The 56,489-nt window shown below is 73.0% G+C and carries 50 protein-coding genes, 1 pseudogene and 1 riboswitch (1 of these 52 running past the window's edge); of the genes and pseudogenes, 35 read left to right on the top strand and 16 right to left on the bottom strand.

Annotated features, from left to right (window positions below):
* A protein-coding gene (locus QWM81_RS04115) for a hypothetical protein (RefSeq protein ID WP_290110101.1) crosses the window boundary here: on the top strand, positions 1-1,188 show its 3' portion. It extends 360 nt beyond the left edge of the window; only the last 1,188 of its 1,548 coding nucleotides appear in the window; the start codon falls outside the window, past its left edge; it ends in the stop codon at positions 1,186-1,188.
* Here the strand turns inward: QWM81_RS04115 and QWM81_RS04110 are convergent.
* Positions 1,119-3,974, bottom strand: coding sequence for a glycoside hydrolase family 3 C-terminal domain-containing protein (locus QWM81_RS04110; protein WP_290110100.1), 2,856 nt, complete (start codon positions 3,972-3,974; stop codon positions 1,119-1,121). The two genes, QWM81_RS04115 and QWM81_RS04110, sit on opposite strands and share 70 nt — an antisense overlap.
* 371 nt (positions 3,975-4,345) lie before the next feature.
* Between QWM81_RS04110 and QWM81_RS04105 the strand changes: the two genes are divergently transcribed.
* The 7 genes from QWM81_RS04105 (at position 4,346) to QWM81_RS04075 (ending at position 15,745) form a co-directional block, all read left to right on the top strand.
* A complete protein-coding gene (locus QWM81_RS04105; RefSeq protein WP_290110099.1) occupies positions 4,346-6,052 on the top strand; it encodes an extracellular solute-binding protein in 1,707 nt (568 codons plus the stop codon).
* Positions 6,053-6,335: 283 nt separating this feature from the next.
* Positions 6,336-7,259: an ABC transporter permease gene (locus QWM81_RS04100; RefSeq protein ID WP_290110284.1), complete on the top strand. Its 924-nt coding sequence runs from the start codon at positions 6,336-6,338 to the stop codon at positions 7,257-7,259.
* Positions 7,260-7,264: 5 nt separating this feature from the next.
* On the top strand, positions 7,265-8,191 hold the full coding sequence (locus tag QWM81_RS04095; protein ID WP_435372321.1) for a carbohydrate ABC transporter permease: 927 nt from the start codon (positions 7,265-7,267) through the stop codon (positions 8,189-8,191).
* Between the two features lie 191 nt (positions 8,192-8,382).
* Positions 8,383-10,707, top strand: a complete 2,325-nt coding sequence (locus tag QWM81_RS04090) for a 1,4-beta-glucanase (protein ID WP_290110097.1) — start codon at positions 8,383-8,385, stop codon at positions 10,705-10,707.
* Positions 10,707-12,686 carry a beta-galactosidase gene (locus QWM81_RS04085; RefSeq protein WP_290110096.1) on the top strand — a complete coding sequence of 660 codons (1,980 nt, stop codon included), beginning with the start codon at positions 10,707-10,709 and terminating at the stop codon, positions 12,684-12,686. The genes QWM81_RS04090 and QWM81_RS04085 overlap by 1 nt, the downstream gene beginning before the upstream one ends.
* An 89-nt stretch (positions 12,687-12,775) precedes the next feature.
* Complete coding sequence (locus QWM81_RS04080) at positions 12,776-14,986, top strand: glycosyl hydrolase family 95 catalytic domain-containing protein (protein ID WP_290110283.1); 2,211 nt, start codon at positions 12,776-12,778, stop codon at positions 14,984-14,986.
* Positions 14,987-15,016: 30 nt separating this feature from the next.
* Positions 15,017-15,745, top strand: coding sequence for a glycoside hydrolase family 12 protein (locus QWM81_RS04075; protein ID WP_290110095.1), 729 nt, complete (start codon positions 15,017-15,019; stop codon positions 15,743-15,745).
* 8 nt (positions 15,746-15,753) lie between these two features.
* Here the strand turns inward: QWM81_RS04075 and QWM81_RS04070 are convergent, their stop codons facing one another.
* On the bottom strand, positions 15,754-16,785 hold the full coding sequence (locus QWM81_RS04070; RefSeq protein ID WP_290110282.1) for a LacI family DNA-binding transcriptional regulator: 1,032 nt from the start codon (positions 16,783-16,785) through the stop codon (positions 15,754-15,756).
* A 193-nt stretch (positions 16,786-16,978) separates the two neighbouring features.
* Positions 16,979-19,528, bottom strand: coding sequence for an alpha-L-arabinofuranosidase family protein (locus QWM81_RS04065; RefSeq protein ID WP_435372320.1), 2,550 nt, complete (start codon positions 19,526-19,528; stop codon positions 16,979-16,981).
* A 474-nt stretch (positions 19,529-20,002) separates the two neighbouring features.
* Here QWM81_RS04065 and QWM81_RS04060 point away from each other — a divergent pair, with 474 nt between their 5' ends.
* Positions 20,003-22,075 carry a SpoIIE family protein phosphatase gene (locus QWM81_RS04060; RefSeq protein ID WP_290110094.1) on the top strand — a complete coding sequence of 691 codons (2,073 nt, stop codon included), beginning with the start codon at positions 20,003-20,005 and terminating at the stop codon, positions 22,073-22,075.
* Between the two features lie 13 nt (positions 22,076-22,088).
* On the top strand, positions 22,089-23,123 hold the full coding sequence (locus tag QWM81_RS04055) for a PHP domain-containing protein (RefSeq protein ID WP_290110093.1): 1,035 nt from the start codon (positions 22,089-22,091) through the stop codon (positions 23,121-23,123).
* Positions 23,124-23,495: 372 nt separating this feature from the next.
* Here the strand turns inward: QWM81_RS04055 and QWM81_RS04050 are convergent, their stop codons facing one another.
* A complete protein-coding gene (locus QWM81_RS04050) occupies positions 23,496-24,602 on the bottom strand; it encodes a phospholipase D-like domain-containing protein (protein WP_290110092.1) in 1,107 nt (368 codons plus the stop codon).
* A gap of 214 nt (positions 24,603-24,816) precedes the next feature.
* On the opposite strand from QWM81_RS04050, the gene QWM81_RS04045 reads away from it, so the two are divergent.
* Positions 24,817-25,647: an MmyB family transcriptional regulator gene (locus QWM81_RS04045; protein ID WP_290110091.1), complete on the top strand. Its 831-nt coding sequence runs from the start codon at positions 24,817-24,819 to the stop codon at positions 25,645-25,647.
* Between the two features lie 107 nt (positions 25,648-25,754).
* Entirely contained in the window at positions 25,755-26,738 is a 984-nt protein-coding gene (locus QWM81_RS04040) for a glutathione S-transferase family protein (protein ID WP_290110090.1), read from the top strand.
* Between the two features lie 37 nt (positions 26,739-26,775).
* Here the strand turns inward: QWM81_RS04040 and QWM81_RS04035 are convergent, their stop codons facing one another.
* Positions 26,776-28,173 (bottom strand): NADP-dependent succinic semialdehyde dehydrogenase, encoded by a 1,398-nt coding sequence (locus QWM81_RS04035; protein WP_290110089.1) that lies wholly within the window; start codon positions 28,171-28,173, stop codon positions 26,776-26,778.
* Between the two features lie 108 nt (positions 28,174-28,281).
* On the opposite strand from QWM81_RS04035, the gene QWM81_RS04030 reads away from it, so the two are divergent.
* Entirely contained in the window at positions 28,282-29,319 is a 1,038-nt protein-coding gene (locus QWM81_RS04030; protein WP_290110088.1) for a YihY/virulence factor BrkB family protein, read from the top strand.
* A gap of 205 nt (positions 29,320-29,524) precedes the next feature.
* Here QWM81_RS04030 and QWM81_RS04025 read toward each other — a convergent pair whose 3' ends face one another.
* The 3 genes and pseudogenes from QWM81_RS04025 to QWM81_RS29065 all read right to left on the bottom strand — a co-directional run.
* Positions 29,525-30,712 carry an FUSC family protein gene (locus QWM81_RS04025; RefSeq protein ID WP_290110087.1) on the bottom strand — a complete coding sequence of 396 codons (1,188 nt, stop codon included), beginning with the start codon at positions 30,710-30,712 and terminating at the stop codon, positions 29,525-29,527.
* Positions 30,709-31,593: an SDR family oxidoreductase gene (locus tag QWM81_RS04020; protein ID WP_290110086.1), complete on the bottom strand. Its 885-nt coding sequence runs from the start codon at positions 31,591-31,593 to the stop codon at positions 30,709-30,711. The genes QWM81_RS04025 and QWM81_RS04020 overlap by 4 nt, the downstream gene beginning before the upstream one ends.
* Before the next feature lie 90 nt (positions 31,594-31,683).
* A pseudogene (locus QWM81_RS29065) lies at positions 31,684-31,764 on the bottom strand (hypothetical protein); the annotation flags it as partial.
* A 231-nt stretch (positions 31,765-31,995) separates the two neighbouring features.
* Here QWM81_RS29065 and QWM81_RS04015 point away from each other — a divergent pair.
* The 4 genes from QWM81_RS04015 to QWM81_RS04000 are packed head-to-tail and all read left to right on the top strand — an operon-like array spanning position 31,996 to position 37,449.
* On the top strand, positions 31,996-32,967 hold the full coding sequence (locus QWM81_RS04015; RefSeq protein ID WP_290110085.1) for a reprolysin-like metallopeptidase: 972 nt from the start codon (positions 31,996-31,998) through the stop codon (positions 32,965-32,967).
* A 37-nt stretch (positions 32,968-33,004) separates the two neighbouring features.
* Positions 33,005-35,605, top strand: a complete 2,601-nt coding sequence (locus QWM81_RS04010) for an ABC transporter ATP-binding protein/permease (protein ID WP_290110084.1) — start codon at positions 33,005-33,007, stop codon at positions 35,603-35,605.
* 9 nt (positions 35,606-35,614) lie between these two features.
* Positions 35,615-36,496: a hypothetical protein gene (locus tag QWM81_RS04005; protein WP_290110083.1), complete on the top strand. Its 882-nt coding sequence runs from the start codon at positions 35,615-35,617 to the stop codon at positions 36,494-36,496.
* Positions 36,496-37,449 (top strand): serine/threonine-protein kinase, encoded by a 954-nt coding sequence (locus tag QWM81_RS04000; RefSeq protein ID WP_290110082.1) that lies wholly within the window; start codon positions 36,496-36,498, stop codon positions 37,447-37,449. Before QWM81_RS04005 ends, QWM81_RS04000 begins: the two co-directional genes overlap by 1 nt.
* A gap of 3 nt (positions 37,450-37,452) precedes the next feature.
* Here QWM81_RS04000 and QWM81_RS03995 read toward each other — a convergent pair whose 3' ends face one another.
* Complete coding sequence (locus QWM81_RS03995; protein ID WP_290110280.1) at positions 37,453-38,715, bottom strand: streptophobe family protein; 1,263 nt, start codon at positions 38,713-38,715, stop codon at positions 37,453-37,455.
* 374 nt (positions 38,716-39,089) lie between these two features.
* Here QWM81_RS03995 and QWM81_RS03990 point away from each other — a divergent pair, with 374 nt between their 5' ends.
* Positions 39,090-40,106: a DUF6777 domain-containing protein gene (locus tag QWM81_RS03990; RefSeq protein WP_290110081.1), complete on the top strand. Its 1,017-nt coding sequence runs from the start codon at positions 39,090-39,092 to the stop codon at positions 40,104-40,106.
* A gap of 59 nt (positions 40,107-40,165) precedes the next feature.
* Here the strand turns inward: QWM81_RS03990 and QWM81_RS03985 are convergent, their stop codons facing one another.
* Together QWM81_RS03985 and QWM81_RS03980 are read right to left on the bottom strand one after the other, a co-directional pair.
* Positions 40,166-41,089 carry a sensor histidine kinase gene (locus QWM81_RS03985; RefSeq protein WP_290110279.1) on the bottom strand — a complete coding sequence of 308 codons (924 nt, stop codon included), beginning with the start codon at positions 41,087-41,089 and terminating at the stop codon, positions 40,166-40,168.
* A 5-nt stretch (positions 41,090-41,094) separates the two neighbouring features.
* Positions 41,095-41,451, bottom strand: coding sequence for an STAS domain-containing protein (locus tag QWM81_RS03980; protein ID WP_290110080.1), 357 nt, complete (start codon positions 41,449-41,451; stop codon positions 41,095-41,097).
* Positions 41,452-41,687: 236 nt separating this feature from the next.
* Here QWM81_RS03980 and QWM81_RS03975 point away from each other — a divergent pair, with 236 nt between their 5' ends.
* Positions 41,688-42,758: an ABC-2 transporter permease gene (locus tag QWM81_RS03975; protein WP_290110079.1), complete on the top strand. Its 1,071-nt coding sequence runs from the start codon at positions 41,688-41,690 to the stop codon at positions 42,756-42,758.
* A gap of 102 nt (positions 42,759-42,860) precedes the next feature.
* Positions 42,861-43,775 (top strand): hypothetical protein, encoded by a 915-nt coding sequence (locus QWM81_RS03970; RefSeq protein WP_290110078.1) that lies wholly within the window; start codon positions 42,861-42,863, stop codon positions 43,773-43,775.
* An 88-nt stretch (positions 43,776-43,863) separates the two neighbouring features.
* Here the strand turns inward: QWM81_RS03970 and QWM81_RS03965 are convergent, their stop codons facing one another.
* The 4 genes from QWM81_RS03965 to QWM81_RS03955 form a co-directional block, all read right to left on the bottom strand.
* Positions 43,864-44,247, bottom strand: a complete 384-nt coding sequence (locus QWM81_RS03965) for a VOC family protein (RefSeq protein ID WP_290110077.1) — start codon at positions 44,245-44,247, stop codon at positions 43,864-43,866.
* A gap of 362 nt (positions 44,248-44,609) precedes the next feature.
* The gene (locus QWM81_RS03960; protein WP_290110076.1) at positions 44,610-45,026 is read right to left on the bottom strand and encodes an ester cyclase; all 417 of its coding nucleotides are present in this window, start codon (positions 45,024-45,026) and stop codon (positions 44,610-44,612) included.
* A gap of 267 nt (positions 45,027-45,293) precedes the next feature.
* The gene (locus tag QWM81_RS29060; RefSeq protein WP_353938276.1) at positions 45,294-45,491 is read right to left on the bottom strand and encodes a transposase domain-containing protein; all 198 of its coding nucleotides are present in this window, start codon (positions 45,489-45,491) and stop codon (positions 45,294-45,296) included.
* A 256-nt stretch (positions 45,492-45,747) separates the two neighbouring features.
* Positions 45,748-46,197, bottom strand: a complete 450-nt coding sequence (locus QWM81_RS03955) for an SRPBCC family protein (protein WP_290110075.1) — start codon at positions 46,195-46,197, stop codon at positions 45,748-45,750.
* A gap of 170 nt (positions 46,198-46,367) precedes the next feature.
* On the opposite strand from QWM81_RS03955, the gene QWM81_RS03950 reads away from it, so the two are divergent.
* The gene (locus QWM81_RS03950; protein WP_290110278.1) at positions 46,368-46,772 is read left to right on the top strand and encodes a ChaB family protein; all 405 of its coding nucleotides are present in this window, start codon (positions 46,368-46,370) and stop codon (positions 46,770-46,772) included.
* A 94-nt stretch (positions 46,773-46,866) separates the two neighbouring features.
* On the opposite strand, the gene QWM81_RS03945 is transcribed toward QWM81_RS03950, so the two are convergent.
* Positions 46,867-47,136 (bottom strand): DUF1876 domain-containing protein, encoded by a 270-nt coding sequence (locus tag QWM81_RS03945; RefSeq protein WP_290110074.1) that lies wholly within the window; start codon positions 47,134-47,136, stop codon positions 46,867-46,869.
* A gap of 151 nt (positions 47,137-47,287) precedes the next feature.
* Between QWM81_RS03945 and QWM81_RS03940 the strand changes: the two genes are divergently transcribed.
* From QWM81_RS03940 to cbiQ, 14 genes are all read left to right on the top strand, one after another.
* On the top strand, positions 47,288-47,647 hold the full coding sequence (locus QWM81_RS03940) for a hypothetical protein (RefSeq protein ID WP_290110072.1): 360 nt from the start codon (positions 47,288-47,290) through the stop codon (positions 47,645-47,647).
* 128 nt (positions 47,648-47,775) lie between these two features.
* Complete coding sequence (locus QWM81_RS03935; RefSeq protein WP_290110070.1) at positions 47,776-48,471, top strand: type 1 glutamine amidotransferase domain-containing protein; 696 nt, start codon at positions 47,776-47,778, stop codon at positions 48,469-48,471.
* Positions 48,472-48,761: 290 nt separating this feature from the next.
* Complete coding sequence (locus QWM81_RS03930; RefSeq protein WP_290110068.1) at positions 48,762-49,220, top strand: CBS domain-containing protein; 459 nt, start codon at positions 48,762-48,764, stop codon at positions 49,218-49,220.
* Between the two features lie 104 nt (positions 49,221-49,324).
* Positions 49,325-49,552, top strand: coding sequence for a DUF5133 domain-containing protein (locus tag QWM81_RS03925; RefSeq protein ID WP_290110066.1), 228 nt, complete (start codon positions 49,325-49,327; stop codon positions 49,550-49,552).
* 130 nt (positions 49,553-49,682) lie between these two features.
* Positions 49,683-50,825: a baeRF2 domain-containing protein gene (locus tag QWM81_RS03920; RefSeq protein WP_290110063.1), complete on the top strand. Its 1,143-nt coding sequence runs from the start codon at positions 49,683-49,685 to the stop codon at positions 50,823-50,825.
* 75 nt (positions 50,826-50,900) lie between these two features.
* Positions 50,901-51,353, top strand: a complete 453-nt coding sequence (locus tag QWM81_RS03915) for a YbhB/YbcL family Raf kinase inhibitor-like protein (RefSeq protein ID WP_290110061.1) — start codon at positions 50,901-50,903, stop codon at positions 51,351-51,353.
* A 52-nt stretch (positions 51,354-51,405) separates the two neighbouring features.
* Complete coding sequence (locus QWM81_RS03910; protein ID WP_290110060.1) at positions 51,406-51,642, top strand: DUF3072 domain-containing protein; 237 nt, start codon at positions 51,406-51,408, stop codon at positions 51,640-51,642.
* A gap of 67 nt (positions 51,643-51,709) precedes the next feature.
* Positions 51,710-52,129: a CBS domain-containing protein gene (locus tag QWM81_RS03905; protein WP_290110059.1), complete on the top strand. Its 420-nt coding sequence runs from the start codon at positions 51,710-51,712 to the stop codon at positions 52,127-52,129.
* Between the two features lie 173 nt (positions 52,130-52,302).
* Positions 52,303-53,295: a dihydroxyacetone kinase subunit DhaK gene (dhaK, locus tag QWM81_RS03900; RefSeq protein ID WP_290110058.1), complete on the top strand. Its 993-nt coding sequence runs from the start codon at positions 52,303-52,305 to the stop codon at positions 53,293-53,295.
* A 5-nt stretch (positions 53,296-53,300) separates the two neighbouring features.
* On the top strand, positions 53,301-53,903 hold the full coding sequence (gene dhaL, locus QWM81_RS03895; RefSeq protein WP_290110277.1) for a dihydroxyacetone kinase subunit DhaL: 603 nt from the start codon (positions 53,301-53,303) through the stop codon (positions 53,901-53,903).
* Positions 53,900-54,322 carry a PTS sugar transporter subunit IIA domain-containing protein gene (locus QWM81_RS03890; protein ID WP_290110056.1) on the top strand — a complete coding sequence of 141 codons (423 nt, stop codon included), beginning with the start codon at positions 53,900-53,902 and terminating at the stop codon, positions 54,320-54,322. The genes dhaL and QWM81_RS03890 overlap by 4 nt, the downstream gene beginning before the upstream one ends.
* A gap of 65 nt (positions 54,323-54,387) precedes the next feature.
* Positions 54,388-54,580: riboswitch (cobalamin riboswitch) on the top strand.
* A gap of 29 nt (positions 54,581-54,609) precedes the next feature.
* Positions 54,610-55,317 (top strand): energy-coupling factor ABC transporter permease, encoded by a 708-nt coding sequence (locus tag QWM81_RS03885; protein ID WP_290110055.1) that lies wholly within the window; start codon positions 54,610-54,612, stop codon positions 55,315-55,317.
* Positions 55,314-55,757, top strand: coding sequence for an energy-coupling factor ABC transporter substrate-binding protein (locus tag QWM81_RS03880; RefSeq protein WP_290110054.1), 444 nt, complete (start codon positions 55,314-55,316; stop codon positions 55,755-55,757). The genes QWM81_RS03885 and QWM81_RS03880 overlap by 4 nt, the downstream gene beginning before the upstream one ends.
* Positions 55,758-55,764: 7 nt before the next feature.
* Positions 55,765-56,489, top strand: a 725-nt coding sequence (cbiQ, locus tag QWM81_RS03875; protein ID WP_290110053.1) for a cobalt ECF transporter T component CbiQ, incomplete at its 3' end; no start/stop codon positions are given.

The raw sequence follows: 56,489 nt of genomic DNA, 5'->3' as shown, positions 1-56,489 counted from the left end.
CGCAGGCTGCTGCCGCCATCGCTGCTGGCGGTGGCCGGGGCGCTGTTCGCGAGCCTGTGGGTCACGCTGTTCTACGCCGGGCAGGCGATGCCCAACCTGTGGGTCGCCTACGGGGCACTGGCGGCGACCGGCTGCTTCCTGCGCGCCGCCCGCGACCCGGGAGACCGGTGGGCGGTGGCCGGTATCGGGGCCGGGGTGGCGTTCGCGGGGCTGATGCGTCCGACGGACGCGGTGTGGCTGGCCCTGCCGCTGGCCGTGGCGGCGGTGGCGATGCGGGCGTGGCGGTGGCCACTGCTGCTGACGGTGCTCGCGGCGGGCGTGGCCGCCGGGTGCGCCGAGTGGGTCATCGAGGCGCAGACGCGCTACGGGGGGCTGATGGCCCGACTGGAGCGGGCCAGCGAGATCCAGGGCCGGCTGGGCTGGTACCTGGCCGTCGACGACCATGCGCGCGCGCTCGGCGGCCGTACGCTGTGCCGCCCGTGTGACGTGCCATGGCGGCACCCCGCCGCCGCCCTGTGGTTCTTCGCGTTGCCGCTGCTGGTGGCGGGCGGGGTGTGGCGGGCGCTGCGGGAGCGCCGCCACGGGACGGAGATGGTGGTGGCGTGCGCGGTCGGGCTGTCGCTGGCCCTGCCGTACCTGTTCACGGTCGGCTACGCGGCGCCGCGGTTCCTGCTGCCCGCGTACGCGCTGCTGGCCCTGCCGGTGGCGGGGTGCCTGCTGGGGCTGTGCCGGCGGCGGGGGGCGGCCGCCGGCGCGGTCGCGCTCGCCCTGGTCGCGCACCTGGCGGTGCAGTACCGGGTGGTGGACGGGGTGGCGGACCGGGTGCGCCGCGACACCCGTGACCTGACGCGGATCGCCGCCGCCCTGCACGCCCGGGGCGTGCGCCCGCCGTGCGTGGTCAGCGGCGAGGACGCCATCCGCGTGGCGTTCCGCACCGGCTGCGCCTCCCGCCAGCCGGGCGGCCACGACGGCAGCATCACGCCCCGGGGCCTCGCCGAACTGGCCCGGGACCGGCCGGTCGCGGTGCTGGTCTCGGGCGCGGCGCAGCCCCCGGCGCACGCCCGGGGCTGGCCCGTCCACCGGCTGCCGGACCTGGGCCGGCTGACCGGGTACCGCGCCTACGTCGCCGGTGTGAAGCCGAGCGACGCGAGCCGTACGGAGCCGGTGAGCCCGACCCGTACGTCCTGAACGCCGCTCACCGCGAACGGCGTCTGAAGCGTCGTGTAGGCGTACGGCCCGCCGCCCGCCGCCACGTCCACGGCGGCCAGGACGGTGCCGTCGCCGAGGGCGAGGGTGACCGTGCCGGTGCCGGAGACCTCCAGGGCGGCGGCCGCGGTGCCGGCCCCGAAGTCGCAGTCCCTGAAGAGCAGTTCGCCGGGCGCTTCGGCGGCGGCCGGAGTGACGCAGTCGCCGCGGACCTTGGTGCGGTCGGCGAGCACGGTGCCGCGCTGCTCGTCGTAGTCGGCGGCGACCACGGGCCGCTGAAGGACGGGGCGCGGAGCCCGGGCCTGGCCGGTGTGTTCCACGGTGGCGGTGAGGCGGATGTCGGCGCTGGAGGACCCGGCGAGGATCTCGTACGTCCCCGGCTCGACGGTCCAGCGGCCGTGGGCCACGTCCCAGAACCCCAGCGCCGCGACGGGCACCTCGAACTCCAGGCGCCGGCCGGCACCGGGCGCGAGGGTGACCCTGCGGTGCCCGGCCAGCTCCCGCAGCGGCCGTGGCACGGACGGGGCGACGGCCCTGGCGTACAGCTGGGCGACCTCGTCGGCGGCGGCGGGGCCGGTGTTGGTGACGGTGAACGCGACGCGCACCAGGTCGCCCCGGAGCTCGGCGGACAGGTCGCTGTAGGCGAAGGTCGTGTACGACAGGCCGTGGCCGAACGGGAAGAGCGGGGCGCCGTCGAAGTAGAGGTAGGTCTGGCGGCTGCCGATGATGTCGTAGTCCAGCAGGTCCGGCAGGTCGTCGTCGCAGGCGTACCAGGTCTGCGGCAGCCGCCCGGCCGGTGAGACGTCGCCGGCGAGGACGCGGGCCAGGGCCGTGCCGGCCGCCTGGCCGCCGTGCGCGGTCCACAGCAGGGCGGGCAGCTCGCCGGCCGCGTCGCCGACCGCGTACGGGTAGGAGGAGGCGAGGACGAGCACGGTGCGCGGGTTGGCGGCGCGGGCGGCGCGCCAGAGCCGGTCCTGCTGCTCGGGCAGGGCCAGCGTGGCGCGGTCCTCGGTCTCACGGCCGTTGATGTGCGGGTCGTTGCCCGCGACGACGATGACGACGTCCGCCGTGGCGGCGGCGCGTGCCACGGCGTGGGTGCCGTGTTCGACCGTTTCGAGGGTGAAGACGTCGCCCTCTTCGGCAAGCGCGGCAACCTTCGCGCCGTCCGCGGCGACGCAGACGTAGCCACCCGTTCCGATGTGCTTCAGGAGGTGCCCGTCACCGTGTGGTTCGAGGCGGAACGTCTCCTGGACGACCCAGCCGCCGGGCTGGTCGGCCGACGCCCGTACGCGGCCGTCGTCGGCGACCGAGAGGTAGCGGCCGTCCGGGGCGCGCAGCGTGAGGACGCCGCCGCCCCAGTCGATGAGCGCGAGCGTGGTGCCGTCGCCGTCCGGGTCGGCGGTCAGCGGCGGCAGGTCGGTGCGGCCCGCGAGGAGCGCCGGGTCGAGGGCGCCCTCCGCGCCGCGTACCTCGGTGGCGGCCGCGTCGGCCTCGGGCACCCGCAGCGCCCCGGCGGCGCTGCGCAGCCGTACCAGGTCGGCGCCTTCGGCGTGGGTGACGTTCTCGGCGCCGAACCGTTCCCGCAGGCCGTCGAGGGGGCTGGAGCGGCGGATCAGGGTGCCGCTGTACCAGTCGAGCTTGCACTCGTCGGCGAGGAGGCCGACCACGGCGAGGCGCGGCCGCGCCGCCGGGTCGAGCGGCAGGATGCCGTCGTTGGTGAGCAGGACGACGGCCTGTTCGGCGGCTTCCTGAGCGAGGGCGCGGTGCTCGTCGGTGTCGAAGGCGCTGACGGTGGCGTACGGGTCGAGTTCGGGGTCGAACTCGCCGAGCCGGAAGCGGACGTGGAGCTGTCGGCGTACGGCGGTGTCGATGTCGCCTGCGTCGATCAGTCCGCGCTCCAGGGCGCCACGGACGCGGGCGGTGGTGAGCGAGCTGTCGGTGCCGTGGTCGGTGAAGCTGTCCACGCCGGCGCGCAGGGCGGCGGCGGTGGCCTCCTCGTGGGTGTCGAAGTAGTGCTCGGAGTCGACCAGGTTGCTGGGTGCGCCGGCGTCGGAGCAGACGAGGAGTTCCTGGTCGGTCCAGGTGCGCAGGTGGTCGCGCAGGTGGGGCGAGAGGTGGTTGGGGCGCCCGTTGACCAGGTTGTACGCGGGCATGACGCCGGCCACGCCGCCCGCCGTGACGGCACCCCGGAAGGCCCGCAGGTCGTACTCGTGCAGGACCCGGGGGCGTACGGAGGAGGAGGCGGTGTCCCGGTCGGTCTCGTTGTTGTGGGCGAGCCAGTGCTTGAGGACGGGGGCGGTGCGCCAGTAGTGGGGGTGGTCGCCGCGCAGGCCACGGGTGTAGGCGACGGCGATGGCGGAGGTGAGGGCGGGGTCCTCGGAGTAGCCCTCCTCACCGCGGCCCCACAGGGGGTTGCGCAGCAGATTGACGGTGGGGGCCCACACGTTGAGGCCGACGCGGTCGTCGCGGGCGCGCATGGCCCGCGCCTCGGTGCCGACGGCTTCGCCGACGCGGCGGACCAGGTCGTCGTTCCACGTGGCGCCGAGGCCCACGGCCTGCGGGAAGACGGTGGCGGGGCCCATCCAGGCGACGCCGTGCAGGGCCTCCTGCCCGGTGCGGAAGGCGGCGATGCCCAGGCGCTCCACCGGGGGCCCGAACTGGTGCAGCATCGCGATCCGTTCGTCGAGCGTCAGCCGCCCGAGCAGGTCGTCGACGCGCTTGTCCAGTGGCAACTGGGCGTCACGGAAAGGCGGCCGGTCTGCGGTCACGTGCGGTTCCCCTTGCGGATGTCCTGGAGGGATCTACGAGATCTTCGAAGCGCTTCGATGCTCTGGGGTCGCAGCCTTGGGTGTCAAGACACAGGGGCCGACAACTCGCCGCAGGCCGCCAGGTCGGCGCCTGGGCAACGTCCCGAAGCACCGAGGAATCTTTGGGAACGACTCTTGTGCGGCTGGTGGCGTTCACTTAACCTCGCAGCAACATCGAAGCGCTTCGACGAAATGACGCGGCCGAGGACGCATACGGCTGTGCTTCTCAAGGCCCGCTTCGGATCAGCCAGTTACGCCGGATCCACCTCTGACACCGCAGCCGACCGGCGGACCTCGCCGGGTGTTCTGGCGCGCCATGAAGGGTTGACGCAATGACGCCGAACTTCTCCTCCGCTCCGGGCTCCGGCGCGGGCTCCGCCCCCAGCCGGAGAAGCTTCCTCGCCTCCACCGCCGTCGCCGCGGCCGCCGTGGCGGGCGGGATGCCGTTGCTGGCCGCGTGCGGCGGCTCGCAGGGCGAGAAGAAGGACGGCGCCACCTCCGGCAAGGAGGCGCGAAAGCTCCTGCCGGCCTTCGTGGCGCAGAACGTCGTGTCGCCCGACATCCCGTCGAAGAACGGCTCCGCGGCCGGTTTCACCACGGCGATCGCCACGGCGGCGCTGAAGACCTCGGTCCCCGACAAGCTCGGCAAGGGCAGCAGCATCAAGATCATGGCGCCGCTGTGGGGCAGCCCGCCCAAGAGCGACAACCCCTACTACCGGGCGATGAACGAGGCCATCGGCGTCAGCACCGTCTGGCAGAACCAGGACGGCAACACCTACGACGAGAAGCTCGGCGCGGTGCTCGCCTCCAGCGACATCCCCGACGTCGTGGTCGTGCCCAGCTGGAACCTCACCGGCAAGATCCCGAGCGCGGTCAACGCCAAGTTCGCCGACCTCGGCCCGTACCTGTCGGGTGAGAAGGTCAAGGCGTACCCGAACCTGGCAGCGGTGCCCACGGACGCCTGGCAGCGGTCCATCTTCGGCGGCGCGCTGCGCGGCATCCCGATGCCCGGCTCGTACGTCCCGAACATCGCGCCCTTCTACCGCCAGGACGTCTTCGAGTCCAAGGGCTACCAGCAGCCCAAGAGCGCCGCCGAGTTCCTCGCCTGGGCGAAGGAGGCCACCAACGCCAAGGCCAAGGTGTGGGCCTGCGACGACATGAAGTGGACCGCCTTCAACATGTTCGGCGTCTTCCCCGGCAGCGACAAGGCGCTGTGGTGGAACATGGTCGACGGGAAGCTGGTCAACCGCGTCGAGACCGAGGAGTACCTCGAAGCCCTGGAGTGGGTGCGCACGCTGTACGCGGCCCACGTGGTCCACCCGGACGCCAGGGCGGGAGGCACACAAGGTGACCCGGGGAACCGTTTCACCGCCGGTCAGGTCCTCGTCTACAACCAGGACCTGTCCCACTGGTACTCCAAGAGCGTCGAACAGGGCGCCCGCAACCCCGAGTTTCGGATGGGCGCCTTCGACATCTTCGGCCACGACGGCTCGGCCCCGACGCTCTGGGCGGGGCAGCCCGCCGGCATCTGGGCGTTCGTCAGCAAGAAGGCGTCCCAGGCGGTCATCAAGGACGTGCTCGCCATCGCGAACTTCTGTGCCGCCCCGTACGGCACCAAGGAGCGCATGCTCACCGACTACGGCGTCGAGGGCGTCCACTACACGTACGACAAGGGCCTGCCGGTCAAGAACGACACCGGCTTCCTGGAGGTGGCGGGCGCCTTCGACTACCTCGGCGACCCCGCCCCGTACGTCGCCCACCCCGACCGTCCCGACGTGACCAGGCTCCGGGTCGAGTGGCAGCAGCGGATGGGCGCCCTGACGAAGAAGACCTCCTTCTACGGGCTGACCGTCACCGAGCCCACCCGCTGGACCAACCTCGCCGACGACTTCGAGCAGCTGGAGGACGACGTCGTCCGCGGCCGCAAGAAGATCAGCGACGTCCAGCGGGCCGTGTCGGACTGGCGGAGCAAGGGCGGCGACCAGCTCCGCGACTGGTACCGCAAGCTGCTCGACGACTCCGGCTCCGCCGCGAACTGACCCGCCGACACGCGAGGAGAGAACCGTGTCGCAGCACAGCACGGTGCCGGGCGCACAGCCGGCCGGTCAGGGCGGCCCACGGCCCCGCGAGAAGACGGGGGCGCCACGCCAGGGCGGGGAGACTCCCGGAGCCGGGCTGTCCGTCCCACCACCGGCCCAGGCATCCGCCCAGGCATCTGACCCGGCCTCTGCCCCGGCACCGGCACCGGCACCGGCACCGGCACCGGCAGCGGCAGCGGCAGCGGCAGCGAAGAAGAACAGCGGAAAGAAGAACGGCGGAAAGCTGAGCCTGCGGCTGAGGTTCCGGCGGGACCGCGCGCTGATCCTGATGACCCTGCCCGCACTGCTGCTGGTCCTGGTCTTCACCTACATACCGGTGCTCGGCAACATCGTCGCCTTCCAGGACTACGACCCGTATCTCAGCGAGAACGGCTTCATCGCCATGCTGGAGAGCCCGTGGGTCGGGTTCGACCAGTTTGAGCGGATCTTCGCCGACTCGGCGTTCTGGCGGGCGGTCGAGAACACCCTGGTGCTGTTCTTCCTCCAGCTCGTGCTGTTCTTCCCGGTGCCGATCATGCTGGCCCTGCTGATCAACAGCATCATCAGACCCCGGGTCCGCGCGGTCGCCCAGGCGATCATGTACCTGCCGCACTTCTTCTCCTGGGTGCTGGTCATCACCGTCTTCCAGCAGATCTTCGGCGGCGCCGGCATCATCGCGCAGACGCTGCGGCAGCACGGCATCGAGGGCTTCGACCTGATGACCGACCCGGGGATCTTCCCGTTGCTGGTCACCTCCGAGGGCATCTGGAAGGACGCCGGCTGGGGCATCATCGTCTTCCTCGCCGCGCTGTCCTCCGTCAGCAACGACCTGTACGAGGCGGCGGCCATGGACGGGGCCGGGCGCTGGCGGCGGATGTGGCACGTCACGCTGCCCGCGCTGCGGCCGGTGATCGCCCTGCTGCTGGTGCTGCGGGTCGGTGACGCGCTCACCGTCGGCTTCGAGCAACTGCTGCTGCAACGCGACGCGGTGGGGCCGGACGCGGCGGAGGTGCTCGACACCTATGTGTGGTGGAACGGCATCCGCAACCAGGACTTCAGTTACGCCGCGGCCGCCGGGCTCATCAAGGGCGTGGTCGGGCTCGGGCTGGTCCTCGCGGCCAACAAGGTCGCCCATCTCATGGGCGAGCAGGGGGTGTACAAGAAGTGACCTCGATGACGGTGGAGCCCGCGAAGCGGCGGAGCCGCTGGGCCGCGCCGCCCCGCCCGGTCTGGGAGGGCGAGCCCGGCAAGGCCGGTCTGGTGGCCAAGGGCATCGTGCTGGCGGGGGCCTGTCTGGCGATCCTCTTCCCGCTGTGGATCGTGATCGTCACCAGTCTCTCCTCGCCCGAGACGATCAGCCGGGCCGGTGGCCTGGTCGTCATCCCCAAGGGCATCACCTTCGTCGCGTACCAGGAGCTGCTGGGCGGCGGGCAGGTGCAGCGTGCGGCGCTGGTCAGCCTGGGTGTCACGGCGGTGGGCACGCTCTTCAGCATGGCGGTGTCGGTGCTGTGCGCGTACGGGCTGTCGCGCAGCGGCTCGCTCGGGCACCGCTGGATGCTGATGACGCTGCTGGCGACGATGTTCTTCGGCGCGGGGCTGATTCCGACGTACCTGCTGGTGCAGGCGCTGGGGCTGACGGACACCTACCTGGCGCTGATCCTGCCGAGCGCGGTGAGCGTCTTCAACATCCTGGTGCTGCGGGCGTTCTTCATGAACATCTCGCAGGAGCTGACCGACAGCGCCCGGATCGACGGGGCCGGAGACTTCCGGATCCTGTGGCAGATCGTCATGCCGCTGTCCCGGGCCGTGCTCGCGGTGATCTCGCTGTTCTACGCGGTGGGGTACTGGAGCGCGTGGTTCAACGCCTCCATCTACCTCACCGACCAGGACATGATGCCGTTGCAGAACGTCATGATCCAGATCGTGCAGAAGCAGGAGCCGCCGACCGGACTCGGGCAGCTGATCAAGACCAACCAACTGTCGCCGCTATCCGTGCAGATGGCGGTCATGGTGCTGGCCCTGGTGCCGGTGGCCATCGCGTCGCCCTTCGTCCAGAGGCACTTCAAGAAGGGCATGCTCACCGGCGCGGTCAAGGGCTGAGCCCGGTACACATCCCCGCCGCCCGCCCCCTCACCGCCCGCCCCCTCACCGCCCGTCCGATGGCCGCGTCGGACGCCAGGGGCGGCGCGGTGTCCGAACGGACGGCTGCCGGAGCGTGGCCCCCACCCCCCGTCGCGCCCCGGCAGACGTCGTACCCCCACTTCCCGCACCCGCAGAGATCGAGGCATGCCATGCCCCCCTCCCCCCTGAGCAGACGCGCCGTCCTCGCGGGCGGTACCGCCGGTGCCGCCGCCCTCGCCGCCGGATCCGCCCTCGCCCCGGCCGCGCACGCGGCCACGCCCCCGGCACCCGCCGCCCCGGGCGCCGCTCCGGAGGCGGGCGCGGCGGGCCGCGACGTCCGCCCGTACCGGTGGCGCAACGTCGTCATCGGCGGCACCGGCTTCATCACCGGTGTGCTCTTCCACCCCTCGGTGCGCGGCCTCGCCTACGCCCGCACCGACATCGGCGGCGCCTACCGCTGGGACGACCGGGCCGCCCGCTGGACGCCGCTCACCGACCACCTGGGCTGGGACGACTGGAACCTGCTCGGGGTGGAGGCGATGGCCGTCGACCCCGCGCACCCCGACCGGCTCTACCTCGCCCTCGGCACCTACGCCCAGCCCTGGGCCGGCAACGGCGCGGTCCTCCGCTCCGAGGACCGGGGCGCCACCTGGGCCCGCACCGACCTGACCGTCAAGCTCGGCGCCAACGAGGACGGCCGGGGCACCGGCGAACGGCTCCTGGTGGACCCGCGCGACAGCGACACCCTGTGGCTGGGCACCCGGCACGACGGACTGCTGCGCTCCACGGACCGCGGCGCCACATGGGGCCCCTCCCCCTCCTCCCTCCCCGCCTCCCCCTCCCCCACCGGCCAGGGCGTGACCTTCCTCGTCGCCGCGGGCCGCACCGTCTACGCGGGCTGGGGCGACGGTGACGGCGCCCTGTACCGTACGACCGCCCGTACCGCCCGTACCGCCTCCGGCGGCTGGGAGGCCGTGCCGGGCCGGCCGTCCGGCACCTCGGCGAAGGTCCCGATCCGCGCCGCGTACGACGCCGCCACCCGCTGCCTGTACGTCACGTACGCCGACGCTCCCGGCCCCAACGGCCAGTCCGCCGGCTCCGTGCACCGGCTGAACACCGTGACCGGCGCGTGGCGCGAGGTGACGCCGGTCACGCCCGGGCCCGGCGACACGTTCGGCTACGGCGGGGTCGCCGTGGACGCCCGCCGCCCCGGCACCGTGGTCGTCTCCACCAACAACCGCTGGGGCGCGGTGGACACCCTCTTCCGCTCCACGGACGGCGGCGCGACGTGGGTGTCCCTGAAGGACACCGCCGTCCTTGACGTGTCCGAGACTCCCTTCCTCAACTGGGGCGAGCCGAGCCCCAAGTTCGGCTGGTGGATCCAGGCACTCGCCGTCGACCCGTACGACTCGCGGCACATCGTGTACGGGACGGGGGCGACGCTCTACGGCACCCGCGACCTGCGCCACTGGGCGCCGCGCATACGCGGCCTGGAGGAGGCCGCCGTGCGGCAGCTGATCTCGCCGCCGGCCGGGGCGGCGCATCTGATCAGCGGGCTCGCCGACATCGGCGTGATGTACCACGAGCGGCTCACGGCGTCCCCGTCGCGCGGCATGGCGACGAATCCGGTGTTCGGGTCGGCGACCGGACTCGCGCAGGCCGCGGCGGAGCCGTCGTATGTCGTCCGCGCCGGCTGGGGCGGCAACGGCAACGGCGCGTACTCCACCGACGGGGGCCGGACGTGGGCGCCCTTCGCCGCCCAGCCCGCCATCGCCAAGGACGCCCCGGGGCCGATCGCCACCAGCGCCGATGGCACGGCGCTGCTGTGGTCCTTCGTGCACTGGGACGGCACGAAGCACCCCGCCTACCGCTCCACGGACAACGGCCGCACCTGGGCCGAGATCCCCTCCTTCCCGAAGGGCGCCACGCCGGTCGCCGACCCGGCCGACCCGACGCTCTTCTACGCGTACGACACCGACACAGGAACCGTATACGCGAGCACTGACAGTGGCGCCTCGTTCACCGCCCGCGCGGCCGGACTGCCGTCCGGTGACGGGCAGTTCCGGATCGCCGCGGCCCCCGGGCGGCGCGGTGACCTGTGGCTGTCGGCCAAGGGCAACGGCCTGTACCGCTCCACGGACGAGGGTGCCACCTTCACCAAGGTGCCGGGCTGCACCCAGTCGTACGCCCTCGGCTTCGGCAAGGCGGCGCCGGGCGCGGACTACTCAGCCATCTTCCAGACCGGCGCGGCCGACTCCGCCGGCTCGCTGGGCACGGCCGGCGCGGCGGGCACGACCGGCGCGGCCGGCGCGGAAACCGGCGCCGCGGTCGCCGTCCTGCGCTCCGACGACGCCGGCCGCACGTGGGTCCGCATCAACGACGACGCCCATCAGTGGGGCTGGACCGGTGAGGTCATCACCGGCGACCCGCGCGTCCACGGCCGGGTCTACCTCGGCACCAACGGCCGTGGCATCCAGTACGGAGACCCGGTCTGATGCCCTCCCTCGACGACGCCACCCGCGGCCGGCTGCTGTTCGGCGGCGACTACAACCCCGAGCAGTGGCCCGAGGAGACCTGGCACGAGGACGTGCGGCTGATGCAGGAGGCCGGGGTCAACTCCGTGACACTCGGCGTCTTCTCCTGGGCGCGTATCGAACCCCGCCCCGGCGCCCGGGACTTCGGCTGGCTCGACCGGCTGATGGACCTGATGCACGTGCACGGCATCGGCGTCGTCCTCGCCACGCCGACCGCCTCTCCCCCGCCGTGGATGGGCTCACGCCACCCGGAGACGCTGCCGCGCGACGAGAACGGGCAGACCGTCTGGTGGGGTTCGCGCCAGCAGTTCTGCGCCAGCTCCCCCACCTACCGGACCTACGCGGCCGCGATCACCGAAGACCTCGCGCAGCGGTACGGGGCGCACCCGGCCCTGCTGATGTGGCACATCAACAACGAATACTGCACACACTGCTGGTGCGACGAGACCGCCCGCCACTTCCGCCGCTGGCTGGCCGCCCGCCACGGCACGATCGAGGCGCTCAACGAGGCGTGGGGCACCGCGTTCTGGAGCCAGCGCTACGACACCTGGGAGGAGATCATTCCGCCGCGCCGCGCCCAGTACATGCGCAACCCCGCGCAGACGCTGGACTTCAAGCGGTTCACGTCCGACGCGCTCATGGAGTGCTACACCGCCGAGCGCGACATCGTCACCCGGCACACCCCGCTCGTCCCGGTGACGACGAACTTCATGCCGTTCTGGACGGGCCAGGACGCGTGGGTGTGGGCGGGCGAGGAGGATGTCGTGTCGGTCGACGTCTACCCGGACCCCAGGGACCCGCTGGGCGGCCAGTACAACGCGATGATCGGCGACATGACGCGCTCACAGGCGGGCGGCGGGCCGTGGATGGTCATGGAGCAGGCGGCGGGCCCGGTCAACTGGCGGGGGGTGAACCACCCCAAGCCGCGAGGCCTGAACCGGCTGTTGTCGCTCCAGTCCGTCGCGCACGGCGCCGACGCCATCTGCTACTTCCAGTGGCGCCAGTCCCGGCAGGGCTCGGAGAAGTTCCACTCGGGGATGGTGTCGCACGCGGGCGAGCGGGGCCGCACCTTCCAGGAGGTCAAGCGGATCGGTGCGGAACTCGCGGCGCTCAGCGGCGAGGTGGCCGGGACGCGGCAGGCGACGGCCGACATCGCCGTCCTGCACGACTGGGCCTCCTGGTGGGCGGACCAGCAGGACGGCCGGCTCTCCACCGAGGTCGACTACCCGGAGATCGTCCGTGCCTGGCACCGCGCGCTGTGGGAGGCTCATCTCGCCACCGCGTTCGCCCATCCCGAGCACGACCTGACCGGCTACCGGATGGTGGTCGTCCCGCACCTCTACCTGCTCACCGACACGGCGGTCGACAACCTCGTCCGTTACGTACGCGGCGGCGGCACCCTCGTGTCGGGATTCCTCACCGGGGTCGCCGACGAGGACGACCGCGTACGGGAAGGGGGCATGGACGCGCGGCTGCGGGCGCTGTTCGGCATCGGCACGGTGCACGAGTGGTGGCCCCTGGACAGGGGCGAGACGATCACCTGCGACGGGTTCGAGGGGACGTTGTGGTCGGAGGAGCTGTCGGCGGACGGCGGCGAGGTGGTCGCGGCGTACCGGGGCGGCGAGCTGGAGGGGCTTCCGGCGGTGCTGCGCAGCGGCCGCGCCTGGTACCTGTCCACGCTGCCCGCGCCGCCCGCGCTGCGCGAACTGCTCGCCCGGGTGGCCGGTGAGGCGGGGGTGCGGCCCGTGCTGGAGGGGCTGCCGGAGGGCGTCGAGGCGGTGCGCCGCGGCGCGTTGCTGTTCGTCCTGAACCACCGGCGGGGCCGGGTCACGGTGACGGTGCCGGGCGCGTTCCGGGAGGTGCTGACGGGTGCGGCCGTGGAGGGTCCGCTCGTGCTGGAGCGCTACGGCGTGGCGGTGCTGCGGGAGGCGGTTCGGTGACCGGCGCCGGCCCCGCCCACGCGACCGGTCCCGCGCACGCCACCGGTCCCGCGAACACCACTGACCCCACCATGCACACCACCGACTCCATGCACGCCGCCGGTCCCGTGCACGGCACCTGGGAGCCTTCGCCCGCCGTGCGCTGGGAGGACGCCTTCCTGAGCGGTAACGGCCGGCACGGCGCCATGGTGTTCGGTGATCCGGACGATGACCGCGTCATCGTCAACCACCACACACTGGTACGCCCGGTGGACCACACCGAGCCGCCGCGGCTCGCCGGCCGGCTGGCCGGGCTTCAGGACCGGCTGCTGGCCGGTGACACGGAGGCGTCGGAGCGGTTCACGGACGGGCGTGAGCTGTCCTGGGTGGGCGCGTTCCATCCGGCGTTCCAGGTACGGGTACGGCGCGAGGCCACCGAGGCCACGGAAGCCACCGGCTACCGCCGTTCGGTCAACTTCGCGACCGGCGTGGTGAGCGATGTCTGCGCGGACCGCACCGGGCGGGCGTTCGTGTCCCGCGCGGACGATGTGATCGTCCGGTACGTGACCGGGGCCCGCCTCACCGCCGCGGTCACCCTCGACCACCGGCTGCCCGGCGCCCCGGGCACCCTGGCCGCCGGCCGGAGCACCGTGCTGACGCGGGACGGCGCGCTGCTCACCCTGCGGGTCCGCTACCCCGGCAGCGACCTGTCGTTCACGGGCGTGACCCTGGCCGTCGTCGGGGGAGGCCGGGCCGCTGTGGGCCCGGGCGGGCTCCACGTGACGGGGGCGGACGAGCTGCTGCTGCTCACGCGGGTGCGCCGCCACCCGGACGAGCTGGACGTGACGGCCGAGGCGGCTTCCCTGCTCGCCCTCACCGAGGGCAGGGCCGCCCACGCCGCGTACGCGGAGCTGCTCGCCCGGCACGAGCGGCCGCACCGCGCCGCGTACGAGCGGGTCGTGCTGGACCTCGGCGGCAGCCCCGCCGAGCGTGCCCTGTCCGGCGGTGAACTGCTCGCCAGGCCCGGCAGCCCCGCCCTGGTCGAGCGGCTGTTCGCGGCCGGTCGCTACCACCTGCTGTCCGCGAGCGGGATGCTGCCGCCCCGCCTGCCGGGCCTGTGGACCGGTGACTGGAACACCGCCTGGTCCGGGGCGTTCACCACCAACGCCAACCTCAACCTCCAGACCGCCTCCGCCGCCGCGGCCGCCCTGCCCGAGGTCACCGAGGCCCACGCGGCCCTGGTGTACGGGCAGTTGGCGGACTGGCGGGACAACGCCCGGGCGATCTTCGGCGCGCGGGGCGTGGTGGCGCCGTGCCACACGGACGGCGCGTCGGGCCATACGTACCACTTCCAGCGCGCCTACCCGCTCCATCTGTGGACGGCGGGCGCCGACTGGCTGCTGCACCCCCTGGTCGAGCACGCCGAGACGACCGGCGCGGCCGATCCGCGCCTGACGGACGCCCTCGCCGAAGTGGCCCTGTTCTACGAGGACTTCCTCACCCGCACAGGACCCGACGGGCGGATCGCCATCGTGCCGTCGTACTCCCCGGAGAACCGGCCGGTGGGCGCGAGCTGGGGAACGGTCAACGCCACGATGGACATCGCGGCCGCCCGCCACGCCCTCACCACGGCCGCGGCCCACCACCCCGAGGACCGCGAGCGGCTCCTCGCCCTCGCCGCCCGCCTGCCCGACTACCGGATCAACGAGGACGGTGCGCTCGCCGAATGGGCCTGGCCCGGCCTCGGCGACCGCTACGACCACCGCCACCTCAGCCACCTGTACCCGGTGTGGCCGCTCGGCGAGATCAACCCGTACGACACGCCCGGCCTCGCCCGCGCCGCGCATCGCGCACTGGAGCTGCGCGGCGCGGAGAACGACTCCGCCCACGGCCACCTGCATCACGCGCTGATCGCCGCCCGGCTGAGGGACGGCGAGCGGGCCGCGGCCGCTCTGGGCCGGGTCCTGGGCGGTGACTTCTTCCACGTCTCGCTGATGAGCGCGCACTATCCGCGGCGCGAGGTGTACAACGCGGACGCCGCGCACGCGCTGCCCGCGCTGCTGATCGAGATGCTCGTGCAGTCGACGCCCGGCCGTCTGGTGCTGCTGCCCGCGCTGCCCGGGGCGTACGGGAGCGGCTCCGTGCACGGGGTGCGCACCCGGTTCGGCGCCGAGGTGGACCTGGTGTGGCGCGGTGGCGTGTGCACCGCCACGGTCCGCCCCGCCCGCTCGGTGCGGATCTCCTTGCTGACTTCCGCCGGTTCAGAGCCGCTCGACCTGACCGCCGGCGAAGAGCGGGTGCTCACCGTGAGCACCCGGTAGTTTCCCCCCACCCATGGAAAGGGACCCCCCATGGCACGACGAACCCGCCCCAGGCTCCGTACGGCGCTGCTCGCGCCCGTCCTCGCGCTGGGCGCGACGATCGGGCCGGCGGCCGCGCCCGCGCAGGCCGCCGTGTGGAACAGCTGCGACAAGTGGGGCAGCACCTCGCTGAACGGCTACACCCTCTACAACAACATCTGGGGCCAGGGCGCCGGGGCCCAGTGCACCTGGGCCAACTCCGGGACGAACTGGGGGGTGTGGGCCGACCACCCCAACACCGGTGGCATCAAGTCGTACCCCAACGCCAAGAAGGTGATCAACAAGTCGATCACCTCGCTCGCGTCGCTCACCAGCAACTACAACGTGACGGTGCCCTCGGCGGGCGCGTACAACACGGCGTACGACATCTGGGACACGGACTACGACTTCGAGGTCATGCTCTGGATGAACCACAACGGCGCCGTGGGCCCGCTGGGCAGCCCGCAGGGCAGTGTCACGCTGGGCGGCCACAGCTGGAACGTCTACAAGGGGCGGGTCGTCAACCCCGATGGCTCGTACCACGAGGTGTTCTCGTTCCTGCGCACCTCGGACTCCACCTCCGGCTCGGTGAACATCCTGCCGGTCCTCAAGTGGATCAAGGACACCAAGAAGTGGTGGGGCAACGAGACGATCGGTGACGTGCAGTTCGGCTACGAGGTGACCTCGTCGGCCGGCGGGCTGAACTTCACCACCAACAACCTCACCGTCTCCTCCAGCTGAGAGGAGCGTCAGGAGCGCGGGTCCCCGGGTACGAGCACCGCCCGGGGGCCCGTGCTTTCGCGTACGGTCAGCTCCGGAGCGAGCAGGACGACCTCGTCCGTGCCGCGTCCCTCCAGCTTGGCGACGACCTGCTGCACGGCGTACTGCCCCATCTTCTGCGCCGGTACGGCGACCGAGGTGAGCGGTACGGAGGCGTGCGCGGCGACCTGGTCGGGGCAGATGGCCACCACCGAGACGTCCTCGGGGACGGCGCGGCCCTGCTGGCGCAGCAGGGCGAGCAGCGGGTCGGTGGCGGCCTCGTTCTGGACGACGAAGGCGGTGGTGCCGGGGCGCTCGTCGTAGACGCGGGCGAGGGTGGCGGAGACGGCGGCGTAGCTGCCCTCACAGGGGCGGTGCAGCAGGCGCAGGCCCAGCTCGTGGCTGCGGTCGCGGAGGCCGGCGAGGGTGCGTTCGGCGAAGCCGGTGTGGCGTTCGTAGACGGCGGCGGCCTCACCGATGACGGCGATCTCGCGGTGGCCCAGTGCGGCGAGGTGTTCGGCGCACAGGGCGCCGGCGGCTTGGAAGTCGAGGTCGACGCAGCTGAGGCCGGTGGTGTCGGCGGGCAGGCCGATGAGGACGCCGGGGCGCACGGCTTCGCGCAGCAGCGGCAGCCGGTCGTCGTCCAGCTCCACGTCCATCAGGATCATCGCGTCGGCGAGCGCGCTGCCCTCGATGCGGCGTACGGCGGCGGGGCCTTCCTCGCCGGTCAGCAGCAGGACGTCGTAGCCGTGCGCGCGGGCGGTGGTGGCGACGGCGATGGCGATCTCCATCATCACCGGTACGTACATGTCGGTGCGCAGCGGGATCATCAGGGCGATGATGTTGGACCGGCTGCTGGCCAGGGCACGGGCGCCGGCGTTGGGGTGGTAGCCGAGCTGTTCGATGCTGCGCTCGACGCGCTCGCGGGTGGAGGCGGAGATGGACCGCTTGCCGCTCAGGACATAGCTCACCGTGCTCGCGGAGACTCCGGCGTGCTGAGCGACATCGGCGAGGGTGACCATTCGGCTCTCCAGAGTGGTGAAGCGCTTCGACGCGAGCTTTGATGCGTGTGCCACCGACACTAGAGCGGCCATCGGCAACTGTCCAGAGACTTCGTCGAAGCGCTTCGACTCCGTCTCCCACCCATCGGCGCCGGGCAAGGGTACGGCCGGGGAGAGCTGTCGCCCTCCCCGGCCAGGGTAGTGAACCGGGACCCTATCCCGCCTTGATGCGCAGGAACGTGACCGAATGCGCCGGGAAGGTGTACGTGAAGTTCCTCGCGATGCCGCGCAGGGTCGACTCGCGTGGCTGGACCGGCTGCTCGTCGGCGGTGTGCACGGCGTCCGGCGCCCCCTGGAGGGTGGTCATCCGGGCCGTCGGCGCGACCTTGGAGGTGCCGAGGTCGATCCGGGTCCGCGCCGGGGTGGCCTGGGCGTTGACGACCTTGACGACGAGGTCGCCCTTGTCGCGGGTGACCACCTGGCGGAACGGCTCGGCGGCCTTGTCGTCGGTGAAGCCGCCCCACTTCTGCCCGTCGAGGAAGAGCGTGACCTGCCGGCCGCGCACCTGGACGTGGAGGTCGTAGGTGCGGCCCGTCTGGATCGTGGTCCCGTTCTCCGTGATCGTCTCCTTGCCGCCGCCCACGGTCTTCTCGACCGCGGAGCGGGTGTTGCCCCAGCCTCCGAGGTTCCACCAGTAGTGGTTGCCGCTGTCACGTACGCCGAAGGCGACGAGGAAGCCCTCCTTGCCGGACTTCTTGGTGGCCTTGACCCGCAGGTCGTAGTCGTGCCAGCCGGTGTCGCCCGCCGTCACCAAGGTGTCCTCGGCGGCGGCGTCGGACTGGACGTACGCGCCGTCCTGGACGCTCCAGGTGCCCCGCCCGGTCGCCCGGGTCCAGCGGAAGTCGCCGGCCGAGAAGTCCTCCGCCAGGAGCGTGCTGCCATCGGCGGCGGTGACCCGCACGTCGTCGTACGCGGCGCTGGTCGCCCAGGTGGACAGGCCGACCGCTCCGGTGATCGGGCCGGATATGGCGGGGGTGGTGGAGGCCCGGCTCGGCACGACGCGGTCGCCGGTGTTGTTCATGAAGAGCTTTTGCACCTCATAGCTGGTCGAGCCCCAGGAGCGCTGGTTGTCGAACCAGATCATGTCGGGCCGCCACTGGTTCTGCCGCACATCGGCGAGCAGCGGGGCGTAGGAGGCGAGCTTGACGATGTCGGCGTTGCGCTCCAGGCCGGTCATGAAGGCGGCTTCGGACAGCGCGTTGGAGAACCGGTTGTCGCGTGACGCGTACTCGCCGAGGAACACCTTGGGGCCCTGGCGGTCGTAGGAGTCGTAGCGGTCGTTGTTCTCCAGGAACCACTGGGGGCTGTTGTAGTAGTGCTCGTCGACCATGTCCACGCGGGCCTCGCGGTTGAGCTGCCAGGCGCGGTCGAAGGTGGTTCCGGCGTCGTCGGGGCCGGAGTTGCTGACGACGGTGATGTCCGGGTAGGTGGCCTTGATGGCCTTGCGGAACTCGGTGAAGCGGGCGAAGAACTGATCGGGCAGGTTCTCCTCGTTGCCGACGCCCAGGTGGGTCAGGCCGAAGGGCTTGGGGTGGCCCATCTCGGCCCGCTTGCGGCCCCAGGTGGAGGTGACGGGGCCGTTGGCGAACTCGATCAGGTCGAGGGTGTCCTGGATGTGCCGCCTGAGCAGCGCCGGGTCGTCGGTGGCCTTGTTCTCACCGCAGCCGGTGACGAGTGCGGGGACGACGGGCAGCGGCATCGCGCCGACGTCCTCGGCGAACTGGAAGTACTCGTAGTAGCCGAGGCCGTAGCTCTGGTGGTAGCCCCAGAAGTTGGCGTTGACGGCCCGCTGCTCGACCGGTCCGATGGTGTCCTTCCACTGGTAGGAGCGGCGGCGTTCGAAGTCGGGTGCCTCGTACGCCTGGTGACTGCCGGTGTTGACCAGGCAGCCGCCGGGGAAGCGGACGAAGCCGGGCTTGAGGGCGGCGATCTTCTCGGCGAGGTCCTTGCGCAGGCCGTTGGCACGGCCCTTGTAGGTGTCGCGGGGGAAGAGCGAGACCATGTCGAGGCGGACGGTGCCGCCGCCCTCGGCGGTGACCGCGAGCCGGCCGCCGGTGGTGGAGACCTTGGCGGTGAGGGTGCCGGTGTACTTGGTCCAGCGGTCGCCGCGCACGGTGACGGCGAGGGGCGCGGAGACGGTGGTGCCGTCGGTGGTGCGCAGTTCGGCGGTGAGGCGGGTGCCGGTGGCGCTGTCGGTGCGGGCCCAGACGGAGAAGTCGTAGCGGGCACCTTCCCGCAGGGCCATCCCGGCGCCGTAGCCGCTGTTGACGACGCCGAAGCCGGCGCCCGCGCCGCCGGTTCCGGCGAGGCCGAGGCGGAGGTGGTTGCGGTTGCGCTCGTTGAGGCGCTCGGTGTCGTTCACCACCTGGACGGTGCCGGTGGCGCCGCCCGTCGCGGTCTGCTGCCACCCGGTGAGCGGCGTGTAGGACCGGTTGTCGACGGTGCTGAACTCGAAGGAGCGGTTCTGTACGAGTTCGGCGTAGAGCCCGCCGTCGGCGGCGTTGTTGATGTCCTCGAAGAAGACGCCGTACATGGTGCGGTCGATCGCCGGGCCGGCGCGGTCGGGGGACACGGTGAGGGAGTAGTCGGCGGGCTCCGCCGCCGGGTCCGCCGTGGGTGCGTCGGCTCTGGTGGGCGCGGCCATGACCGTGCCCACCATGAGTGCCGCCAGCGCGAGGACGAGCCTCGGCCGTATGGGTGCCATGTGTGTGCTCCTGGATTTCTTCAGTTGTTCGAGATACCGGACATTGACCAGGACTTCGAACAGGAAGATAGGCAGGGGCAGTTGACACGTCAACGCATCGGTACGTCTTTCCTCCGCCGTCTCAGTGGGTGAGCGGCTGCCCCAGCGGGCGAGCGGTTGACTCAGCGCGTGAGCGGTTGCCTCAGCGGGCGAGCCGGTGGGCACGGTCCCGCCGGTGCGCGGGGGCTCGCACGCTCGGCTTCAGCCGCCGGGCGTGCCCCGGCGGCGCCGCACCGGGCGCCGAACGGGCACCCGTCCGAAACGCCTGCGCCCCGCCGCGCTGTCCCCCGCGGGCCTGGCCGACCTCGGGCGCCCCGCGGCGCGCGGTACCGCCCGGCAGGCGGTCCCGACCGGCGCCGGGTCTCCGCCACGGCCGGCCCACCCGCTCCTCCCATGCCGTGGCGTTCCCGCGCGACGGGCTCGACAATGAGGGGGATGACGGAGAACCGGGCACACGGCGGCGAGATCCGGCCCACGGAGCGGCTCGCCATGAACCGCACGGGCAGCTTCGACTGGGATCTCGACGCCGGGACCATCGACATCGACGAGGCGGGACTGCTCGTGTTCGGCCTGGCCCCCGGCACGTTCGACTCCCGGCCCGCCTCTTTGGTTCACCGGCTCGAACCGGAGGAGCGCGCCGGCCTGGAGGCGGTGATCAAGGAGGCGCTGACCAGCGGCCGGCCCTCCTACTCGGCGCGCTTCCAGATCCCGCTGGACGACGGGTCGGTGCAGTGGACCCACGTCCAGGCGCGCATCCTGCGTGACGTGGAGGGCCGGGCGCACCGGATCGTCGGGATCGTCCGGGACGCCACGTCCGAGATCACCCACTCCACGTTCCTGATGGAGCTGGAAAAGCGCAGGCAGCGCCAGACGGACATGGTCGAGCGGACGACGCGGGCGCTGTCCCGGGCGGTGACGGTGGACGACGTCACGGCCGCGCTGACCGGCCCCGGCGGACTAGCCAGGCTCGGCGCGGACGGCTTCGCGCTCGGCCTGGTCGAGAACGGCTCGCTGAACATCATCGCCCTCAGCGGTGAGTCCCTCGACGTGCTGGAGCATCTGCGGCTGCGGCGGCTGGAGCGCGGGATGCCGCTGGCGGAGACGGTCCTCAGCGGGCGGCCGCTGTTCAGCAGCTCGTTCCAGGAGCTGGTCAAGAACTATCCGGCGCTCGCGCCGTACGCCGGACGGCTGCGGTTCCGGGCGGCCGCCTATCTGCCGCTGGTCGCCCAGGCGCGCACGCTCGGCGGGATGGCGCTGTTCTACCGTGGGCGCACCGCGTTCAGCGCGGACGAGCGGAACCTCGCGCTGGGCCTGGCCGCCATCGTGGCCCAGTCGCTCCAGCGGGCGATCCTCTTCGACGAGGAGCGGGAGCTCGCCACCGGCCTCCAGGCCACGATGCTCCCCCGCCGCATCCCGGCCGTCGAGGGCGGTGAGATCGCCGTGCGGTACCACTCCGCGTGGAGCGGCCGGCAGGTGGGCGGCGACTGGTACGACGTGATCCCGCTGCCCCGGGGCCGGGTCGGGATCGTGGTCGGTGACGTGCAGGGCCACGACACGCACGCCGCCGCGATCATGGGCCAGCTGCGGATCGCCCTGCGCGCGTACGCCGGTGAGGGCCACGCCCCCTCCACGGTGCTGGCGCGCGCCTCGCGGTTCCTCGCCGAACTCGACACCGAGCGGTTCGCCACCTGCACGTACGCGCAGGTGGACCTGGACACCGGCACGGTACGGGCGGTGCGGGCAGGCCACTTGGGGCCGCTGATCCGGCACACGGACGGGCGCGTGGGGCAGCCCAAGCTGCCCGGCGGGCTGCCCCTGGGCCTGGCCTCGCTCTTCGGCGACGAGGAGTTCCCCGAGACGCGGCTGGACCTGGTGCCCGGCGAGACGCTGGTGATGTGCACCGACGGGCTGGTCGAGCAGCCCGGCGGGGACATCGGTGAGGGGATGGACGCGCTGGAGGCGGCGGTGAGCAGCGGGCCCGCCGGGGCGGAGGCGCTGGCCGACCACCTCTCGGAACGGTTCTGGGAGCGGTGGGGCGCGGGCGACGACGTGGCGCTGCTGGTGCTGCGGCGCAGCCCGGACCCGGGTACGCCGCGGGCGCCGCGCATCCACCAGTACATCCACCAGGCGGACCCCGAGGGCCTGTCGGAGGCGCGGGCGGTGGTGCGGCGGGCGCTGCGGGACTGGGGCATGCGCCCCTTCGCGGACGACGCCGAGCTGCTGACCGGGGAACTGCTCGGCAATGTGCTGCTGCACACGGAAGGCGGCGCGGTGCTCACCCTGGAAGTGCTGCCCGAGCCGGTCCGGCGGGTGCGGCTGTCGGTGCAGGACCGTTCCAGCGCGTGGCCCCGGCGCCGTACGCCGGGCGAGGCCGCCACGTCGGGCCGGGGGCTGCTGCTGCTGGACGCGCTGGCGCTGCGCTGGGGTGTCGAGCCGCGCGGCGAGGGCAAGGCGGTGTGGTGCGAGATCGGACCGCCCTCCAGGTCGGCCGATCGACAGTCGCGGTGATGAGGAGGCCCGGATGGACCCCGTCGAGGCGCTGGACCGGATCGCGTTCCTGCTGGAGCGGTCGCAGGCGCCGACGTACCGGGTGCGGGCGTTCCGTACCGCGTCCGCCGCCCTGGCCGCGCTCGGCGAGGGCGAAACCGCCCAGCGGGCGGCGGCCGGGACGCTGGAGAACCTCAAGGGCGTCGGGCCGAAGACGGCGCAGGTGGTGCGGGAGGCCCTCGCCGGGCGGGTACCGGCGTACCTGGAGCGGCTGGAGAGCGAGCTGGGGGACGCGCCGGACGAGAGGCCGGGCGCCCGGCTGCGGGCGGCGCTGCGCGGCGACTGCCACACGCACTCCGACTGGTCGGACGGCGGCAGCCCGATCGACGCCATGGGGCGGGCCGCGGCGGCGCTGGGTCACGAGTGGGCGGCCCTGACCGACCATTCACCGCGGCTGACCGTGGCGCGGGGCCTGTCGGCGGAGCGGTTGCGGGAGCAACTGGACGTGGTGGCCGAGCTGAACGAGACATGGGCGCCCTTCAGGCTGCTGACCGGCATCGAGTGCGACATCCTGCTGGACGGTTCGCTGGACCAGGAGCCGGAGCTGCTGGACCGGCTGGACGTGGTGGTCGCCTCGGTCCACTCCAAGCTGCGGATGGACGCGCCGGCGATGACGCGGCGCATGCTCAGGGCCGTGCGCGACCCCCTGGTGGACGTGCTCGGCCACTGCACCGGGCGGCTGCTCAGCGGCCGGGGGCGGCCGGAGTCGCAGTTCGACGCGGAACGGGTCTTCGCGGCGTGCGCCGAGTCCGGTACGGCCGTGGAGATCAACAGCCGCCCGGAGCGGCTGGATCCGCCCCGGCGGCTGCTGCGGCAGGCGGTGGACGCGGGGGTGTTCTTCGCCGTGGACACCGACGCGCACGCGCCGGGGCAGCTGGACTGGCAGATCCTCGGCTGCGCGCGGGCGGAGGAGTGCGGTGTGCCCGCCGACCGGGTGATCAACACCTGGTCGGCCGACCAGCTCCTCACCTGGACGCGCACCCGGCGGGCACCGGAGCCGATGGGTTGAGATTTCCGAGGCAGTGCCGTCTCCCAGGCAGTGCCATGTCTCAGAAGGGCCGTCTCTGAGGAGGGCCCTATCACGGGGGACGTACCGAGGATTCGGTGTGGCGGCCCGGAAGGCCCTGGCTCGACCTTGCGGTATCCACGCGATGCCCGGCAGGACACGCTGCCCGTGCCCTGCGTTGCCCGGTTCTGGCATGAGGCGCGGATAACGCCCCCCGTAATAGCGGTTACGCGGACCGCCAGCGCCCGGCGTGGGCGTGCCGATCAACCCGTCCAGGATGCAGCAATCCTCAAGGGATTTCTTCTGATGCTTCTTCGGTGAAAAACCTTCGGCCAACCCGCGTCCTCCCGGCCGGAATCGCACCCCCACCGCACGTCACGCGTCCGCGTCCGGCGCCTCGTCGGTCATCTGGCGGCGCTCGGCGGACAGGGCCCACTGGTAGGAGAGCGCCGCGAGGGTGGACACGCCCCAGCGGGCGCGCAGCACGCCCAGCTCCTTGGTGAGGGTGCGCAGTCCGATGTTCAGGCGCCGGGCGGTGATGCGCTGGTCGATGCCGGCCGCGGTGTCGATGAGGATCTCGCGCTGGCGGCGCGTGAGTCCGCCACCGCCGCCGGGAACGGCCCGCCGCGGGTCGCCGTGCCAGATGTCCGCGCGGCGCCAGGCGTCCTCGAAGCCCTCGGCGATGAACGCGACCAGGGCCCGGTCCATCACATGCCAGGCGGCGTGCGTGGGGCTGGAGTTGACCACGTGGTCGGGGATGAACGCCTGGCGCCGGTCGACGACGACGCAGCTCTGGAAGGGCGCGGCCAGCGTACGGAACTGGGCGCCCTTCGCGGTCATCCGGGTCACCCAGTCGCGGGTCGCCGGATCGTCCCGTTCGCCGTCGCGGTACAGGGTCCGCACGCTCACCCCGCGGGCCAGCGCGCGGGCGTCGCGGGTCAGCGCGGCCTCCAGGGCCTCACCGCCACGGGGGCCCATCGGCTGGGCGGTCAGCAGTTCCGTCTCGGCCCGGCCGGCGGCCTCCGCGATGCGGGCGCCGACCTGCTCGGGCTCGGCGAGGAACTCGCTGCCCGAGCCCGAACGCCACTTGGCGCGCTCGAAGTGCAGGGCCAGCTCGTCGGCGACGCCCGGTACCTCCGCCATCCTGGCGGCCCGGGTGGCCAGCTCGCGCAGCCCCTCGTCGAGCCGGCGGCGCCCCGCCTCCTGCGGGTCCAGGGCGATCGGCGCCTCCGGCAGGTCGGGGTCGACGGTGACCAGGCGCCACGCCAGCAGTTCGCGCAGCGGGGCGTCGTCCGCCGGGCCGGTCCGCCCGCCCCTGGTGATCCGTGCGTACAGCGCCTTCGCGGCGGCCGACAGCTCCCCGGGCTCCGGGAACGGGCCGCCGTCCGACTCCGAGAACCGGCCGCCGTCCCGCCCGGGGAGCGGGCCACCGGTGTACCCCCCGCAACCGCCGTCGCCGCGCGCGGAATTGTCCTGCTCCATCGCCCTTGCCCCCGTTGACGCCTGCGTGTGTGCGCCGTGCGCATGTACGCACCACGCGGACGCTTGATCGCTGACGTACGACGGGTCAGCGTACCCGTGCGACCGTTCCGGTCCGGGTCCGTTCTCGCGGGCGGCCCCCGGCCCCCGAGCGGTGCACAGCTCACCACGGCGGCCACGGCACCACCGGCGGCCGCCCCCTTGGGGAAGAAACCGTATGGACAAGGCTGCACTGCGTTTCCTGCTCAGCGAGCGCCGGGCGTCGATCACGCCCGAGAGTCACGGCCTGTCGCGCCCCACGCGGCAGGGCAGGCGGGCCCGGGGGCTCTCGCAGGCACAGATCGACCAGATCCTGCACCGCGCCCCGGACACCTACGGCCGCCTGGAGTCCGGCCGCTACCCGAACCCGCCGGTCGATCTCCTCCAGGACGTGGCCCGCCTGTTCCGCATGAACGAGCAGGAGTGGATCGCGCTGTGGCGGTACGCCCTCGGCCAGGACCCGCCGCACCCGCTCCACTCGCGCTCCGGCGCGGTGATATCGGGCGCCTGGCAGAGCGCCCTGGAGGGCTTCTCCCAACCGGCGTACCTCAACGACCGCTCCTGGAACGTGCTGGCCCACAACGCGCACTTCGCGGCGTTCTTCCCCGGTCACCGGGTTCCCGCCAACACCATGCGGTGGATGGCCGTCGAGCCGGAGGCCCGTACCGTCCTGCTGGACTGGGAAACCGCGTGGGCACCCCTGTTCCTGCCCCAGTTACGGGTCGCCCTCGCCGCGGACCCCTCCGACCGGACGCTCGGCCGGATCGAGCGGGAGGTCCTGGCCGATCCGGCGGCCGCGTCGATCTACGAGTCGGCGAGCGCCTACAGCCACCTGGACGGCGACGAGCGGCCGCTGCGCCACCCGGAGCTGGGGCGGGGGTGGGTGACCATGTGCGCCGCGCAGCCGCTGGGCGCGCCCGGGTCCCGGCTGATCCTGCTCGACTTCCACCCCGGCGCACGCCGGCGCCGCCGCCGCGTCCCCGCCCTGCGCGCCCGCGCCGACGCGTAGCGGGGGCACCGGCGTGCCCGCCCGGCGCGGGCCGGGTGTGCGTGATACCTCGCGCGGGGCGGGTACCCGTCCGCCCCGTCCGCCGTCGCGAGAGAGGTGCAGCCACCGTGAACGACTCCGCCGAGTTCCAGCGCTCCCCGAGCCACTTCACGGACCGGATCACCGCGGACGGCGGGGACGGCTGGCCCGTCGAGCCGGGCCGCTACCGGCTGGTCGTCAGCCGTGCCTGCCCCTGGGCGAGCCGGAGCCTGGTGGTACGGCGGCTGCTGGGGCTGGAGGACGCCCTGCCCCTCGCGGTCGCCGACCCGGTCCAGGACGAGCGGAGCTGGCGGTTCACGCTCGATCCGGACGGCCGCGACCCGGTCCTCGGCATCGCGTTCCTGAGCGAGGCGTACCACGCCAGGGACAAGGAGTACGACGGCGGCATCAGCGTCCCGGCGATCGTCGACGTACCGAGCGGGAAGCTGGTGACCAACGACTACCAGCGCATCACCCTGGACCTGGAGACCGAGTGGCGCGCCCTGCACCGCGAGGGCGCGCCCGACCTGTACCCGGAGGCGCTGCGCGACGAGATCGACGACTGGATGGACCGCGTCTACCGCGACATCAACAACGGCGTGTACGTGGCCGGATTCGCCAAGCGGCAGGAGAAGTACGACGCGGCGTACGCGCGGCTGTTCGCCCGGCTCGACCAGGTGTCCGAGCACTTGGCCGGGCAGCGGTACCTGGTGGGCGACACGATCACCGAGGCCGACGTCCGGCTGTTCACCACGCTGGTCCGGTTCGACGCCGTCTACCACGGTCACTTCAAGTGCAACCGCAACAAACTCACCGAGGACCGGGTGTTGTGGGCGTACGCGCGAGACCTGTTCCAGACACCGGGTTTCGGCGACACCGTCGACTTCGACCACATCAAGCGGCACTACTACATGGTCCATGAGGACATCAACCCGACGCGGATCGTGCCGCGCGGCCCGGACCTGCGCGGCTGGCGGACCCCGCACCACCGCGAGGAGCTGGGCGGGCGCCCGTTCGGTGACGGAACGCCGCCGCCCCCTCCCCCGCCGGAGGAGGTCGTCCAGCCGCTGTGACGGTGACGACACGACCTAGACGCGGCCTGGACGGCGCCTAGGACGCGGCCTGCCAGACCGTGGTGGCGTTGCAGAACTCCCTGATGCCGTGCCCGGACAGCTCCCGCCCGTACCCCGACCGCTTCACGCCGCCGAACGGCAGCGCGGGATGGGAGGCGGTCATGCCGTTGATGTAGACGCCGCCCGCCTCCAGATCCCGTACGAACCGCTGTACGTCCGCCTCGTCGCGGGTCCAGACGTTGGAGCTGAGTCCGAAGTACGTGTCGTTGGCGACCTTCACCGCCTCGTCGAGGTCCGCCACCCGGTAGAGCGTGGCGACCGGCCCGAAGGTCTCCTCCTGGTGGATCCGCATGGCGGGGGTGATGCCGGTCAGGACGGTGGGCTCGTAGAACCAGCCGCGTTCCTCGCGGCCCTCGGGGCGGCGGCCGCCGCACAGCACGGTCGCGCCCTGGCGCAGGGCGTCCTCGACGAGCTCCGCCAGGCCGTCGCGGCCGGCTTCGCTGGCGAGCGGCCCGACGTCGGTGGACTCGTCCATCGGGTCGCCGACGGCCAGCGCGGCCATCCCCGCCGTGAACCGTTCCTCGAACACGTCGTACACGTCCGTGTGGACGATGAACCGCTTGGCGGCGATGCAGGACTGGCCGTTGTTCTGGGTGCGGGCGGTGACCGCGACGGCGGCGGCCTTCTCGACGTCCGCCGAGGGCATCACCACGTACGGGTCGCTGCCGCCGAGCTCCAGGACCGTCTTCTTCACCTCGTCGCCCGCGATGGAGGCGACCGAGCGGCCGGCCGGTTCGCTGCCGGTGAGGGTGGCGGCGGCCACCCTGCCGTCGCGCAGGACGCCCTCGACGGCGCGGTAGCCGATCAGCAGGGTCTGGAAGACGCCCTCGGGGTAGCCCGCGCGGCGGAAGAGCTCCTCCAGGTACAGCGCGGTCTGGGGGACGTTCGAGGCGTGCTTCAGCAGGCCGACGTTGCCCGCCATGAGCGCGGGCGCGGCGAAACGTACGACCTGCCAGAGCGGGAAGTTCCACGGCATGACGGCCAGCACGGGGCCGAGTGGCCGGTAGTGGACGCGGGCCCGGGCGGCTCCGGCGTCCTGGACGTCGGCGTCGGCGGGGTGCTCGTCGGCGAGCAGGCGTTCGGCGTGGGCCGCGTACCAGCGCATCGCCTTCACGCACTTGGCCACCTCGGCGCGGGCCGCCGTGATGGGCTTGCCCATTTCGGTGGTCATGGTGCGGGCGATGTCCTCCTGGTCCCGCTCCAGCAGGTCGGCCGCGCTTTCGAGCAGCCGGGCCCGCTCGGCGAACCCGGTGGTGCGGTAGCGCCGGAAGGCCGCGTCGGCGGCGGCAAGGCACCGTTCGATCCCGTCCGGCGTCAGCTCGTCGAAGGTCTTGAGCGTCTCGCCGGTGGCGGGGTTGACGGTCGCGATGGGCATGGGTGGATCCTCCTCGCAGTCGCTGTCCCGACCCTGCCGCGCCGGTCATGGCCCCGCAACGCGGGGACCGGCGGGGTTGAGCCCGACCTGCCGGGTAACCGTGCTCGTATGGGACACACCGGTGAGGACAAGAAAAAAGAGGGCAAGACAAACGGCGCCGAGGCGCCCGACGAACCGACCGACCTTTCCACGAGGTCGTGGCGGGCGGTCGTCAAGCGCACCGGCACGGAGTTCCTTGACGACGAGCTCCCGGACCGTGCCGCCGCTCTGACCTACTACAGCGTCCTGTCGATCTTCCCGGCCCTGCTGGTCCTGGTCTCGGCCCTGGGCGTGATCGGCGAATCGGCGACCCGCACCGTTCTGGACAACCTCCAGCAGCTGGCTCCCGGCCCGGTCCGGGACATCCTCGGGAACGCGGTGCGCCAGTTGCAGGACAGCGCGGGGGCCAGCGGCGTGGTGGCGATCGTCAGCCTGCTGGCGGCGGTCTGGTCCGCCTCCGGGTACGTGGGGGCCTTCATCCGTACCGCCAACGCCGTGTACGACCTGCCCGAGGGCCGTCCGGTCTGGAAGCTGACGCCCCTGAGGGTGGGGCTGACGCTGGTGCTGATGGTGCTGCTCGCGGTGAGCGCGGTGATCGTGGTGTTCACCGGGCCGCTCGCCGAGCGCGCGGGCCAGGCCTTCGGCCTCGGCGAAGAGGCGGTGACGGTGTGGAACATCGCCAAGTGGCCGGTGCTGATCGTGCTGGTGGTGCTGATGATCGCGCTGCTGTTCTGGCGGGCGCCGAACGTCCACGGCCAGGGCTTCCGCTGGCTCAGCCCGGGCAGCGTGCTGGCGGTGCTGCTGTGGCTGGTCGCGTCGGCCGGGTTCGCGCTGTACGTGGCGAACTTCGGCTCGTACAACAAGACCTACGGCACCCTGGCGGGCGTCATCACCTTCCTGGTCTGGCTGTGGCTGTCGAACCTCGCCATCCTGCTGGGCCTGGAGCTCGACGCGGAGCTGGCGCGGCAGCGGGCGATCAGCGGGGGCATGCCGGCGACGGAGGAGCCTTACGTGGAACCCCGGGACACCCGCGCGTGGTCCCGCCGCGACCGTGAGGCCATGGAGGGCCGCCGGGACTGCGCCGGGGACGGTGTCGACGGGAAATGAGCGACGCCGCCCGTGGCTGACGGCCAATGCGGGTGACCGCCCGCGTGGGCGGAAGGCCCGCGTGGGTGAAGGCCCGCTTGGGCGGAAGGCCCGCGTGAGCGGAAGGCCCGCGTGGGTGAAGGCCCGCGTGGGTGAAGGCCCGCGTGGCGAGGTGGCGCGTGGGTGAAGGGCCGCGTGGGTGAGGTGGCGCGTGGGTCACGGCCGCTCAGGCGTCGGGCGGTCCGTCACGCGGAGGGCGCCCGTTGTCCATCCGGGCGTCCTCAAGGTCGTACAGCAGCTGCTGCGTCTCGGCCGCCAGGCCGCCGACCGAGGTGGCCGTCTCGTGGTCCTGGCCGACCACGCGGGCCTTGAGGCGGGCGTGCGCGGCCCAGGCCCGGGTCATGGCCGCCTCGCGGTCGGGACCGTCGCCGTGCCCGGCGCCGGACAGCACCAGGCAGTCGGCGCGGCACACGTCCGCCAGGGCGTGCAGCAGCGGCGGCACCTCGCCGAGAACCGAGTCGGGGGGCGGCCGCAGCCTCGGGTTGTCGCCCGCCGCCTCGGCGAGCATGCCGGTGAGCGCGGTCAGATGGTCGGCCACGCGTTCCCAGGCGGCGTCCCACCGGGTCGAGGGCAGCTCGGGTTCCGGGCGGCGGCGGATGCGGGTGGCGGGGTTGAAACGGTAGCTCTCGCGGCTCCAGGTACGGGCGTTGCGCAGGTCCGCCAGGAGGGTGCCGAACCGGCGGGCGCGGCTGTGCCACTCCTGGGCGTCCGGCCGCCCGTAACCGCGCTCGATGCCCTCGGCCATGGTCCGCAGCAGCTCGGCGCCGTCCTGCGGGAGCCGGCACAGCGACTCGTGGGCGTGGCGCAGATGGACGGGCGGCAGGATCAGGGCGTTCACTCCGATGCCGATGACCGCGCCGAGGAGGGTCTCCAGCAGCCGGTGCAGGATGTCGAAGCCGCTGTAGGAGCCGTAGACGAGGACGAACAGCGCGGTGGTGGAGGCGTAGATGCCCTGGTCCCCGAAGCGGGGGTAGTTGCCGAGCAGGACGGTGAGGGGCAGCACGAGCGCCATCGCCGCCATGGTGTCGCCGGTGAGGCCGGCGGCGGCCGCCGCCAGCACCGTACCGGTGGCGATGACGACGACCTGCTGGAGGCCCGCCCTCACGGACCGGTAGACGGTGCTCTGTACGAGGGCGACGGCCGTCCAGGGCGCCATCAGGGCGAGCGGCGCCTTCCACCACCAGCCGGCCACCGCCCAGGCGAGGATGGCGGCGCCCGCGGCCTTCAGCGACTGGACGGCCATGTCCCGCTCGGGTCCGGGCCCGGACAGCGCACGGCGTATGGACTCCCCCACCGCCGCGGCCTCCCAGCCGATCCGGTGCCACAGCGCCGCCGCGCCGGCCGCCGGGCTCACGGGAGCGGGGTGCCGCCGGTGGCGTTCACGATCTCCCCGGTGATGTAACTCGCGCCCGACGAGGCGAGGAAGACGTACGCGGGGGCCATCTCGGCGGGCTGGGCGGGACGGCCGAGCGGCGACTGCTTCCCGAACTCGGCGGTCTCGGGCATCGTCGCGGGGATGAGCGGCGTCCAGACCGGACCCGGCGCGACGGCGTTGACGCGAATGCCGCGCGGCGCGAGCATCTGCGCCAGCCCCTGCGTGAACGTGACGATGGCGCCCTTCGTCATGGCGTAGTCGAGCAGCGGCGGACTGGGCTTGTAGGCCTGTACGGAGGTGGTGTTGATGACGCTGCCGCCCTTGGGGATGTGCGGGAGCGCCATCTTGGTCAGCCAGAACATGCCGTACAGGTTGGTCTTCATCACCCGGTCGAACTGTTCCGTCGTGATGGCTTCGATGCCGTCCGGCTGGGCCATCTGGTACGCGGCGTTGTTCACCAGGATGTCGATGCGGCCGAACTCGCCGGTGACCCGCTCGATCAGCGCGCGGCACTGGTTCTCGTCCCGGTTGTCGGCGGCCAGGGCGATGGCCTTGCGGCCGGCCTCCTCGACGAGCCGTACGGTCTCCCGCGCCTCGCGCTCCTCCTCGGGGAGGTGGGTGAACACCACGTCGGCGCCCTCGCGGGCGTACGCCAGGCACACCGCCCGGCCGATGCCGGAGTCGCCGCCGGTGACGACCGCGACGCGGTCCTCCAGCAGTCCGCTGCCGCGGTAGGAATCCTCACCGTGGTCCGGCGGCGGGTCCATCGGGCCGGTCCATCCCGGGTGCGGCTGCTCCTGCTCGGGGAAGTCCGGGCGCGGGTGGCGGGTGGTCGGGTCCTGGGGTTCGCGATCCGTCATGTGTGTCCTCCTGATCTGTACGGTCGTCTTCTCGCGTTCCCTGGAGCCATGGGCCAAACCACCCGCGGTGCGGCCGACCACGCGTAAGGGTCAGACGGCTGTCCGGCGTTCGGCGGCGGTGATGGGCAGGTCGTTGATGCTCGCGTACCGCTTGCGCATCAGGCCGTTGCGGCGCCACCACCACGGCCGCCCTCACCGACTCGGCCGCCCCCGCCCACGCGGGCACGCGACGCGGCGGCCCAGCTGCTCGGGCGGGCGACGCCGCCGACCGGCCCTGACGCGGCGGGGGCGGCGCTGGGCCGCGGGCGGCGCCGTATTGGTGAATCGGCGGCGACCCGCGCATGCGACACCCGCCTTCCCGCAAGGACCACCGTGGGTTCTTCGCTCGCGAAAGGCGAAAGGATGGAGATGCGCATCGCCGGTTACCCGCTGGCCGCCGCCGCGCTGGCGCTCGTGCTGAGCACGACAGGTTCCACGCCCGCGCGGGAGCGGCCGCCCGCCCTTCCCACCGCCGCGCCCGCCCAGGAGAGGGCGGGCGGGACCTGCCACACGTCCACGGACGCCACGGACGCCACGGAGGCCACGAAGGCCACGAAGGCCACGAAGGAGAAACGTCCCTGCACGCGGTCTCCGCGCCAGCGGTACGCCCAGCGGGTCGTCACCATCGACATCGTGGCCGGGTTCACCGCGCGTGCGGCCCGCGAGGCGGGCGGTGAGCGCACGCTGCGCGCCAGGATCCGGCAGGCCGTCACCTCCACGTCCAAGGCGTTCGCCGCCAGCGCGGTCCACGCCCGCCTCCGGCTCACCGGAATCACCCGCGCCAAGGTGCCCGCCCGGCTGGACAGGTCGGACGGCGCCCTGCTGAAGGCGGTCGCCCGGCGCGGCGACGGCGTCGCGGACCACCTGCCGCGCCTCCGCGACCGCGTCGGAGCGGACCTGGTGACGGTGGTGACGGGCAGTCAGGGACCCGCCGGACTGGCCAACCGGCCCCGGCGCGTCACGGCACGCACCAGCGGCCACGCCTACAGCGTCGTCGCCCAGAAGGCGCTCGCGCACCACTCCCTCGCCCACGAGATCGGCCACAACCTGGGCGCGATGCACGACTACGTCACCGCTCCCCGGGGCGCGAACAGCGCCCGTGGCTACTTCCCCGCGTCGGGGAAGTGGTCGACGCTCGAAGCGTACGAGTCGAGTTGCCGGAAAGCGACCGGCGGCCCTTGCAGGCGCATCAACCGCTATTCCAATCCGCGCCAGACCTACCGGGGTGAACGGCTCGGCAGGCCCCTGGGGCAGCCGAAGCCCGCCGACAGCGTCCGGGCCTTCAACGCCGTCGTCCGCGTCGTGGCCGACTACCGCCGCCGCGGCAGCCGCTGAATGCGCGCATATCCGGGCAGAACGATAAAATTCCCATATGGGAGAGCGGCCTCACGTGCCCACTGCGCCCGAGCTGGTCCTCGACATCGGTGGTGACTCCACCGTGATGAGTCCCCACCGGGTGTACCGCGTCGGGCGCGACCCGGCGAGCGATGTGGTGCTGTCCGACAAGCGGATCTCCTGGCATCACGCGGTGCTGCGGACCGAGGGCGGACAGTGGACGGTCCAGGACGAAGGCAGCACCAACGGCACGTTCGCGGACGGCAGGCGGGTGCGGATGCGGGCGGTGGGGCCCGGCAGCGTCATCCGCTTCGGACACCCGGCCGACGGTCCGCGCGCCGTACTGTCGGCGCCGGAACGGCCCACACCCGCGCCGCCACCCCCCGAACGTCACGCCCCGCCGCAGCGTCCGGCCCCGGAGCCCGAACGTGCCGCCCCGGCGCCCCAGGAACCCGCCCCGCCGCCGCGCGAGCGTCCGGCCCCGGAGCCCGAACGTGCCGCGCCGGCCCCGCAGGAAACACCCGCGCCGGCCCCACCGCCGGAACAGCCGGCCCCGCCGCCGGAACAGCCGGCGCCGCCGCCGCGCGGGCGCCCCGCGCCGGTCCAGGAGTCCCCGCGACCCGTTCCCCGGCCGTCCTCCGTGTCGCGGCCCGGGGCCACCGGGACGTTCCGGCAGCCGACCTCCGTGCGGCCGCTGCCGGCCCGTGCCGTGCGCATCGGGCGGAGCCCCGACAACGACCTGGTCGTCGATGACCTGACGGTCTCGCGCCGGCACGCCGAGCTGCTCGCCGAGCCGGACGGCACGTACTGGATCCATGACCTCGGCAGCCACAACGGCACGTTCCTCAACGGCCGGCCCATCACCCGTGCGCGGGTGACGGCCGACGACATCGTCGGCATCGGGCACTCCGCGTTCTGCCTGGTCGGCAACCACCTGGTGGAGTTCACCGACACCGGCGAGGTCTCCCTCGACGTACAGGGGCTGTCCGTCACCGTGGACCACGGCCGCAAGACGCTCCTCGATGACGTGTCGTTCCCCGTCGGGGAGAAGTGCCTGCTCGCGGTCGTGGGGCCGAGCGGGGCGGGCAAGTCCACGCTGCTCAACGCGCTGACCGGGCTGCGCCCGGCCGACCGGGGCACGGTCCTGTACGACGGCCGGGACCTGTACCGGGAGTACGCCGAGCTGCGCCGGCGCATCGGCCTCGTACCGCAGGACGACATCCTGCACCACCAGCTGACCGTGCGCCGCGCCCTGTCGTACGCCGCCGAACTGCGCTTCCCCGAGGACACCGCCAAGGAGGAGCGGCAGGCCCGGGTGGAGGAGGTCATCCGCGAGCTCGGGCTCGAACAGCGTGCGGGGCAGCCGATCCACAGCCTCTCCGGCGGGCAGCGCAAGCGCGTCAGTGTGGCGCTGGAGCTGCTGACGAAACCGTCGCTGCTGTTCCTGGACGAGCCGACCTCGGGCCTCGACCCGGGCATGGACCGCTCGGTGATGCACATGCTGCGCGGGCTCGCCGACGACGGCCGCACGGTCATCGTCGTCACGCACAGCGTGCTGAGCCTGGACGTGTGCGACCGGCTGCTGGTGCTGGCGCCGGGCGGGCGGATCGCCTACTACGGGCCGCCGGAGGACAGCCTGGGCTTCTTCGGTTTCTCGCAGTGGCCGGAGGCGTTCGAGGCGTTCGAGAACGACCGTGGCCGCGACTGGGCGGAGCAGTACCGCCGTTCCCGGTTCCAGCAGCAGTACATCGCCGCTGCCATGGACCGCCCCCAGTCGCCCGCGGCGGGCGAGGTGCGCCCCGTGGCGGTGCCACCGCCGAAGGCGCAGAGCTGGGGCGCTCAGCTCAGGACGCTCGTACGCCGGTACGCCGCCGCGCTGAGCGCCGACCGCACCTTCATCGCCATCATGGTGGCGTTGCCGTTCGTGATGGGCGCGATGGCCCGGGCCCTGTCCGAGGGCCGTCTCGGCCCTGAGTCGACGATGAACGTCCTGCTGATCCTGTGCGTCGGCGGGGTGCTGACGGGCTCGGCCAACGCGGTGCGTGAGCTGGTCAAGGAGCGGACGATCTACCGGCGGGAGAGAGCCGTCGGCCTGTCCAGATCGGCGTACCTGATGTCCAAGGTGGTGGTGCTCGGCCTGATCACGGTCGTGCAGGCCGTCGTCCTGACCCTCGTGGCCCTCGTCGGCGTCCCGCTGAACGTCCCGGGCGGCAAGGGCGTGCTGATGCCGCCGCTCGTGGAGCTCGCCCTGGCCGTGGCGCTGCTGTCGTTCACGGCGATGATGCTCGGCCTGTTCGTGTCGGCGCTGGTGCGCAAGGAGGAGGTCACCATGCCGCTCCTGGTGCTCCTCGCGATCGTCCAGGTCGTGTTCTGCGGCGGGCTGCTGAAGATCCACGGGGCGCTCGTCCTCGAACAGCTGGCGTGGTTCGTGCCGTCCCGGTGGGCGTTCGGGGCGATGGGCTCGACGATCGACATCCGCAAGCTCGCACCGACCGACAAGACGGCCGACCCGCTGTTCGATCACACCCTGGGCACCTGGCTGCTCGACATGGGGATGCTCGTGGTGCTCTGTCTCGTCCTCGGGTTCCTGGTGGCGAAGCTGCTGCGCCGGCACGAGCCCGTGATCATGCGAAAGTAGGCCCGGCTGATGGTCCATCCCGGTACGTCCGGTACGTCCGGCCCCCAGGTCGGCGGCTTCCGGCCCAGTCATGTCGTACCCGCGGAGGGGCTGCCCGCCTGGGAGGCGCCTGATCCCGACCGGCCGACCGTGCCGCTGGACCCGTTCCTGCCCGTGCAGCTGGTGGACCGGGTGGGTGACTGGGGGGAGGTCCTGTGCTCCAACGGCTGGTCCGCGTGGGTCGACGGGCGGCTGCTGGTCTCCGTACCGCCGGATCCTCCGGCCGTGGGGCGGCCGATGGGCACGGCCGCCGATCCGCGCCCGCTGCTGGTCCGGGCGGAGGAGTCGCTGCGCCGGTACCGGCGGGCCGTCGAGGAGCTGGTGGCGGGACGTCTGGACGGCGAGACGTTCCGGCTGCGGACCCGGGGACTGCGGTTGGGTCTGGTCGTGGACGGTGAGGCACTGTGGTCGTACGACGCGGAGCACGAGCGGTGGCTGTACTGCGACGGCACGCGGCTGTCCACGTACGCGGCCTCGTCGCCACCTTCGGCGGCCGAGCCGGAGGCTCCCCCCGCCCCGTCGCCCGTGCGGCCCGAACCGACCCGGGTCGTGGACCCCGCGGCGCTCCGAGACCCTGCGGCGCCCCCCGACCCCACGGCGGTCGTGGACCCCGCGGCGCTGCGGGAGCCCACCGCGGTCGTCGACCCGGCCGCGCTCCCCGACCCGGCCGCGCCGCCCGACCCCACCGCAGTCGTGGACCACGCGGCGCTCCCCGACCCCACCGCGGTCGTGGACCACGCGGCGGTGCCGGACGGGGGCGCCGAGCCGACGCGGCTGGTGGAGCGGGGTGAGCGTGACGACGGCGAGGGCGGGCCGCCGGAGGGGCCGCTGGACCGGGCGGGTGACGGCTGATGGCTGCCCGCGTCACGCGCGACGACCTGCCCGCGGGCCGGCCGTCCGGGCTGGTCGGCCGGCGGATCGCCGACTACCGGGTGGAGAGCGAGCTCGGCCGCGGCGGTATGGCCGTGGTGTACCGGGCGCGGGACCTGCGGCTCGACCGGGCGGTGGCGCTGAAGCTGCTCGCGCCGGAGCTGGCCCGCAACGACACCTTCCGGCGCCGGTTCGCACACGAGTCTCGGGTGGCCGCCGCGATCGACCACCCGCACATCGTGCCGGTCTTCGAGGCGGGGGAGACCGAGGGCGTGCTGTACATCGCCATGCGGTACGTCGCCGGTGAGGACCTGCGCGCGCTGCTGGACCGGGAGGGTCCGCTGCCGCCCGACAAGGCGGGGCGGATCGCCGCGCAGGTGGCGTCGGCGCTGGACGCGGCGCACGCGCACGAGCTGGTGCACCGCGACGTCAAGCCGGGCAACATCCTGGTCGCGCCGGGCACCGACAGCGACCACCCCGAGCACGTCTACCTCACGGACTTCGGGCTGACGAAGAAGTCCCTGTCGCTGACCGGGTTCACCAGCGTGGGCCAGTTCGTGGGGACCCTGGACTACGTGGCGCCCGAGCAGATATCGGGGCGGCCGGTGGACGGCCGCTGCGATGTGTACAGCCTGGGCTGCGTCGTGTTCGAGACGCTGGCGGGGGTTCCGCCGTTCCGGCGGGACGACGACATGGCGCTGCTCTGGGCCCACCAGTACGATCCGCCGCCGCCGCTGACCGGGGACCGCCCGGGGCTGCCGGCCGCGGTCGACCCCGTCCTGGCGAAGGCGCTCGCGAAGGCGCCGGAAGAGCGGTACGAGACGTGTCTGCAGTTCGTGGCGGAGCTGCGGGCGGCGCTGGAGGGCGACAGCGCCGCCGCGAAGCCGCCACCGGCGCCGCCGGGCTGGGCACTGCCGGTGTTCCGGGAGCTGTGAGGGTTACGCCGAGGGGGGCGCGGCCGGCTTGGCCGGGACCTCGCCGCGTCGGCGTACCCGTGAGGCGAGCAGGCCGCCGAGGAGGCCGGCGACCAGGCCCCAGAGGAGGGCCAGGCCGATCGCGGTCCACACGTGCGGCCGCAGCGCCACCCGGCCGCCCAGGTCATCGATCTCCAGGATGCCCAGCACCGACAGGCCCAGGCGCGCCACGATCCGCGTGAGGGGGGTGACCACGAGCATGGTGAGCGCGAAGGCGATGCCCAGGTGCAGGGCGTACTGCCACAGCCGGGTGCCGGCCGGTGAGCGGACCGCCATGGCGAAGGCGGCGGCGAGGAGCAGGACGGCGGCGACGGGTACCAGCCACCAGGCGCGCCCGTCGTGCTCCGCCAGGGTGGACACGGTGAGCGTGGTGTCCTGGGAGCCGCGCAGCGCGGCGTCCAGGACGTGTGGCATCGGCAGGCCGAACGGGCCTTCCACCCTGCCCTCCCAGGAGGCGCCGATGCCGAGCCCGAGGGCGAGCCACACGACGTTCGGCAGGCCGAGCAGGAGCACGGCGAACGTCTCCGCCGGGTGGCCCTTGGTCGCGGCCACGACGAGGCCGATGACCGCGCCGGCGGCGACGTACGCGAGGAGCAGGAGGAGCATCGAGAAGGCGGCCGGACGTACGGCCTCCTGGTAGCGCAGCAGGCGGGTCGGGAGCGGGGCGCGGCGGGAGACGAGCAGCGCCATGGCGAGGACGCCGAGCAGCCACAGCAGGCCGAACAGGAGCGTGAGCCCGAGGTCGGCGCGGAAGCCCACGGTGGGCGTCGCGTCCAGCAGGCCGCCGATGATGTCGACGGGCGAGCCGGGCGGGGCGATCGGGAAGGTGTGCCGGGCGAGGGCGGTCAGCGCGGCGAGCGCGGCCAGCCACAGTACGGCCGTGCGGGCGATGCGGCCGAGGAGCTCACCGGTGCCCGTGACGGCGCGGTGCCGCAGCGGCCGCAGGAAGAAGAACCCCAGCGTCAGGGCTCCGGCGAGGGTGACGGACAGGGGCATGACGGTGAGTTCGGCGTCCGTTCCGGCGAGGGCTCCGGCCTCGCCCGTCAGGTCCACCGACCCGCCCGCCGCGATCACGACGACGGCCGCGACGACCCGCGGGAACGCCCCTTCCGGCAGACCGGCGGCCCCCGCCGCCCACAGGCCGAGTGCCGCCATGACGGCCATGACGGCGAGTGCGGCGAGCACGGTGACGAGTGCGTCGCGCCAGTCGTGCACGGCACGGCGCATCCCGCTCGGCGCGGCGCTGGGCGCGGTGGTTCCCTGACGGCTCACCCTCGCCACGTTAAGCGCACCCGCGCGCCCTCGCCCGCGGACGGTGTCCGTGCGTAACGGAATGGACGCTGTCCGCTTGCGGGCGGCCCGGGTACGGGACACACAATGGCGCGGAACGGAAGAAAGGGAAAAACGTGACTTCCCACCCGCCCTCCGATCGCCCTACCGGCCCTCCCGCGGGGCCCATCTCCGGCCAGTCCGGCCGCCCGCAGACAGGCGGCCCTCCGCCGCCTTCCGGTCCGGGAGGCGGAGGCCCCGGCGGGGGCGGCCCCGGCGGCGGGGGCGGCCCCGGTGACACGGGGGGCGGTGGGCGCCCCTGGTGGCGGTCGGTGCCCGGAATCGCGATCGCCGCGACCGCGGTCGTCGTGGCGGTGGTACTGGCCGTCGTCCTCACCCGCCCCGACGGCGACGGCGGAGGGACCGGCGGAGGGAGCGGCACGCTCTCCCTCCAGAGCGCCGCGGCCACCGGCCCGGACCCGTTCACGGACTCCACGGCACGGGACGACCCCGACGCGTCACCGTCCCCCACCGTTCAGGTGCCCACGACTCCCCCGCCGCCCGGCGCCAACACCGTCAGGCAGTACGAGGGTTCGCGCCCCGGCCTCTACGGCGGCACCCGGAAGGTGGCCAGTTGCGACGTCGAGCGCCAGATCCGGTACCTCACCGCCGAACCGGCCAAGAACCGGGCCTTCGCCTCGGCCCTCCGTATCCAGCCGCCCACCGTGCCGGACTACCTGCGGTCGCTGACACCGCTGCGGCTGCGGGCGGACACCTGGGTCACCAACCACGGCTACCGGGACGGGGCCCCGCAGCCGTACCAGGCCGCCCTTCAGTCCGGCACCGCCGTCCTGGTCGACAACCGGGGTGCGCCACGGGTGCGGTGCGCCTGCGGCAACCCGCTGGCCGACCCCGTGATCACGAGGACCGCGCCCCGGCCGGTCGGCACGCCGTGGCCGGGCTTCCGGGTGTCGAACACGGTGGTCGTCAAGCCCGCGGTGCGGGTCGTGAAGGTCTTCGTCATCGTCGACATCGAGAGCGGCGATTGGGTCGTCCGCAAGCCGGGTGACTCGGACGCCGACAACGACAGGGAGACCAAGCCGCCGTCCATCAGCCCCACGGACACCGGAACCTCCCCTCCCCCGTCCTCGCCCGAGCCCACTCCGCCACCCTCGCCGAGCCCGCAGGCGCCGGAGTCCCCGGGGACCACGGAACCCCCGGTGGAGCCGGAGACCGCGGACACCGGGACGGCCACGGAGGAGGCTCCCCCGGCCGACACGGCCACCGAGCAGCCGCCCGAGGGCGGCTCCCCCGCCGCTCCCGGGGCCCCGCTGCCGCCGGCGTACTGAACCCTGGCTCCGAACCTCGGCTGCTGAACCTCGGTGACGAGCCTCGGCGACGAACCCGGCTACAGCCGGAAGTAGCACCGGACGGTGGTGCTGTCGGGCACAGTGTGGACGCGCACCAGATCAGCGAGGTAGTTGACCAGCAGCAGGCCGCGTCCGCCGAGCTGGCCGGGTTCGGCCGGGCGGCGGCCGGCGAGCGGGTCGCTGAGCCGGCCGCGGTCCTGGACCTCGCACACCACGTGACCGTCCTCGGCCCAGATCCTCAGCGTTCCGTGGCCGCCACCGTGGACGACGCTGTTGGTGGTCAGCTCCGCCACCGCCAGCGCGATGTCGTCACGCCGGTCCGCGGGCAGCCCCAGCGCGTCGGCGTGGTCGATGGCGAAGCTCCGCGCGTCGGGCAGCAGACCGGCGTCGTACGCCAGGTCCCGGGCGTCCGTCGGACAGGACAGGGGGAGGTTGTAGCCGTCCACGACCCGGTCGGGCGCGTAGGCCTCACTGGCCCGCTCGACGCCGTCCTCGATGAGCAGCGGGTGCGTGGCACGCGCGTCGGCCAGCGCCGCCGCGTCGAGCGCGGAGGTGTCGTACGGGCACAGGATGGTGGCCGCACGGCCGGTGAACGCGTGGTTGATCAGCGCCTCGTGCTGTGCGCAGGCCGGGTACTCGCTGGCGCTGCGCCCCTGCCAGATCGGCTCACCGATGATCCTGACGTGACGGCCGGGGTGAGCGTCGGCGAAGCCGCGCAGCACGCGCGGGATGATCCGCCCGGGATTGCGGCCCACCTGTTCCATGTCCATCAGGTGGACGCGCTCGGCGTCCCCGCCCAGCGCCTTGCGCAGCAGGGCGAGGTTCGCGCCGGGAACGGCCACCGCGACCGGCTCGTCCGCCGCGAGGCCTTCCTCGACGAACGGGACGGTTCCGGCCAGGTACCCGGCCTCGTCCGCGTAGAACAGGGCCGGGTGCACGAACGGCTCGGCCGTCGGCCCCATCTCGCTCACTTCGCCACCTCGATCGACACCAGCTCCGGCCAGAACATCTCCAGCACACGACTCAGGGAGGCGGGCGGGCTCTCGATGAGGATCCGCCGGCCCCCGGGCAGGCTCTGCGCCGTGCGCGCGAGCGAACTGGCGCCGGCCACGTCGACGAAGGTGAGACCGGACAGATCCATGTGAATGTCCCCCTCGCGACCGCGCAGGCCGCCCAAAATCCGCTCCCACTCCATGAGGGTGTCCAGATAGACCTGGCCCCTCACGTGGACCAGGCCCACATCCCCGGACTCGTCCTCCTCGGCCACGAGCGGGCACCGAGGACGCCCGGACCGGGACCCGTCCTCGCCGGGCAGCTCCGCCATGAACCCTCCGCGCTCTCCGTCGCCATCCGCTCCGCGGTTCTCCGTCCGCGGCCCCGCCTCCCGGCCCCGATCCGGCGAGCGAACCCTGAGGGATTCGTGGCGATCTTCGGGGGCCGTACAGCCTGCTGACCGTACCCCGGGCGACGCTCGCGGCGAAGCCGGTCACGGAAGCCCGTACCCGGTCGCCACACGCGTGCCCGGCTTTCTCACGGATATGCGCGATCTAGCCTGGCCGCATGTCCGACACAGATGATGCCAAGGCGGCGCACGGTGCCCACGGCCGCCCCCCGACTCGGGCCGACAGGTGGTCGGCGTTCACGACGTCGCCCTTCCTGCCGGCCTCCGTGCTGGTGCTGATCCTGGCGGCGGCGGCCGCGATGTTCGCCGGCTCGTACACGTACGCCATGGCGAATCCGACGCCCCACCGGATTCCCGCGGCGGTGGTCGGCGCCACGGACACGGCGGCGGGCGGGAAGTTCATCGACGGCATGAACGAGGCGCTCAACGCCTCTCTGGAGCTGCGCCCGTACGACAGCGCGGCCCACGCGCGGCGCGCGGTCGAGGAGCAGGAGGTCTTCGCGATCCTCACCGTCCGGCCGCGCGCCGTCGAGCTGGACGTGGCCGGCGCGGCGGGCGCGAGCGTGGCGCAGCTGCTGGCGGAGTCCGGCGCGGCGGTGGGCCGGGAGACCGGCGTGCCGGTCGAGGTCCGGGACATCAAACCGTTGCAGGAAGGCGATCCCCGGGGGCTGGCGCTGTTCTACATCTCACTCGCCGCCGTCATCATCGGCTTCGTCGGGGCCATTCAGCTGAGCGTGCACGCCCGCGCGCTCGACCCCGCCGAGCGGATCGCCTTCACCGTGGCGTACGCGCTGCTCGGCGGTTTCGCGATCGCCGCGAGCGTCGACTGGCTGCTGGGCGCGCTGGATCTGCCGTTCGCGGAGTCGTGGCTGATCCTGTCGCTGACGATGTTCGCGTCGGGCATGGTGTTCACGATGTTCAACACCCTGATCGGGCGGTGGGCGATGCTGCCGACGTGGGGGCTGATGGTGCTGCTGGGCAACCCGTCCTCGGGGGGTGCGGTCTCCTGGCCGCTGCTGCCGTCCGCGCTGGGGCACATCGGGCGCTGGCTGCCGCCGGGCGCCTCGGTGAACGCCCAGCACCAGGCCGTGTACTTCGGCGGTCACCAGCACGTCTTCCCGTTCGCCGTGCTGGCGGCGTGGGCGCTGGTGTCCTGCGCGGTGTTCTGGTTCTGGCGCCACCGCCACCCGGGCGGCCGCGACCGCGCCCCGGCGCACGCGGCGGCCTGACGGGGCCGAGCACCATGTGCGCGGGTCCGGCTGAATGGCGGGGGCGTCCTCCCGGGCGGATACTGAGAGTGACCGTCTTCTTCGTGGGGGGCGGGAGGCACCATGGGCGCGAGGGTGATCTACGTCCACGGCAGCGGCAACAAGGTCCGTCCGGAGCTGCTGAAGGCGCGGTGGGACAGCGCCCTGTTCGGCCGGGACCTGGGCGAGGTGTCGCGCATGGCGTACTGGGCTCCGGTGCGGTACGAGTCGCCGCTGCCCGATGAACGGCCGGACCCCCTGGACGGCGGGCCGGAGGGCGTCGCGGACGAGACACCCGCGCCCGTATGGGACGAGCCGCCGGAGGAGTTCCTGGCGCGCACGCTGGGCGAGGCGTGGTTCGAGTCGGGCGGCACCGCGCCGGAGGGCCCCTGGACCGGGGAGCCGGGCGATCCGCTCGGTGGCTGGCTCCGGGACATGACGTACCTGGCGGACACGGTGACCCGGGCCGAGGAGTCGGGCGGGCTTCCGGCGCCGCCCCTGCCGGCGGAGGTCCGCAGAGCCGTCTTCCGCGTCCTCGTCAAGCACACGTTCAAGGACGCCCACGCCTACTTCTTCGGCGGAGCCCGTGCGGCCATCCGCGACGTCGTCGCGGCGGAGCTGGAGGACGCCGGCGACGCCCCGCTCCTCGTCGTCGGCCACAGCCTGGGCTCCGTCGTCGCCTACGAGACGCTGGCGGAGGCGGAAGGGGAGACCGAGCTCTTCGTGACCCTCGGCTCACCGCTGGGTATCGCGGAGGTGCAGGGCCATCTGGCGCGGCCGCCCTCGGTGCCGGCCGGCGTACGGGCCTGGCTCAACGCCTCCGACCTGCGCGACCTGGTGGCCCTCGACCACACCCTGCGCCCCGAGTACGCACCGGCCGACCGGGTCACGGACGTCCTGGTGGCCAACGACAGCGGCAACCACCACGGCGTCACCGAGTACCTGAGCCACCCTCAGGTCAACGGCGCCTGCCGGCAGTTGCTGGACCGCCTCGCGTGACGGGCCCGCCGCCTCCTCCGGGAGGCAGCCCGGGGGCAGCCGCCCCGGTCCTACCTTTCCGGCGCTTGACGGCACGAGGACACAACCGTCACAGCGGCTTGAGCCGGGTGCGCAGGAGGCAGAACTCGTTGCCCTCGGGGTCGGCCAGGACGTGCCAGCTTTCGGTGCCGGTCTGGCCGATGTCGACGGGCCTTGCGCCGAGAGCGAGCAGTCGTTCCAGCTCAGCGTCCTGGTCGCGGTCGGTGGCGTTGACATCGATGTGCAGCCGGAGCTTTTCCGTCCGGGGGTCACTGGCCGGGCTGAAGACGAGGATGGGCTGCGGGCCGCCGAAACCGGCGTCGGGCGGGCCGATCGCGATGCTTCCGTCGCCCTCCCGATCGAGCTCGACGTAGCCGAGGACGTCGCTCCAGAACGCGGCCAGCCGGTCGGGGTCCGCAGCGTCGATGACCAGTTCACTGATGCGGCATGCCATGGCCGTCACTTTACGAGATGACGTGACGGGCTTGGCCGCCGTGGACTGCCGGTGAAGGTCACCAGTCCTCCGATAGCGGCGCTCCCCGCCACTGCGGGACGCGAACGGCAACCGCAGCGCGGCCGGCCCCGCCGTGGACGTTGCACACGGCCGACCCGGCAGAGTTCACCGAACAGGTGGTCAGCTTGAGTGGCGACCTCGGCCCCGCCGTTCCGGCCGTGTTGTCGCAGGACCGGACTCCGGGAGGCCGGGATGCCTACCGCGGCAGCGGTGGTGGCGGTAGGTGTGCAAGGAGTCTGCCGACCGCTCCCATGCCCCGGCGCACCCCCTGTTGACTCTTGACGTGCCGGACCGGCTGGAGCTCAGGACGACGGGAGCAATTCCAGTTGCTGGAGCATGGAGAGCTGATCGACGACGTGCCAGTGTTCGACGAGTCGACCGCCGTCCAGCCGGAAGATGTCGACTCCGGCGAAGCGGCATGATCGTCCCGTCGGGGGGATGCCCAGGAAAGTTCCGGAGTGGGTGGCGCTGTTGGTCCAACGGACGACGACGCGGTCTCCCTCGGCGATGATGTCGTCCATGCTGAAGGTGGGTGCCAGCCCCTCCACGAGCATGGTCACTCGGTCTTTCAGCCCCTCGCGCCCCTCGCGCTGCCCGGGCAGTGGGTCGTGCTCCTGGTAGTCCATCGCGGCCAGCTCGTCGACGGCCTCCATGCGCCGCCCGTTGAGCACTTCCTCGTAAAACCGGCGTACCACGGCCTTATTTGTCTCGACGGACACGTAGCAATCTCCTTGTCAGTGCCGGTGGATGCCGGCCCTCTCGTCGGCACCCACTCTCCGGCGGACAGCGTCTCCGATCAGGTCTCAGCGCGGCGCCGTCGCCGCGCCGACGCGCGCCTCGGCTTCACCCCACCGGCACTGCGGATGCAGATCACGTGCGGGGCGGCTTCCGGCCCTCCCGCGCGGCTGCCGGGCCTCCTCGCCCGGTCGGCCGACGACAGGTACGAGCCGGAACACGGTCTCCAGCACATCCTCCCCGAGGCGGGCTCACGCCCGCACAGCGGCGACCGGTTCACGCGCGATGCCCCGACTGGCCGGGATGCCGCTGCCGCTGGTGGGCGCCCGGAGCACCTCCTCGTACGGCTCTCGCGCGAAGAGACACAGTGTCAGGACGACGTACACGATCAGCCGCGCCGACGGGAGCCGACGGCGACGCTCAGCCGGCTCGCACCCGCCGTCCCGCACCCCGCCCCGTCACACGCGGGGCAACCGTCTCCGCTGCTCACAAGCGACCGCACGGGCAGACCGAGGCCCCCGGACGGTGGGAGCCGTCCGGGGGCCTGGCCCAGCAGCCCCAGTGAGCAGAGCGCTTGGAGTTAACGGGCCCGACTCTGCCACCTCGGCCGGGCGGGCGGCGGCAGTCACCGCGCCGACGCGGCGTCACGTCACCCGTCCGGCCCGGACGGGCCGGAGGGTGGGGCCGACCCGGCCGGGGCGTGGATCAGACCTGGCCGCGCCAGGCGCCGGTCTCCGCGCCGCGCGACTCGATGAAGCTCTTGAACCGCTTGAGATCACCGGTGACCTGCCGCTTGACGAAGCCCAGCTTGTCGCCGACGGTCTCGGTGACTCCCTCGGGCTCGAAGTCCATCTGCAGCATGACCTTCGTGGTGGTGTCGTCGATGCGGTGGAACGTCACCACTCCGGCCTGCTTCACCTCGCCGCCCACGGTCGTCCAGGCGACCCGCTCGTCCGGGATCTGCTCGGTGATCTCGGCGTCGAACTCCCGGGCGGCGCCGTCCACCTGCGTCACCCAGTGGGTGAGGGTGTCGGTGCGCTGCTCGACGCGCTCCACGCCCTCCATGAACTCGGGGAAGGTCTCGAACTGCGTCCACTGGTTGTACGCGGTGCGCACCGGCACGCGGACCTCGATGGACTCCTCGACCTGCGACATGTGATGTCCGTCCTTTCCCGGGACCCGACAGCCCCGGCCGTACGCCGGGCAACGACCGCATCGGTTCCCCTCCGGTCCTCGTGTGCCCCCTGTGCCCACGGTCATGGCCCCGTTTGTCGCGGGCGATGGCGGACACCCGTCCTCGGTGGAGCCGTAGGGAGGTGATGAGCGTGCCAGGAGAGCAGGAGCTGCCGTCGACCCTGCGGCGCTCACCGAAGAGCGCGCAGCGTACGTGGGTCAAGGCGCACGACTCGGCCGTCGAGCAGTACGGCGAGGGCGAGCGTGCCCACCGGGTGGCGTACAGCGCCCTCAAGCACATGTACGAGAAGGTCGGCGACCACTGGGAGCGCAAGGAAGGCGGCCGCAAGGGGCCTTCGGACCCGCTGGCGGCGCGGCCGAGGCAGCAGGGCGGCCGTAGCGGTGAGGGTGTCGACGAGAACGCCACCAAGCAGCACCTCTACGAGATCGCCGGCAAGCTGCGCATCGGCGGCCGGTCGCGGATGACGAAGGCCGAGCTGCTGGAGGCCATTCGCAAGGCCAACAGGGCGGAGACCCGCCGGGCGCGGTCGTCCTGACCCCTCCCCGGCCGCGGCAGATCGCGGCCGTGCGGGAGGTCACGCCGAAGGGCCACGGCCGGCGGCCGGCCGTGACCCTCGCGCACCCTGCGGCTCACATGGCCAGATGCGCCGGAACGTGGGTCACCTCCTCGATTTCCCCGCCCGCCTTCTTCATCAGATTTCGGGACAGCTCGTTCAGGCAGCGTGCCGCGGCGATCTCCTCGCCGACGCGCTGCTGTTCCATGTCGTTCGGGTGCCGCTTGGCGTTGCCGTGGGCGCGCATCTCGGTGCCGTCGGGAAGCCTGACCATGCAGGCCGCCCGGGTCTTGCCGTCTTCCTCGGTGAACTCGATGTCCACGTGCCATCCGACGATCGTCTGCATGACACTCACCTCCTGGTCACTCCTCCAGCGTGCACCCGCGGATGCCCGCACGCACCCATGCGAGGGGCATGGATCGGCGGGCGCTGAACGGCACACCGGGACCGTGCGTACTAGCGGTGGAACGTCTCCGCGGCGACGAACAGGAGTGGCCATGAACGAGCGCGACAAGCTGACGATGCGAGGTCTCCCGGACGGCAGCGCGGAAGTGTCCGTGGTGCTCCGGCTGCGCTGGGACGACATCGCGGCGCTCGGCCGGGAGGCGAGCCGCCTGGCCGAGCAGCGCGGGGCTCCCGTGACCCTCGACGACGCGGCGAGCCATCGGCTGCGTACCTGGTCCTCCGTGGCCAACGCGCCCGACGAGCGGACCAAGGCCGCGCCCGCCGCCGGTCCCACGACGGCCGCCCTATCCGGCGCCGCCGCCCCGGACCGCCCCCGGCACCAGGTGGCGCACCTGAGCGACACGCCGCCGGTCGCCTCGATAGCACCGCATCCCGCGGGACGGCAGGTGTAGGGCCCGCGTGCCCTGGGAAAGCGCATACGCGCGATCGGCTCCGTCATTGGATCGTCGTACGCCGGTCGGCCTACGGTCGAGAGCGAACCGTTCCCCGCCCCACGCGGGCCCCACTCCCCGGAGGAACCATGTCGAAGATCCTTTTCGTGGTGACCGGCGCCGACCACTGGACCCTGGCCGACGGCACCAAGCACCCCACCGGCTTCTGGGCCGAGGAGGCCGTCGCTCCGTACGAGGCGTTCCGGGCGGCCGGCCACGAGGTCGTGGTCGCCACCCCGGGCGGCGTCGTGCCGGCCGTCGACCGGGCGAGCCTCGCCCCCGAGGTCAACGGCGGCCAGGACGGCGCCGCCAGGGTCGCCGACACCCTGGCGTCCCTCACCGAGTTCCAGCACCCGGTCCCGCTGGAGGACGTGGACCTCGACGCGTACGCCGCGGTCTTCTACCCCGGCGGCCACGGCCCGATGGAGGACCTGGCGGTCAACGCCGAGTCCGGCCGGCTGCTCACCCTCGCCCTGGAGTCGGGCAAGCCGCTCGGCGTGGTGTGCCACGGCCCGGCCGCGCTGCTCGCCGCCCGCAAGGAGGACGGCACCAACGCCTTCGCGGGGTACCGGCTGACCGGCTTCACCAACGCCGAGGAGACCCAGGCGGGCCTCGCCGGCAAGGCGAAGTGGCTGCTCCAGGACCGCCTGGTGGAGATCGGCGCCGACTTCCAGGAGGGCGAGCCGTGGGCCCCGCACGTGGTGGTCGACCGCAACCTGGTCACCGGCCAGAACCCGTCCTCCTCCGCGCCGCTCGCCGCCGAACTGCTGAAGAAGCTGGCCTGATCGCAGGGCGGCCCCCGGGCGGCGGCCGGGAGGCGTGGGCCGCCCACGTTCGTGAGGGCGGCCTCGGGGCACCCGCTGCGCCGTCCGGGTGGGGCTGTGCGGGCCGTGACGCCGTCGCCCCTCGTGGCGCGTCGCATCCCGGGTAGGCACGTGACTGTGCGGTGTGCGCGTGCCGGGGAGCCGGCGCCGCGTACGCCCGCCGGCGCCCCTCCCCCGGGGCCCGCGGAAGCGGCCCGGCCACGGACGTGCCGAGGCAGCGCAGCGCAGAGCAGAGCAGCAAGGAGACCGTCATGCACGCCCGTGACCTCGCCGAGCCGTACCCGTACGTCTCGACGGACGACGACGCCGTTGCCGCAGCCCGGATGCTGGCCGAACAATCACTGCCGGCGTTGCTGGTGCTCGACTCGGACGGCCAGCCGCACGCCATCGTGCCGGGCTCCCAGCTCGTGCGGCAGCTGCTGCCGGACTACCTCGTCGAGGATCCGCTGCTGGCGGCCACCGTCAACGACAGGGACGCCAACGGCATCCTGGAGCGGCTGGAGGGGATGACGGTCGCCGAGTGGGCGCCCCGGCGTCTGTATCCGCCGCTCTTCGTCGGACCGGACGCCCGCCCGATGGAGATCGCGGCGCTGATGGCCCGTACGCACAGTCCGCTCGTCGCGGTGATCGAGCGCGAGGCCGACGAGGTACGGCTGCTGGGCACCGTGACGGCCGCCCGCCTCATGCGGCATTTCGTCCATGCGACGTGAGCGCGGCGTGCCCGAGTGCGTGGCCGTCGCGCATGGAGCAAGTGGCTGCGGGTAGCAGCGGCTTCATGTGAGGCGAACGGCGCCTGGCGTGAAAGGAGACTGTCGTGCTGATGGCCCATCCCGTGGTTCTGAGCAACCTCATCGAGCAGTACGAGACGTTGAGGGTCCTCCACGCCGAGGAGGGGAGCCCCGAGGTCCAGCAGCGTATGGACGACATCGCCTACACCCTGTGTGTCAGCACCGGCACCAGTGACGTGGACGCCGCTCTCGTCGCCGCCCGCCACCGGCTGCCCGGCGCCCGCCCCGAGGACGACTCGCTGCTGAGCGCCTGACGCGGGACGTCACCGGGTGGTGGCGCGGCCCGGTGGCGGGTACCCGGCACAGGGGCCGGAGCACATGGCGCGCACGGCTCTCTCGTCACCCCTCTCGTCACCCTGAGGCCGTACGAAAGCGAGGAGAGCCGTGAAGCTGTCCTTCCTCGATCCGCTGTACGCCGCACCGGACCCCGTCGCGAGCGTCTATCTGGACACCTCCCGCGACATCGGCGATCCGGACAAGGCCGTGGAGCTGCGCTGGCGGCACCTGCGGGACGACCTCACCGCCCAGGGCGCCGACCGCGCGACCGTAGCGGCGCTCTCCGAGATGGTGAGGACGGACCAGGAGGTCCCGGGCCGGCACGGCAAGGCCCTCTTCGCGGCGCACGGCCGCCTCCTGCTGGCGGAGGAGCTGCCCGAGCCACCGGTACGGGACTCCGCCCGCCTCGGCGAGATCCCCGACGCCCTGCCGCTGGCCGTGCAGCACGCCCCGGACATTCCGTACGTGGCCGTGGCGGTGCGCCGCGAACGCCGCCCGGAACCCGGCGGGAAGGCGGGCGGGCAGGGCGATGTCCTGGACGTGGTGGCGACGTTCCAGGCCGGGCGGTGGCCGATGAGCCGGGTGGCGCCGCGCCCTCTCGTGGACCGGGAGTGGCGGGCCGAGGACGGGGAGCGGGGCGCGGCCGCTGTCGCGGCGAAGCTGGAGGACATGGTCCACCGCAGCGGCGCCGAGGTGATCGTGCTCCATGTCGAGGAGAACGACCCCTGGGCGCGCGGAGTCCTGCTGAACCGCCTCTCCGGTACGTTGCGCGAGCGCACCGTCACCGTGGAGGCGGGTGAGGGACGGGTGGTGGCCGACCCCCGCCGGGCCCTGCTGGAGGACGAGGTGGGCAAGGTGCTGGGCGGGCGCCTGAGCGCGCGGGACCGGACGCACACCGACACCTACCGGGCGCAGCGGGCCCGGTACCCGGACGCCTCCGAGGGCCTGGCCGCCACGGTGGCCGCGCTGCGGCGCGGCCAGGCCCAGGCGCTGCTGGTCAACCGGCCCGCACACCTCACGGACCCGCTGTGGGTCGGCCCCGGGAACACCCAGATCTCCCTGTCCGCGGAGGAGCTGCGGCTCTTCGGCGGGACTTCTGTCCGGCAGGAGCGGGCCGGGGCGGCGCTGCTCCGGGCGGCTGCCGGCACCGGCGCCGAACTGACCGTCGTACCGAGGGACGACATGCCGATGGACGACGGCGTCGGCGTACTCCTGCGGTATGCCCCCGGGAGCCCCGCACCAGGGCAGTGAACGTCATTGCGCCAGTCGGTGAGTCTTGGGGAGCAGCCCAGCTCACCGGCACCGCTTCCGGGCATGACCCCTGTCATGGCAGGTATCGAACTCAAGAGCACCGCGTTCGACGACGGCGCCTTCATTCCGCGCCGCTACACCAAGGACGGGGAAGATCTCTCCCCCCAGCTGACGTGGACCGGTGTGCCTGACGGCACGGCGGAACTGTTGCTGCTGTGCGAGGACCCCGACGCACCGATGGGGACCTTCGTCCACTGGCTCGTCACCGGCATCGACCCCACCAGTGAGGGCGTCGAGGCCGGCCGGACTCCCCCGGGCGGACAGCCCAGGACGAACGGTTTCGGAGACCCCGGCTGGGGCGGCCCGCGGCCCCCCGCCGGCGACCCGGTCCACCGGTACTTCTTCCGCCTCTACGCGCTCGCGGAGCCGGTGCCGCTCCCGGACGGCGCCGGCGCCGAGGACGTGCACGCCGCGGTGGACGCACGGCACCTGGCCACCGGCACGCTCATGGGTCTTTACCAGCGGTGATTGCGGCGCGGAAGCTGAGAGGTGGACGCGGAAAGCGGGGTAGTCGGACGTCATGAGCGAAGAGAACCCGAGCAAAGACGTGGAGGACTGGGTGACCGGCGACGAACCGGCCACCGGCCCGCAGCTGAGCTATCTGCACACCCTGGCCCGAGAGGCGGGTGAGGAGGTTCCGCCGGACCTCACCAAGGCCGAGGCGTCCCGGATGATCGACCGCCTGCAACAGGCCTCGCCCCGCACGGGTCGGCCGGGAGCGTCCGGAGGCGGCCCGGCCGGCGGCGAGGGCGGGTGAACCGGCCGCGCGGACCGTGCGAGTAGAGGACGGAGCTCCGACATGAAGCATGAAGGTGGAGGCAGTGATGGCACAGAAGATTCGCGAGATCATGACGGGAGCACCACGGACCGTGGGGCCGCAGACCTCGGTCGTCGAAGTCGCCCGCATCATGCGTGACGACGACATCGGCGCGGTCCTGGTCGCCGAGGGCGACACGCTGCGCGGCCTGGTGACCGACCGCGACCTGGTGGTGCGGGTGATGTCCCTGGGCGGCAATGCCGAGGACCACAGCGTCGCCGACGCGTGCAGTGAGCAGCTGGTCAGTGTGTCACCGGACGACGACATCAGCCGGGCGGTGGAGCTGATGCGCGGGCACGCGGTGCGCCGGCTGCCCGTCGTCGAGGACGGCCGGCCGGTCGGCATCGTCTCCCTGGGAGATCTCGCCGTGGAACGCGACACCGACTCGGCCCTCTCCGAGATCAGCGCCGCCGAACCCAACGAGTGACAAGGCAGTCCCGCACCCCCGGTCGCCGCACCCCCGGTCGCCGGCCCCCGGCGGCCCGGGCCGGCCGTCAGGGCGGCCACGCGGGGTGATCCCTTCACCAATGGACCTGTGAGACGCGATGCTGAGACCTCGAACGGTCCGACGAGCCGCATCCGAACTGGCAGGAGACACCGTTGAAAATGCTGATCAACGTCCCCGAGACCGTCGTCGCCGACGCGCTGCGGGGGATCGCGGCCGCGCATCCCGAGCTCACCGTGGATGTGGAGAACCGGGTCGTCCTCCGGCGCGACGCCCCGGTCGCCGGGAAGGTGGCCCTGGTGTCCGGAGGCGGGTCCGGGCACGAGCCGCTGCACGCCGGGTTCGTCGGGCCCGGGATGCTGACGGCGGCCTGCCCGGGTGAGGTGTTCACGAGCCCGGTGCCGGACCAGATGGTGCGGGCGGCGGCCGCCGTGGACAGCGGGGCGGGCGTGCTGTTCATCGTGAAGAACTACACCGGTGACGTGCTCAACTTCGAGATGGCCGCCGAGCTCGCCGAGGACGAGGGCGTACAGGTCGCCAAGGTGCTGGTGGACGATGACGTGGCGGTGGCCGACAGCCTGTACACGGCGGGGCGGCGCGGGACCGGGGCCACGCTCTTCGTGGAGAAGATCGCCGGCGCGGCCGCCGAGGAGGGGCAGCCGCTGGAGCGGGTGGAGGCCATCGCCCGGCGGGTGAACGCGAGGTCGCGCAGTTTCGGGGTGGCGCTGAGCGCGGTGACCACACCCGCGAAGGGCAGCCCGACCTTCGACCTGCCCCCCGGGGAGCTGGAGTTGGGCATCGGCATCCACGGCGAGCCGGGCCGGGAGCGGCGGCCCATGATGACGTCCGGGGAGATCGCGGACTTCGCGGTGAACGCCGTGCTGGAGGACCTGAAGCCCGGCGGACCGGTGCTGGCGCTGGTCAACGGGATGGGCGCCACGCCGCTGCTGGAGCTGTACGGGTTCACTGCCGAGGTGCACCGTGTGCTGGGCGAGCGGGGCGTGCCGGTGGCCCGCACCCTCGTCGGTAACTATGTGACGTCGCTCGACATGGCCGGCTGCTCGGTCACCTTGTGCGAGGCCGACGAGGAGCTGCTGCGACTGTGGGACGCGCCGGTGCGGACCGCCGCGCTCCGGTGGGGACGGTGAGCCGGGTGATGGACGCGGACTTCTTCCGGCGGTGGATGGAGCTGGCGGCGGCGGCCGTCGAGCGTGAGGCCGACCGGCTCACCGAGCTGGATTCGGCGATCGGCGACGCGGACCACGGCTCCAATCTGCAGCGTGGTTTCGCCGCGCTGGTCGCGGCCCTCGACAAGGAGGAGACGGCCACCCCGGGAGCGGTGCTGGTGCTGGCCGGGCGGCAGCTGATCTCCACCGTGGGCGGGGCGTCGGGGCCGTTGTACGGGACGCTGATGCGGCGCGCCGGCAAGACCCTGGGCGATGCCGCCGAGGTGACGCCCGCCCAGCTCGCCGAGGCGCTGCGGGCGGGCGTGACGGCGGTCGCGGGGCTCGGCGGGGCGAAGGCCGGGGACAAGACGATGCTGGACGCCCTGGAGCCGGCCGTCGACGCGCTCGGTGAGTCGTTCGCCGCGGCGGCGCAGGCCGCCGAGCGGGGCGCGCTCGCCACCGTACCGATGCGGGCGCGCAAGGGCAGGGCCAGCTATCTCGGTGAGCGCAGTGTCGGGCACCAGGACCCGGGTGCGACGTCCTCGGCGCTGCTGATCGCGGCGCTGGCGGAAGCGGAGGCGGCCCGGTGAGCGCCCGCGTCGGCATCGTGCTGGTGTCGCACAGCGCTGCGGTCGCCGCCTCCGTCGCCGACATGGCCCGGGCGCTCGCCGGCGGAGGCGGGGGCGCGGGAGGCGGGGGGAGCGCGCCGGTGGCGGCGGCCGGGGGCACCGCGGACGGCGGGTTCGGCACCAGCGCCGAGCTGATCACGGAGGCGGCCACCTCCGTGGACGGCGGGGCGGGCGTGGCGGTCCTGGCCGACCTGGGCAGCGCCGTGCTGACGGTGAAGGCCCTGCTCGCCGAGGGCGACGAACTCCCGGCCGGCACGCGGCTGGTGGACGCGCCCTTCGTGGAGGGCGCCGTGGCGGCGGTGGTCACCGCGTCGGCGGGCGGGGACCTGGACGCGGTGGCGGCGGCCGCGTCCGAGGCGTACTCCTACCGCAAGGAGTGACGGCCGCGGGGGATGGAGCCGGTGTGCGCCCCGGTGCGCGGGTTGTGATGTACCTGGTCAACGCACTAGTGTCAGGGCGCCTTGGTGTACGGGAAACCGGTGCGGTACCGGTGCGGCCCTCGCCACTGTGATCGGGAAGTCCGGCTCCATCCCCAGGGAAGCCACTGGAACGCCACGGGAGACCGTGGTGTCCGGGAAGGCGGAGCCGAGGCGGCATGACCCGTCAGCCAGGAGACCGGCCAGGGCGCGTTGTCCATCCACGAGGTGCTGGAGAGGGTCTCCCCATCATGCATATCGCCGAGGGGTATCTGCCCCCTGTGCACGCGGTCGCCTGGACCGCCGCCGCCGCTCCGTTCGTCGCCCACGGCGTACGGGCCCTGACCCGGGAGGTCAGGGCCAACCCCGAATCCACTCTGCTGCTCGGTGCCTCCGGTGCGTTCACCTTCGTCCTGTCCGCTCTGAAGCTGCCGTCCGTGACGGGCAGTTGCTCGCACCCCACCGGTACGGGGCTGGGCGCCATTCTGTTCCGGCCGCCGATCATGGCGGTGCTGGGCACCATCACGCTCCTGTTCCAGGCACTGCTGCTGGCCCACGGCGGGCTGACCACGCTCGGCGCCAACGCCTTCTCCATGGCGGTCGTCGGGCCGTGGGCCGGGTTCGGGGTCTACTGGCTGCTGCGGCGCTTCGACGTGCCGCTGATGGTCAGCGTGTTCTTCGGGGCGTTCGTCGCCGACCTGTCCACGTACTGCGTCACCAGCGTGCAGCTGGCGCTCGCCTTCCCGGACCCCAGCAGCGGTTTCCTCGGGGCGCTGGCCAAGTTCGGCGGGATCTTCGCCGTCACGCAGGTGCCGCTCGCGGTCAGCGAGGGCCTGCTCACCGTGCTGGTGATGCGACTGCTGACGCAGTCCAGCAAGGGCGACCTGACCCGGCTCGGCGTTCTGTGGGAGAAGAAGGCGACGAAGGGGACGAAGGAGACGGAGGCCGTGGCCCGATGAGCCGTAACGCCAAGATCAATACGCTGCTGCTGCTCGTCGTCGTGGCGCTGGTCGTCCTCCCCCTCGCGCTGGGCATGGGCGACCACAAGGAGGAGCCGTTCACGGGCGCGGACGCGCAGGCCGAGACGGCCATCACCGAGAACCGGCCCGACTACCAGCCGTGGTTCAGCCCGCTGTACGAGCCGCCTTCGGGGGAGATCGAGTCGGCGCTGTTCTCGCTCCAGGCCGCCATCGGGGCGGGGGTCCTCGCGTACTACTTCGGGCTGCGCCGCGGGCGCAGCCAGGGTGAGGCACGGGCACGCGAGGGGGTGGCGGCGCCGTCGAGCGGTGCGGCGCGGATGGCGGGCGAGGCGGGCGCGCCCGGTGAGGCCCCGGCGGCCGACCGGGCGGCGGTGCCGGGCGCGGCGGGCGCGGGCGACGGCGCCCGGTCCGCCGAGTAGCCGCCCGGTGCTGCCGATCGACGCGGCGGCGCACAGCAGTCGCTGGCGCCGCCGTCACCCGTGCGAGAAGGCCGTGCTGGGGTTCGGGCTGACGCTGTGCGCGGTGTGCCTGCCGCCATGGCCCGGTGCCGTGCTCGTCGCGGCCGCCACGCTGGCCGTACTGCTCGGTCCGGCCGGCGTCGCGCCCCGGCAGCTGTGGCGTGCGTGGCGCATTCCGCTCGGCTTCTGTGTGACGGGCGCCGTTCCGCTGCTGTTCCAGGTGGGCGGGGCGGACGGCTTCGTCACGCTCGCCCCGGACGGGCCGGCGCACGCGGGGCAGTTGCTGCTGCGGACGTCGGCGGCGTCGCTCGGCGTGCTGCTGTTCGCGTTCACCACGCCGGTCTGCGATGTGCTGCCCCGGCTGGTACGGGCGGGGGTGCCCGGCCCGGTCGTCGATGTGGCGCTCGTGATGTACCGGATCAGCTTCCTGCTGCTGGACGCCGTCCGGCGCGTCCGGGAGGCGCAGGCGGCGCGGCTCGGGCTGACGAGCCGGGCGGCCGCCTGGCGGTCGCTCGCGGGTCTGGGCGCGACCGCGTTCGTGCGGGCCTTCGACCGTGCGGCGCGGCTCCAGACCGGGCTGGCCGGGCGCGGTTACGACGGCACGCTGCGCGTGCTGGTGCCGCCGGCGACGGTCTCCGGGCGCTTCCTGGGCGCGACGGGGGCGCTGCTCGCCGGTCTCGTCGCCGTCACTCT

The organism is Streptomyces ficellus, from assembly GCF_030406405.1.
Lineage (GTDB): Bacteria > Actinomycetota > Actinomycetes > Streptomycetales > Streptomycetaceae > Streptomyces > Streptomyces ficellus_B.
Note: the sequence above shows the minus strand (reverse complement) of the source record. Positions and strands in the feature narration are given on the sequence as shown.

Coding starts and splice junctions, on each gene's coding strand:
- QWM81_RS04030 (WP_290110088.1), top strand. CDS start 28,282: ATGGGACACACCGGTGAGGACAAGAAAAAAGAGGGCAAGACAAACGGC.
- QWM81_RS04065 (WP_435372320.1), bottom strand. CDS start 19,528: ATGGCACCCATACGGCCGAGGCTCGTCCTCGCGCTGGCGGCACTCATG.
- QWM81_RS03965 (WP_290110077.1), bottom strand. CDS start 44,247: ATGGCATGCCGCATCAGTGAACTGGTCATCGACGCTGCGGACCCCGAC.
- QWM81_RS03915 (WP_290110061.1), top strand. CDS start 50,901: ATGGCAGGTATCGAACTCAAGAGCACCGCGTTCGACGACGGCGCCTTC.
- QWM81_RS03985 (WP_290110279.1), bottom strand. CDS start 41,089: ATGGGGCCGACGGCCGAGCCGTTCGTGCACCCGGCCCTGTTCTACGCG.
- QWM81_RS03955 (WP_290110075.1), bottom strand. CDS start 46,197: ATGTCGCAGGTCGAGGAGTCCATCGAGGTCCGCGTGCCGGTGCGCACC.
- QWM81_RS04020 (WP_290110086.1), bottom strand. CDS start 31,593: ATGACGGATCGCGAACCCCAGGACCCGACCACCCGCCACCCGCGCCCG.
- QWM81_RS04070 (WP_290110282.1), bottom strand. CDS start 16,785: ATGGTCACCCTCGCCGATGTCGCTCAGCACGCCGGAGTCTCCGCGAGC.
- QWM81_RS04050 (WP_290110092.1), bottom strand. CDS start 24,602: ATGGAGCAGGACAATTCCGCGCGCGGCGACGGCGGTTGCGGGGGGTAC.
- QWM81_RS04095 (WP_435372321.1), top strand. CDS start 7,265: ATGACGGTGGAGCCCGCGAAGCGGCGGAGCCGCTGGGCCGCGCCGCCC.
- QWM81_RS03905 (WP_290110059.1), top strand. CDS start 51,710: ATGGCACAGAAGATTCGCGAGATCATGACGGGAGCACCACGGACCGTG.
- QWM81_RS03970 (WP_290110078.1), top strand. CDS start 42,861: ATGGGCGCGAGGGTGATCTACGTCCACGGCAGCGGCAACAAGGTCCGT.
- QWM81_RS03940 (WP_290110072.1), top strand. CDS start 47,288: ATGAACGAGCGCGACAAGCTGACGATGCGAGGTCTCCCGGACGGCAGC.
- QWM81_RS04000 (WP_290110082.1), top strand. CDS start 36,496: ATGGCTGCCCGCGTCACGCGCGACGACCTGCCCGCGGGCCGGCCGTCC.
- QWM81_RS04080 (WP_290110283.1), top strand. CDS start 12,776: ATGCACGCCGCCGGTCCCGTGCACGGCACCTGGGAGCCTTCGCCCGCC.
- QWM81_RS04105 (WP_290110099.1), top strand. CDS start 4,346: ATGACGCCGAACTTCTCCTCCGCTCCGGGCTCCGGCGCGGGCTCCGCC.
- QWM81_RS03980 (WP_290110080.1), bottom strand. CDS start 41,451: ATGGCGGAGCTGCCCGGCGAGGACGGGTCCCGGTCCGGGCGTCCTCGG.
- QWM81_RS03880 (WP_290110054.1), top strand. CDS start 55,314: ATGAGCCGTAACGCCAAGATCAATACGCTGCTGCTGCTCGTCGTCGTG.
- QWM81_RS04035 (WP_290110089.1), bottom strand. CDS start 28,173: ATGCCCATCGCGACCGTCAACCCCGCCACCGGCGAGACGCTCAAGACC.
- QWM81_RS04090 (WP_290110097.1), top strand. CDS start 8,383: ATGCCCCCCTCCCCCCTGAGCAGACGCGCCGTCCTCGCGGGCGGTACC.
- QWM81_RS03930 (WP_290110068.1), top strand. CDS start 48,762: ATGCACGCCCGTGACCTCGCCGAGCCGTACCCGTACGTCTCGACGGAC.
- QWM81_RS04075 (WP_290110095.1), top strand. CDS start 15,017: ATGGCACGACGAACCCGCCCCAGGCTCCGTACGGCGCTGCTCGCGCCC.
- QWM81_RS04085 (WP_290110096.1), top strand. CDS start 10,707: ATGCCCTCCCTCGACGACGCCACCCGCGGCCGGCTGCTGTTCGGCGGC.
- QWM81_RS03935 (WP_290110070.1), top strand. CDS start 47,776: ATGTCGAAGATCCTTTTCGTGGTGACCGGCGCCGACCACTGGACCCTG.
- QWM81_RS04060 (WP_290110094.1), top strand. CDS start 20,003: ATGACGGAGAACCGGGCACACGGCGGCGAGATCCGGCCCACGGAGCGG.
- QWM81_RS03885 (WP_290110055.1), top strand. CDS start 54,610: ATGCATATCGCCGAGGGGTATCTGCCCCCTGTGCACGCGGTCGCCTGG.
- QWM81_RS04010 (WP_290110084.1), top strand. CDS start 33,005: ATGGGAGAGCGGCCTCACGTGCCCACTGCGCCCGAGCTGGTCCTCGAC.
- QWM81_RS04005 (WP_290110083.1), top strand. CDS start 35,615: ATGGTCCATCCCGGTACGTCCGGTACGTCCGGCCCCCAGGTCGGCGGC.
- QWM81_RS03910 (WP_290110060.1), top strand. CDS start 51,406: ATGAGCGAAGAGAACCCGAGCAAAGACGTGGAGGACTGGGTGACCGGC.
- QWM81_RS03945 (WP_290110074.1), bottom strand. CDS start 47,136: ATGCAGACGATCGTCGGATGGCACGTGGACATCGAGTTCACCGAGGAA.
- QWM81_RS04045 (WP_290110091.1), top strand. CDS start 24,817: ATGGACAAGGCTGCACTGCGTTTCCTGCTCAGCGAGCGCCGGGCGTCG.
- QWM81_RS04055 (WP_290110093.1), top strand. CDS start 22,089: ATGGACCCCGTCGAGGCGCTGGACCGGATCGCGTTCCTGCTGGAGCGG.
- QWM81_RS03975 (WP_290110079.1), top strand. CDS start 41,688: ATGTCCGACACAGATGATGCCAAGGCGGCGCACGGTGCCCACGGCCGC.
- QWM81_RS03995 (WP_290110280.1), bottom strand. CDS start 38,715: ATGCGCCGTGCCGTGCACGACTGGCGCGACGCACTCGTCACCGTGCTC.
- QWM81_RS04015 (WP_290110085.1), top strand. CDS start 31,996: ATGGAGATGCGCATCGCCGGTTACCCGCTGGCCGCCGCCGCGCTGGCG.